The organism is Streptomyces sp. NPDC059534, from assembly GCF_042743475.1.
GTDB lineage: Bacteria > Actinomycetota > Actinomycetes > Streptomycetales > Streptomycetaceae > Streptomyces.
Genome location: NZ_JBHWAQ010000016.1, coordinates 30,585 through 86,945 on the forward strand (window position 1 = coordinate 30,585; position 56,361 = coordinate 86,945).

Genomic DNA, 56,361 nt, shown 5'->3' on the forward strand with positions numbered 1-56,361 from the left:
GGGGCCCCCCCCCCCCGGGGGGGCCGCCCCCCAACCCACCGCCCGCGGGGGCCTCTCCCGGGCCGCCCCCTCGGGGGTTGCGTCCCGGCCCCCCCCCCCCCCGCCCCCGGGCCCCCCGGCGGCGGCTGTTGACGCGTGCGCTACATTTTGCCGGTCCTTGACCACCGATCCCCCCGCGATCGCGACCTTCGGAGCCGGCACCCCATGAGCGACATCCTCAACGGCCTCGGCCGGGCCGGCGCCTACGGCGCCCTGGGCGTGGTCCTGTTGATCCTCGGCATCGTGCTGGTGGACGTGCTGACGCCGGGGAAGCTCGGGCGCCAGATCTGGGAGGACCGCAACCGCAACGCCGCGACGCTGCTCAGCTCGGCGCTCCTCGGCATCGGCGGGATCGTCTTCACGTCGATCTGGACGACGTACGACGACTTCGGCAAGGGGCTCGTCTCCACGGCCGCGTTCGGCCTGCTGGGCCTGGTGATGATGGCGGTGGCCTTCCTGGTCGTGGACCTCGTCACGCCGGGCAAGCTGGGTGCCACGCTGGTCGACCCCCAGCCGCACCCGGCGGTGTGGGTGACCGCCTCCTGCAACATCGCCGTCTCGGCGATCGTGTCCGCCTCGATCGCCTGACCTCCGGCAGGGGCCGGTGCCGTCCGGCTCGGCCCGACGGTCCCGCCTGTGCCCGCCCGACGGTCCCGTCCGTGCCCGCCCGCGGGCTCCGGCCGGTTCAGCCCGCTGGTTCCGGCCGGTTCAGCCCTCCATCGGCTCCACCTCGAGGAAGCGGCGCCCGCGCGGTCCCTTGTAGAGCAGGGCCTCCCAGCCGAGCCGTGCCAGGGCCGGTCCGCACGAGCCGAGTGCCGCCGACTCCTCCTGGGCGGCGCCCGAGCCCGGTGGGCCGAGCCACTCCACGACGGCCGTCCCGGGCCGCTTCCCGGCGGTGACCCGGTAGCCGGTGCCGACCCGGGCCCCGGAACCGTCGACGGACGAGGGCGTGAGGCCGCCGCTCTCCAGGGCCAGGGCCACCGCGCGGACGGGCTGCCGTCGTTCCCACGCGGCGGGCGCGGCCCGGGGGTCGTCGCCCTGGCGGTGCGTCAGCCGTCTGATCTGGAGCAGCCCGTCGAGGGCGGTACGGATCTCCCGGGAGCGCTGCTCGGCATCGGCCGGGACCGGCGGCGGGCCGTCCCCCGTGGCCGCCTCGAAGACGCCACCGGTGCCACCGCCGGCCCCGCTTCCGGCACTGCCGCCGACCCCCGGGCCGTGGCCGCCCGTCACAGCAGTCGCCGGATGTCGCCGCGGACGCGGTAGAAGCCGCCCGCGGCGGGGTGCAGGGCGTCGACCACGTACCGCACGCCGGGCTCCCGGATCGCCCGGGGGAACTGCACGTTCCACCCGGAGTCGTAACCCTCGGAGACGACCCGCACCCGGGTCCTGCCCGACTCGGTCACGCACTCCACGACGATCGAGCCGGCCGGGGCGTCGTGGACGGCGGTCACCGCGGTGACGGTGGTCGCCGGCTCGTACACCGGCAGGGCGGCAGCCAGTTTGATGTCACGGGCGACGGGGACCGTGCCGCCCTTGGCGGCCTCGATCGCCGCCTCGCTCGCGTCCACGCAGACCAGCGAGCCGTCCGTGGTCACCAGGTAGAGCCGCTCGTCGCGGTACTGCATGGAGAGCGCCGAGCCGCCGCCCGTGCCGAGCTTCCAGAGCCGGGTGCCGTCCTCCGCGAAGCAGTAGACCGACGAGGCCGAGTCGGCCGCGAAGACGAACCGGCCGCCGGGCGAGGTGGCGCAGGAGTACACCGGGCTGTCGCAGGCGTAGACGGCCTCGACGCGGCCGTCCTTCTTCGCGAGCCGCTGGACCTTCTTGCGCGACGTGCCCGCGTAGACCGCCGTGTCCTCCTGCCAGCCGAAGAGGACCCCGCCCTCGGTGGCGGTGTGCCACAGCTCCCCGCCGCCGTCCGGCGCGTGGGCGGCGACGCCCCGCGTGTCCCCGTAGTACACGGCGTCGCCGTCGGCGCGGACCATCCAGGCGTGCTCCCCGAGGCCGCCGCGTGCCCACTGGTGCTCGTCCTCGTGGTCGATGACGGTGAGCCGGCCGGACCGGTCGGCGACGTTCAGGACGCCCTCGTGGATGTCGAGCCAGAAGATGTCGACGTCGGTGGCGATGTCGTAGGCGGCGAAGGGGAGCTTGGACGACAGGTCGTAGACCTTGCCGTCGTCGCAGCCCGCATAGATCCAGAAGTCGTCGGCGACCAGGCACTTGACGCCGTCCGGCAGGCTGAAGCGGGCCTGCACCTCGCCGGTGTGGTCGAGCGTGAAGACGTCTCCCGCCTGGTTGCCGACCCAGCAGCGCTCCTCGTCGATGTGGATGCCGAAGGCCGCGGAGCCGGTCCGGAAGCGCCACAGGACGGGGGCGACGGCCCGGGCCGTGGAGGGAGCGGAGGTCACCTCGCGGCGTGTCACGGCGCGTGCGGCGCGCTGCCCCCGGACCGCCGGGGCGTATCCCTTGCGGACCTTCTCCCCTATCTTCCTCGCCGCCGCGGCCTGCGCCTTCGCCGCGGTCGGGAACGCTGAGCGCTGGGTCTGTCCGTCCGCGCCGATGCGGCCGTAACGGACCGACACCGTCAGGTCGTCGACGGTCACTTCGTAGAACTTGTGGGCACCGCCGCCGTCCTGCGACAGCTCCAGATAGGTCGTCGTCGTCATGGGGAAAACGTTAGGGGCACCCACTGACAACGGCCCGCCGTGAAGTCTTGGCCAAGGGACCAAAGTCCTGGACATTCAGGACTTTCGTCGCGGCATTCCGGACATTCACCCCTGTGACGATGGTGCGTGAAGATCATCCGACGTGCCGTCACCTCCCTCTGGTGCGGCCGGAAGGGCCCCATGACCGAGCAACTGAAGCGGCCCCTGCCCGTCCGCGTGCGACGGCAGCCGGACGGCATACCGATGGACGACCTCTTCCGGTCGAGGCCCGCGAAGCCGACGCCCCCGCTCCCCCGCCGACCACCACCCGCCGAACCCGACCTCGTCGAGCGGCCGGGACCCGCGGTGTCGGGCTGGTGGGCCGTCCTCACCGGCCTCGCGGCGCTCGGCGGCATCGCCGCGGCCCTCCGGCCGGCCCTCCCGCCGCACGGCGCGGAGCTGCCGCTCCGGGCCTGGGCCACGGCGGCCGGCTGCGTCGTCGTCGCCGTCGTGTCCTTCGGCGGGCTCACCCGCGGACGGACCGGCTCCGCCTGGGTCCTGTCGCTCTTCGGCCGCTACCGGGGCAGCGTGCGGCGCACCGGCCTCGTCTGGATCAGCCCCTTCGTCCTGCGCCGCCGGACGGACGTCCGGCTCCGGCACTGGCGCAGCGAGCCGATCGCCGTGGTCGACGCCGAGGGCTCCGCGCTGCGCGTGGTGGTCCTGGTCGTCTGGTCGGTCCGGGACACCGCCCGCGCGCTGCTGGCCGTCGACGACCATCTCGGCTATCTGCGCGAGCAGGTGGAGGCGGCGGTCGCACGGGTGGTGTCCCAGCTGCCCGCGGACGCCTTCCGGGGCGACGGGCCGACCCTGCGGGACGCGGAGGCGGTCGGCGACGCGCTCACCCGCATGCTCGCGGCCGAGTGCCGGGCCGTCGGCATCGCCGTCTTCTCCGCCCAGCCGACCCGCGTCGAGTACGCCCCCGAGGTCGCCGCCGCGATGCGGCGGCGCCAGATCGCCGTTCTCGACGCAAGGCACCGGGACTCCGTGCTGACCGGTGTGATCGACGCCGTCGACGACACCGTGACGCGGCTGACCTCGCGCGGGCTCGTCGACCTCGACGACTTCGAACGCCAGGCCCTGGTCAAGGACTTGACCGTGGCCTTCTACACCCGGCAGGGCGGCGCGGCCCCACAGAACCAGGAGTGACGAGGATCGTGGACACCCCCATGTGCACCACCCCCACGGGCACCACCTCCGCACGGACCACACCCGCGTCCGACGACGTGCCCGGGTTCGACGTGCCCGGGTTCACCGAGGAGATACCCGCGGAGTGCGGGTGTGCGGGCTGCGCGGACGCCGCGCGCCGGCGGGAGACGGTCGGACGGCCCGCCGGCGCGGCCCTGCACGGGATGCGGCGCGCCGTCGTCGCGACCGTCGGCGCGGTCGCCCTGGCGGGCGCGGGGACGGGCACGGCGCTCGCCGAACCCGCCCCGGCGCACGCCGGCTGGGACGGTTCCCGGTACTGGTTCCGGAACGCGGCCGGCGAGTGGCGCTGGACCGGTCACCAGGCGACGTACGCGCAGCGCGTGGGCGCGACGGCGGGCGGACGGCAGCAGGCCGCGGCGGGCACGGGCCGCGCCGGTCGGCCGGTCTTCCGGGGACGGCAGGGGTGGGACGCCCAGGACCGCGTGTACTGGTACCAGTACCGCGGCCACTGGTACTGGACCGCCCACGCGTGGAAGTACGAGCAGCGGACGGGCCGGCCCGCGACCCCCTCGAAGCCGTCCGGTCCCACCGCGCCGGCCTCCCCTTCCGGCACCTCGCGGGGCTGGACGGCGCCGGTCCCGTCGTACGTCCTCACGGGGTACTACGGGCAGCGCGGCTCCTGGTCGAGGGGCTATCACACGGGGCAGGACTTCGCGGTGCCGACGGGCACGGCCGTGCGCGCGGCCGGCCCCGGCCGGGTGGTGGCCGCCGGGTACGGCCGCTCGTACGGCTACGAGGTGGTGATCCGTCATCCGGACGGCCGCTACACCCAGTACGCCCATCTCTCCCGGATCGACGTGTCGCGGGGGCAGAGCGTGTCGGGCGGGCAGCGGATCGCGCGGTCGGGGGCGACGGGCCGGGTGACGGGTCCGCACCTGCACTTCGAGGTGCGGACCACGCCGTACTTCGGCTCGGACGTCGACCCGCTCGCCTCTCTGCGCGGCCACGGCGTGCGGGTGTAGGCGGGCGGGGCTCAGCCCGCCACGCGCTCGATCCAGGCGGTGAGGTCGGCGACGACCTCGTCCCGGTTGGTCTCGTTGAGGATCTCGTGGCGGGCGCCCTCGTAGCTGCGGTAGGTCAGGTCGGCGAGGCCGGCCTGGCGGTACCGGGAGACCAGCAGGTCGGAGAGGGTGAGCCGGGCGTTGAGGGGGTCGTGGTCGCCGACTAGGACGCAGACCGGCAGGTCCGCCGGGATGCCCTCGGGGGCGGCGAGCCGGGCGGCGGCGGCGCCCATGTCGGCCATCCCGCGGCCGTCGGCGCCGAAGCCGCAGAGCGGGTCGGCGAGGTAGGCGTCGACCTGCTTCTCGTCGCGGCTGAGCCAGTCCGCCTCCGTGCGGTTGGGCGCGAAGGCGGCGTTGAAGGCGTCGAAGAGCCCGCCGCCCCCGCCGGCCTCGTCACCCCCCGCGTGGCCCGCGTCGGGGCCGTTCTCGGCGGCCCGCCGGGCGGCGTCCACGAGTCCGGCGAGGAGGCCGTCGAGGGCGGTGGTGCCGGAGAGCGCGACGCCGTCCACGAGGGCGGCGTGGTCCAGCAGGTACTGCTGGGCCGCGAACGAGCCCATGCTGTGGCCCACGAGGACCACGGGTGCGCCGGGGTGGCGCTCGCGCGCGATGCGGGTGAGCGCGGCGATGTCCTCGACGAGGAGGTTCCAGCCGTTCTCGCCGAAGCGGCCGGGGCCCGCGTGCATGGAGAGGCCGTGGCCGCGGTGGTCGGCGGCGTAGACGGCGAAGCCGAGTCCGGCGAGGTGCCCGGCGAGGTGGGCGTAGCGGGCGGCGTGCTCGCCCATGCCGTGCGCGATCTGGACGACGCCGCGGGCCTCCCCCTCGGGAAGCCAGGTGTGGACGTGGATGACGACGCCGTCCTGGGACGTGAAGGTGAACATGGCGGCTCCTGGTTCCTGACGCGCGGCGTGCGCCACCGGGCCCGTGGTCCCGGCCCGGTGGCATCGCCGCCACCGTAACGACGTTCGGCATTGCCGAACACGGTCAGGGCGGGGTGATCCGCGTCTCACCCGGCGGCAGGTCCCGTCACGGTGGCGGGGCGGTTCTCCTTGATCGTGATCCGGCCCTTGCGGATGGTGGCCAGGCGGGGCGCGCGGCGGGCGACGGCGCTGTCGTGGGTGACCATGACGAACGTCAGCCCGTGTTCCTTCCACAGCCCTTCCAGCAGGTCGACGATCTCGTCGCGCATGGACTCGTCGAGATTGCCGGTGGGCTCGTCGGCGAGCAGCACCTTGGGCCGCTTCACGAGGGCGCGGGCGATCGCCACGCGCTGCTGCTGGCCGCCGGAGAGCTCGGAGGGCAGATGCCCGAGGCGTTCGCCGAGCCCCACCGACTCCAGCGCCTCGGCGGCCCGGCTCCGCCGCTCGGCGGCCTTGACGCCGAGCGGGACGAGCGCGGTCTCCACGTTCTCCTGGGCGGTGAGCGTGGGGATGAGGTTGAAGCTCTGGAAGACGAAGCCGATGTTCTCGCCGCGCACGGCCGTCAGCCGGCGCTCGGAGAGCCCGGCCAGGTCGGTGCCGTCGAGCAGGACCCGGCCGGAGGTGGGACGGTCCAGGCCGCCGAGCATCTGCAGGAGCGTCGACTTGCCGCCGCCGGTGGGGCCCTGGATGACCAGCCGGTCCCCCTGCTCCAGGGTGAGGTCGATCCCGGCGAGGGCGTCGACTCTCTCCTGTCCCCGCCGGTACTGCTTGGTGACGCCGATGAGTTCGTACATGGTGCGACTCCTGTGGTGCGTGAGGGGGTTCGGGCGGGTCCGGCGGATCGGGGCCGGACGCGCCCAGGGGCGGTCGGCTACTCGACGCGGCGCAGCGCGTCGGCGGGGCGCAGCCGCGAGGCGCGCCAGGCGCCGAAGGCGCCCGCGACGAGGCCGCCGCCGAGGGCGAGGAGGACGGCGAGACCCACGGTGGTGACGCTCACGGGGGCGGTGAGGGCGATGTCGACGGTCCTGCCGACGGCGGTACGGGCTCCGCCGCCCGGGCCGCCCAAGGCCATGCCGCCGCCCCGGCCGCCGAACCCGCCGGTGCTCGCGCCGAGTTCGGCGGTGAGGGTGGGGCTGACGGCGGTCACGGCGTACGCGCCGGCGAGGCCGATCGCGATGCCGAGGGCGCCGCCGATGACACCGTTGACGAGGGCTTCGCCGACGACCTGGCGGGTGACGCGGCCGCTCTTCCAGCCGAGCGCCTTGAGCGTGCCGAACTCGCGGACGCGCCGGCCGACGGCGGACGAGGTCAGCAGTCCCGCGACCAGGACCGCGGCGAGGAGCACCGCGTACGACAGCCACGTGCCGACGTCGGACGCCAGGCCGGCGGCCGTGTCGAGGGAGCCGGAGACCGTCTGGGCGAGATCGGCCGAGGTGGTGACGGTGGTGCCGGAGACGTTCTTCTGGATGGCGGTCTTGACCGCGTCGATCCGTGTCGAGTCGGTGGCCTTCACATAGATCGTGGTGACCTTGGCGGCGGAGGAGGAGAGCGTCTGGGCCTGCTTCAGCGGCAGGTAGACCTGGGCCGCGGACTGGCCGCTGTCGGCGGTCGCGATGCCGATGATCTCGAACTTCACGCCCTTGACGGTGAGTTCGCCGCCGACGGCGAGGCCCTCCTGCTGGGCGTAGGCACTGTCGAGGACGACGGCCTTCGCGTCGGTCTCGGTGGTCTTGAACGTACGGCCCTTGGAGATCGTGGACGTGGTGAGGGGGCCGAGGTCGGGGGCGGTGACGTCGGTGCCGTAGAGCGTGAAGGAGTTGACGTCGAAGGCCGCGCCGCCGCCGGTGACGGAGTCGCCCGGGCCGGAGCCGCCGCCCCCGCCGGGACCGCCCGGCTGGGCCTGCTGTCCCTCGCCGCGCTGGATCTCGCCGCGCTTGAACTCGCCGTTGATCTTCAGGTTGACGAGGCTCAGGCCGCCCACCGCGCGGTCGACGCCGGGCTGCTTCGCGACCGTGGCGACCGTGGAGTCCGCGAGGGTCTGGAAGCCCTGCACCATGAGCCGGTCGCTGCTCTGCTCCTCCCCGTCCCCCTTGCCCTGGAACTCGAACCGGGGCCGCTGCGCCTGTCCACCGCTCGCGGGCTGCTCCTGAGCCTTGGTCACCGTCAGGTCCGTACCGAGCCCGTACAGCGATTCCAGGACCTTGCCCTGGGCCCGGCTCATGCCGGAGGAGACGGAGTTGACGACGATGACCAGCGCGATGCCGAGCGCGAGCCCGGAGGCGACGACGAGCGCCGCCTTTCTGCGGCGGCGCAGTTCGCGCCGGAGGTAGGTGAAGAACATGAGCGCGAAGCTAGGGGCGGCGTGTGATGACGGGATAAGGCCCGCGTGAGAGCCGGATGAGAGCGCTCCCGCCTCCCGCCCCCGGCACGCGAAGTGCCGTCCGGTGGGAGAGTCGGCGGCATGACCGAACGGACGAGTGTCACGCGGCGGGGTCCCGTCACCGCGCTGGTGGACGCCACCGGCGCGTTCTTCGAGCCGGCGGGGGCGGCGTTCCCCGGGGCGGTCGCAGGGGACTGGGAACGGGCCGCCGCGCTGGACCCCGGGGCGTTCGGGCCGGACGGCAGCTGGCGGCTGGACTTCCGGTGCTTCGCCGTCGCCGACCCCGGAGGCGGGGGCTGGACCCTGGTCGACGCCGGAGTGGGACCCGCCGACGGCCCCGGGGCGCCCTGGTGTCCCGTACCCGGCCGGCTGCCGGGGCTGCTCACGGAGGCCGGGATCGACCGCGACGACGTGCACACCGTGGTCCTGACGCATCTGCACGAGGACCACACGGGCTGGGCGACGGACGCGGACCGGCGGCCGTTCTTCCCGCGCGCCCGGTACGTCGTCCAGCGGGCCGAGACCGCCGCCCTCGACCGGCGCGACCCGGTGTGGTCCTGGGTGGTCGAACCCCTGCGCGCCGGCGGGCAGTTGGACGAGATCGAGGGGGTGCGTCGGCTGCGGCGGGGACTGACCCTGCTGCCCACGCCCGGGCACACGCCCGGCCACCAGTCCGTGCTCGTCGCACAGCCGGGCGGCCGGGACGTGCTGGTCACCGGCGACCTCCTCGTCCACGCCGTACAGCTCGTGAACCCGGCCGTGGCCTACGCCCACGAACGCGACCCCGACACCGCCCGCCGCTCCCGCGAGGAGTCGCTCGCGCGGGCCGCGGCCCGGGGAGCGGTCCTGGCGACCGCGCACCTGACCCGGCCGTTCGTGGACGTGCCGGAGGCCGGCGGCGCGTAGCGCCGTACGGCTGCCGGGGCGGTGACCCACGTACGGCCGCCGGGGGCGGTGACCGCGTACGGCCGCCGGAAGCGGAGGGCGGGCGGGTCAGCCCGACGTCGGCGGAGGGCGGGTGGGTCAGCCGGTCGTCGGCGGGGCGTAGGCCAGGGGGTCGGCGAGGACGTCGTGAAGGACGAGGGCGGCCGCGCCGCGGGAGGCGTCGGTGGCGGCGGAGGCGGAGCGGAGCCGGCCGGAGTCCGGGGTCCAGAGGCCGGAGACGACGCGGGTGGAGAGCTCGTCCGTGAGGGCGGGGGCGAGCCAGGGCAGCAGACGGGGGTAGATGCCGCCCAGGACGACGGCCTCGGGGTCGAGGAGGTTCACGGCGCCCGCGAGGGCCCGTCCGAGCATGCGGCCCGCCTCGCCGAGGGCGGCCAGGGCGCGCGGGTCCGCCTTCTCGGCGCGGCGCACGAGGTCCGGGACTCCGGTCGCCCCGGCCGAGGCCAGGAGGGCCGCCTGCCCCGCGTACTGCTCCAGGCAGCCGCGGGAGCCGCAGCGGCAGCGGGGGCCGTCGGCGTCGACCACGAGGTGCCCGATCTCGCCGGCGAACCCGTGGGCGCCGCGCAGGAGTTCGCCGTGGACGACGATCGCGCCGCCGACGCCGATCTCGCCCGTGAGGTGCAGGAAGGTGCGGACGTCGCCGAGGGTGCCGGACCACAGCTCGGCGAGGGCCGCCATGTTGGCCTCGTTGTCGGAGGTGAGGGCGAGCCCCACGGTGCCGGGGCGCAGGGCGGTGAGGGCCGCGCCGAAGAGGCGTTCGGCCTCGACCTCGTTCCAGCCGAGGTTGGGCGCCTGCCGGACGGTGCCGCCGGAGACGAGCCCGGGCAGCGCCAGACCGGCCCCCGCCGGGGCGAGCCCCAGTCCGTCGGCCTCGTCGAGGGCCTCCGCGGCGATCCGGGCGGCCCGGGAGAGGACGTCGGCGGCGGCCGCGCGGTTGTCGAGGCGCTCGGTGCGCCGGACGCGGTCGGTGCCGGTCAGGTCGACGACGCAGACGGTCACGTAGTCGACGTTGATCTCGACGCCGAGTCCGGCCGATCCGGTGCCGGCCGGCTTCAGTACGGTGCCGGGTCGGCCCGCCTGCCCGCTGAAGGTCTTCCCCGACTCGACGAGAAAGCCCAGGTCGAGGAGTTGTTCGACGAGGGAGGAGACGGCCGGACGGGTGAGCCCGACACGGGCCGCGACGGCCGCGCGGGTCGTCTCGCCCGCCTCGTGGACGGTCCGCAGGACGAGGCTCAGGTTGTGCCGGCGCACTCCCGACTTGTCGGCCTTGGGTTCCGTGGGCTGGTTCATGGTGAGCGAGAGCCTAGTCGCCCCTTTCGCTCCCGTGAAAACGGTTCGGTCACCGAACTGTTGTGGGTTACGCTCCGGCCATGACGCTTCCGCGCGACTACCGCGGCCAGACCTGCGCCCTCGCCCGCTCGATGGAGATCGTCGGCGAGCGCTGGACGCTGCTGATCCTGCGTGACGCCTTCTACGGGGTGCGCCGGTTCGGCGAGTTCGCCTCGCATCTGGCCGTGCCCAGGGCCGTCCTCACCGACCGGCTCACCACGCTCACCGAGGCCGGTGTCATGGAGCGCCGCCCCGAGCCGGGCACCGGCCGCCGCGAGGTGTACGGGCTCACGCCCAAGGGCGTCGCCCTCTGGCCGGCCGTCCGGGCGCTCACCGCCTGGGGCGAGGAGTTCTACGCCGCCGACGGCGGCCCGCGCCGTGTCTTCCGCCACGCCGACGACGAGGCCCCGCTCACCCCCGACGGCCGCTGCACCGCCTGCGGTACCACCGTCCCGGTCGCGGACGTCCTGGTCACCCCCGGTCCCGGTCTCGCCCCGCCGGGCCCCGGGACCGACCCCGTGACGGCGGCGCTCGCCCGGCCGCACCGGCTGCTCCGCCCCCTGATCACCCCCACCGCGCCCTCCGGGCGCTCCACGAGAGGTCCACAGTCATGAAGATCCTGGTCGTCGGCGCCGGTGCCACCGGTGGCTACTTCGGCGCACTGCTCGCCCGCGCCGGGGAGGACGTCACCTTCCTCGTCCGGCCGGCCCGGGCGGCCGCGCTGCGCGAGCGCGGGCTGCGGGTCGTGGGCCGGGACGAGGAGTGGGTGCTGACACCCCGCCTGGTCACCGCCGAGGAGCTGACCGGCCCGTACGACCTCGTCCTGCTCTCGGTGAAGTCCACCGGGCTCGACCGGGCGATCGAGGACGTCGCACCGGCCGTCGGACCGGACACGGCCGTCGTGCCCCTCCTCAACGGGCTCGCCCACATCGACACGCTCAACACCCGGTTCGGCGCGCCGGCCGTCCTCGGCGGTGTCGCCAAGGTGGTCACCACCCTCGACGACTCCGGGGACATCCGGCGGCTCGCGCCCCTCGCCCATCTGGCGTTCGGCGAGCAGGACGGCACGCGCTCCCCTCGTGTGGAGAAGATCCGCGCCGTCCTCGCCGGGGCCGGCATCGACGCGCCGGTGCCGGAGCGGATCGTCACGGCGATGTGGCACAAGTGGGTGTTCATCACGACGTTCGGCGCCGTGACGAGCCTGATGCGCGGCACGGTCGGCGACGTGTACGACGTACCGGGCGGTCCCGAATTCGGTCCCGCCGTCCTGGCCGAGGCCGCCGCGGTCGCCGGCGCGGCCGGGCACCCCGTACCGGAGGCCGAGCGGGCGGCCACCCTGGCGGTGGTCTCGGCGTCCGGATCGCCGATGGTGCCGTCGCTCTACCGCGACCTCGTCTCCGGACGCCCCACCGAGGTCGAGCACCTCTTCGGCGACCTGACGGACCGGGCACGCGCCCTCGGCGTGGCGACCCCCCTCCTCGACCTGGCGACCCTGCACCTGCGCGTCCACCAGCGACGGGTCACGGCGAAGGCCCCGGCCGGAGCCGGGGCCTGAGTCGGAATCCGAGGTCGGAGACTGAGGTCCGGGGCTGAGGTCCGGACCTGACGTCTGGAGCTGACGTCCGGGGCTTTACGTCCGGGGCCGAGGTCCGGGGCCTGGTGTCAGGCCCCGGACCTCGGCGCGCGGGCCCGGGCTGCCGTCAGACGATCGACAGCGGGACGCCGGGGGCGAGTTCGGCCGCGATGCGCTGGGCGACGACCTCGGCCGTGTTCCCGTCGGGCGTCGTCGCCGTCTTCGTGGTCGAGACCGCGATGGCGAGGCGGTCCGACGGCAGGTACGCCTGGATCGCCGCGTACCCCGAGAAGGACGGGTTCTGGAGCACCCAGCCGTTCACGACGATGACGCCGAGGCCGAAGTGCTTGGCCGGGGTCTGCTTCAGGCAGATCGAGGCGGGGCAGGTGCGGGTGCCGCCGCCGAGGCCGACCGTGCCCGGGTTCAGCAGGGTGCGGTAGGCGCGGTGCGAGAGGAGTTCGCCGCTGCCGATGCCCTCGGCGGAGCGGGCGAGGTCGCAGACGTCGGTGGTGATGACCGCGCCCGGCGCGGTGGTCCACGACGGGTTCCAGAAGGTGGACTCCTCGTAGAACCCGCGGTCGGAGGTGAACGCGTGCAGGACCGGGCGGGGGATGTCGGGGGTGAAGTTGTTCTGCGTGTGGCGCAGCCCCAGCGGTCCCGAGACCCGCTCCTTGAGGAACTCGTCGATCCGCACGCCGGTGATCTTCTCCAGGACGGCGATCAGGAGCACGTAGTTGGCGTGCGAGTAGCTCCAGCTGGTGCCCGGCTCGTACCAGAAGGAGTGGCGCAGCGGGTACGCGACCAGCTCCTTCGGGGTCCACGCGCGGAACGGGTGGGCCACCAGCTCGGCCAGGAAGTCCGGGTCGGTGACGTAGTCGTGGAGGCCGGTGGTGTTGGTCGCCAGCATCCGCAGCGTGATCTTGTCGGCCTTGGGCAGGTCGGGCAGCCAGCGCTCCACGGTGTCGTCGAGGCTGACCTTCCGCTCCTGGACCAGCTGAAGCAGGGCCGTACCGATGTGGGCGAAGGCCACGGAGCCGGCCCGGAAGTTCATGTCCGGCTCGGCCGGCACGCCGGTCATGGACTCGCCGAGCGCGTCCGTGACGACCTCCCGGCCGTCCACCGTCACCCGCAGCTCCACGGACTTCAGCCGCAGGTCCTTCTTGGCCTTCCGGGTGATCTCCAGGACCCGGCGGGCCTTGCCGTCGAGCGGCCGCTCGGTCCGCGTGCAGTCCCGCCCGCCATGGCCGCCCGGCCCTTCCGCGAGAGCCGGTGCGACAGCGGTGGTCTGAGCCGTGAGCGCGAGCAGCGCGGCGCACAGAAGCGCCCTGCGGGTGCCCCTACGGGCCCGTGATCGCGTACGGAGGGAGGTGCGTGTCATGGCCGCACTATCTCCGCAACAGCACGCCCCTCCGGCCGAACACTCCGCGAACGCCCCGAGACCCGCCCGTGTGGGGCAGGCCGACAGCGGCGTTCGGACTACCAGGGCCCGCTAGGGGCGGCCCTGGCGGCGGCTGTAGGTGTCGCTCGCGGTGGGTACGGAGTTGTGTACGGCGGCGGCGTTGAACGAGACGCGGTCGTGGTGGGCCTGGCGGAGGGCCTGCTGCTCCTGGAGCAGGCCGTCGGCCGTTTCGGTGCGGCTGCTGCCGCGGCGCAGCAGGGTGGTGATGAGCAGGGCGCCGAAGCCGACGAGCACCCCGAACAGGATCAGCAGAGCGGTCACTTGTGTCTCCCCCGTCGTTTTCGTCAGGGTAGTGCGCGCGCCGGAGCGGTACCAGGGGAAACGCGTCACGCCGGGGCCGGGCCGCCGAGGAGGGTCGGTCCGGCGGCGGCGAGGACCTCGGCGATGCGGTGCCAGGCGGCGTCGTCGCGGGCGACGGCCGGCAGGACCTCGCCGGCGCCGGTGCCCCAGGCGGTGGCCAGGGCGACGGGGTCGGCGCCGGTCACGGCGGCGCCGGCGAGGGCGGCGGCGCCGAGGGCGACGAGTTCGCCGGCGGCGGGGACGACCAACGGGCGTCCGGAGAAGCGGCGGACCGTCTCGGTCCAGGCCCGGCCGCGCGCGCCGCCGCCGATCAGGCGCAGGGGCCGGTCCCGTACGGCCGGATCGGCCGGGTCGAGGCCGCATGCGGCGAGCAGTCCGTCCAGGGCGCGCAGCACCGTGAACACCGCGCCCTCGTAGGCCGCGCCGAGGACCGCCCGGGGGTCGGTGCCGTGGCGGAGACCGGTGACGAGCCCGGCGGCGTGCGGCAGGTCGGGCGTGCGTTCGCCGTCGAGATACGGCAGGACGACGACGCCCCCACCGGGGCGCGCGTCCTCCCGGTCGAGGCCGAGCAGCGTGGCGAACCGGTCCACCGCGAGGGTGCAGTTGAGCGTGCAGCCGAGCGGGAGGTAGGTGCCGTCGGTGGCGGCGAAGCCGGCCAGCCCGGCGTCGGCGGGCCGGGTCCGGGTCGCGGCGAACACCGTGCCGGACGTGCCGAGGCTCACCACCGGGTGGTCGAGCAGGCCGGCGCCGCCGAGGCCCAGGCCGACGGCGGCGGCCATGTTGTCACCGGTTCCGGCGGCCACGACGACGGTACGCGGCAGACCGAGCGCCTCGGCGGCGGCCGCCGTGAGCGTACCCACGCGCGTGGCCCCGGAGGGGGCGACCACCGGCAGCAGCGCCGGATCGAGACCGATGAGGTCGAGCACGTCCGGGTCGTAGGCACCCGCAGGGCCCGGGCCGTAGGCACCCGCCAAGCCCGAGCCGTCGACGCCGGCTGCGCCCGGGCCGTTGGCTCCCGTCACACCCGCCCCGCGCGGGCCGCCGGCGCCCGCCCCGGCCCGTCCGGTCGCGTACCAGCAGGTGCCCGAGGCGTCGCCCGGGTCGGTGACGGCGATGCCGGTGAGGCGCTCGGTGAGGTGGTCGTGGGGGAGGCGGATGCCGGTGGTGGCGTCGGCGTGGTGGGGCTCGTGGTCGCGGAACCACTGCCATTTGGCGGCGGTCATGGAGGCGACGGGGACGGAGCCGGTGCGTGCGAGCCAGGAGCGGGGGCCACCGAGGGCGGTGGTGAGGGCGGCGGCCTGGGGGGCGGAGCGGGTGTCGTTCCAGAGCAGGGCGGGGCGCAGGGGGCGGTGGTCGGGGCCGAGGGCGACGAGGCCGTGCTGTTGGCCGGCGACGGCGATGCCGGTGACGGCGGTGGGCGGGACGCCCGACTCGCGGACGGCCGTGCGGACGGCCGCGCACAGGGCGGTCCACCACTCCTCGGGGTCGGTCTCGCGGGCGCCTCCGGTGCCGGTGACGGTGTGCGGAGCGCGGCCCACGGCGAGGACCCGGCCGGTGTCCGTGTCGACGGCGACGGCCTTGGTGGACTGCGTGGAGCTGTCCACGCCGATCACGACGGAGCGCCTCGTGGGCACGCCCTCACCTCTTCTCTCCGGTCGTCGGGTCTGGCGCCGAGCGCCCCCGTACCGTATTAGTTATCTCAGAAAACAAATCCCGTGGCCAGTAGCAAGGAGACACCATGACGGAGCGCTTCTCCCCCACCCCCGAGGACCGTTTCACCTTCGGCCTGTGGACGGTCGGCTGGCAGGGCCGTGACCCCTTCGGCGACGCCACCCGCCCCGCCCTCGACCCCGTCGAGGCGGTGGAGCGGCTCGCCGGGCTCGGCGCGTACGGCATCACCTTCCACGACGACGACCTGATCCCCTTCGGCGCGTCGGAGACCGAACGCGACACCGCCGTGAAGCGCTTCCGGGCCGCCCTGGACCGCACCGGGCTCGCGGTGCCGATGGCCACGACGAACCTCTTCACCCACCCCGTCTTCAAGGACGGCGCGTTCACCGCCAACGACCGGGACGTGCGCCGCTTCGCCCTGCGCAAGACCCTGCGCAACATCGACCTGGCCGTCGAGCTGGGCGCCGGCGTCTACGTCGCGTGGGGCGGCCGGGAGGGTGCCGAGTCCGGCGCGGCGAAGGACGTCCGGGTCGCGCTGGACCGGATGAAGGAGGCTTTCGACCTGCTCGGCCAGTACGTCACCGAGCAGGGCTACGACCTGCGCTTCGCGATCGAGCCCAAGCCGAACGAGCCGCGCGGCGACATCCTGCTGCCCACCATCGGGCACGCGCTCGCGTTCATCGAGCGGCTGGAGCGCCCCGAGCTCGTGGGCGTGAACCCGGAGACCGGGCACGAGCAGATGGCCGGCCTCAACTTCCCGCACGGCATCGCGCAGGCCCTGTGGGCGGGGAAGCTCTTCCACATCGACCTCAACGGCCAGTCGGGCATCAAGTACGACCAGGACCTCCGATTCGGCGCGGGCGATCTGCGGCAGGCGTTCTGGCTGGTGGACCTGCTGGAGACGGCCGGGTACGAGGGGCCGCGCCACTTCGACTTCAAGCCGGTGCGCACGGACGGCTTCGACGGGGTGTGGGAGTCCGCGCGGAACTGCATGCGGAACTACCTGATCCTCAAGGAGCGCGCGGCCGCCTTCCGCGCCGACGCCGACGTCCGGGACGCGCTCGCCGCCTCCCGGCTGCCGGAGCTCGCCGTGCCCACGGCCGCCGACGGCCTCGCGGGGCTGCTCGCCGACCCGACGGCGTACGAGACGTTCGACCCCGAGGCGGCCGCGGCGCGCTCGATGGCGTTCGAGCGCCTCGACCAGCTGGCCCTGGAGCACCTGCTCGGCGTCCGCTGAGGACTCCGCGGAGCGGGTGGCCGCGTACGGGGCGGGGTCAGCGCCCGGCGAGCGTCGAGCGCCGGACGACCAGTTCCGGCTGGAGCACCACGTGCTCGTGCCGGTGGTCGGCCGCCCCGTCGCCGGTCTCCTCCAGGAGCAGTGCGGCGGCCCTGGCCCCGAGCGTCAGGGCCGGCTGCCGTACGGACGTCAGGGGGACGGTCGCGGCCGCCGCGAACTCGATGTCGTCGTAGCCCACGATGGCCATGTCCTCCGGGACGCGGACGCCCGCCGCGTACAGCGACTGGAGCACGCCGAGGGCCAGCAGGTCGTTGGCGCAGAAGACGGCGGTCGGGCGGTGGGGGAGGCCGAGCAGCCGGGAGCCCGCGTCGCGGCCCGAGGCCACGTCGAGGCGGTCGGCCGGGATCTCCTGGAGCGCCGCGGCGGGCAGTCCGGCCTCGGCGAGCGCGAGAAGGGCGCCCTCGCGCCGGTCGCGGACCTGCTGGAGGTGGGACGGTCCGCTGACGTAGGCGAAGGAGCGGTGGCCCGTGGCGGTCAGATGGCGGATCGCGAGGGACCCTCCGACGACGTCGTCGACGGAGACGGAGCAACCGGCGCCGTCGCCCGCCACACGGTCGACGAGCACGGCCGGGATGCCGTGGCGGCGGAAGTCGCGCAGGTTCGCCCCGCTGGGGTCGGCGGGTGTGACGAGGACGCCCCGGACGCGCTGTTCGGCGAAGAGCGAGAGGTAGTCGGCCTCGTTCCCGGCGTCCTGGTCGCTGTTGCAGACCATGACGCCCAGGCCGGCGGCGCGGGCGGTGCGCTCGGCGCCGCGGGCGATGTCGACGAAGAAGGGGTTGCCCATGTCGAGGACGAGCAGCGCCATGATGCGGCTGCGGCCGGCCCGGAGCTGACGGGCGGACTCGCTGCGCACGTAGCCGAGGCGGGCGATGACGCCGCGCACGTGCTGGAGCGTCGCGGGCGAGACCCGGTCCGGCTGGTTGATCACGTTGGACACGGTGCCGACGGAGACCCCCGCCTCGCGCGCCACGTCCTTGATGCCGACGCTCCCGGCGCCGCCGCCGTGCACGAGGCTCCCGCCGCCGTGTCCGGTGCTCCCGCCGTTCCCGGTCGTCCGCGCGGTGTCCGTCATCCGTCCCACCTGGTCCGTCCTGCCCCTGCCGCCCCGTCCGGGCGGGTCCCGCCCCGCGTTTCATCCTAAGCGGCCGCACCGGTCCGCCCCCTCACACGAGACCCCTCGTGCGAGACCTCCTCGCACGAGGCCCCTCGCACCAGGCCCCTCGCACGAGGCCCCCTCAGGCGAGATGGAAGACCTCGGTGAGCGGGCGCATCGCGGCGTCGGGCGCCGCCCCGTCGAGCTCCTCGAAGAACTCCGCCATCTCGGCCTGCCACCGGGCGTTGACCTCGGCGGCCTCCATCGCGGCGCGGGCCCGGTCGAAGTCCGGGGTCTCCAGGTAGCCGACGAGCAGCCCGTCCTCGCGCAGGAAGAGGGAGTAGTTGTGCCAGCCGGCGGCGGTGAGCGCCGTGAGCATGTCGGCCCAGACGTCGGCGTGGCGGGCGCGGTACTCGTCGACCCGGCCGGCCCTGACCTTCAGCAGGAAGCAGACCCGCTGCACGTGTGCCCTCCGCTCTCCCCTGCGACTGAAATGTTTCATTTCCGTGGGTCAGGACGCTAGGGCGTGAGTCCTCGTACGGTCAAGAGCCTTGACTGCACCACCCGTGATGGCTAGCTTCCCCCCGTACTGAATCGATTCATTTCAAGGTTCCGAGGTGGACATGCCCGACATCGCTGCCGTGAAGGCCGCACTCGCCGCCCAGCGGATCGAAACGCCGTCCTGGGGCTACGGCAACTCCGGGACCCGGTTCAAGGTGTTCGCGCAGCAGGGCGTGCCCCGCGACCCGTACGAGAAGCTCGACGACGCCGCCCAGGTCCACGCGTACACCGGCGTCGCCCCCCGGGTGTCCCTGCACATCCCGTGGGACCGCGTCGACGACTACGCCGCCCTCGCCGCGTACGCGAAGGAGCGCGGCGTCGAGCTGGGCGCGATCAACTCGAACACCTTCCAGGACGACGCCTACAGGCTGGGGAGCGTCTGCCATCCGGACCCGGCCGTACGCAGAAAGGCCGTACGGCACCTGCTGGACTGCGTCGACATCATGGACGCGACCGGCTCGGCCGATCTGAAGCTGTGGTTCGCGGACGGCACCAACTACCCCGGGCAGGACGACGTCACCGCCCGCCAGGAGCGACTCGCGGAGTCCCTCGCCGAGGTGTACGCGCGGCTCGGCGACGACCAGCGGATGCTGCTGGAGTACAAGCTCTTCGAGCCCGCCTTCTACACCACCGACGTCCCGGACTGGGGCACGGCCTACGCCCACTGCCTCAAGCTCGGCCCGAAGGCCCGGGTCGTCGTGGACACCGGCCACCACGCCCCGGGCACCAACATCGAGTTCATCGTCGCCCTGCTGCTCCGGGAGGGACGGCTCGGCGGCTTCGACTTCAACTCGCGCTTCTACGCCGACGACGACCTGATGGCCGGCGCCGCCGACCCCTTCCAGCTCTTCCGAATCATGCACGAGGTCGTCCGCAACGGCGGCCTGGAGCCCGCGGCGGGCATCGCCTTCATGCTCGACCAGTGCCACAACATCGAGGCGAAGGTCCCCGCGGTGATCCGCTCGGTGGGCAACGTCCAGGAGGCCACCGCCAAGGCGCTGCTCGTCGACGCCGACGCCCTCGCCGCCGCCCAGCGGGACGGGGACGTGCTGGCCGCCAACGCCGTCCTCATGGACGCGTACGACACCGACGTACGGCCCCTGCTGCGCGCGCTGCGCGAGGAGCGGGGCCTCGACCCGGACCCGGTCGCCGCCTACCTCCGCTCCGGCCGGCAGGAGCGGATCGCCGCCGAACGCGCCGGCGGCAGCCAGGCCGGCTGGGGCGCCTAGCCCCGGTCCCCCGCCCCGTCGCCCCCACCCCGTAAGGAACCCGACAGACATGACCACCACCCGCCCCACCTCGCCCCCCGAGGTCCTCGCCCTCCTGGCCCGCGCGCACCGGCTCGGCTCCGATCCCCGCACCACCAACTACGCGGGCGGCAACGCCTCCGCCAAGGGCACGGTCACCGACCCCGTCACCGGCGGGGAGACCACCCTGATGTGGGTGAAGGGCTCCGGCGGCGACCTGGGCACCCTCACCGAGGACGGGCTCGCGGTGCTGCGCCTCGACCGGTTGCGCGCCCTCGCCGACGTCTACCCGGGTGTCGAGCGCGAGGACGAGATGGTCGCCGCCTTCGACCACTGCCTGTACGGCAAGGGGGGCGCGGCCCCGTCCATCGACACCGCCATGCACGGCCTGGTGGACGCGGACCACGTCGACCACCTCCACCCGGACGCGGGGATCGCCCTCGCCTGCGCCGCCGACGGCGAGAAGCTGACGCGGGAGTGCTTCGGCGACGCGGTGGCGTGGGTGCCGTGGCGCCGCCCCGGCTTCCAGCTGGGCCTGGACATCGCCGCCGTGAAGGAGGCCGACCCGCGGGCGATCGGCTGCGTCCTCGGCGGTCACGGCATCACGGCCTGGGGCGCGACCTCGGAGGAGTGCGAGCGCAACGCGCTCCTCGTCATCCGGACCGCCGAGGCGTTCCTCGCCGAGCGGGGCCGCCCGGAGCCCTTCGGGCCGGTCGTCGAGGGGTACGCGGCGCTGCCCCCGGCCGAGCGGCGGGAGCGGGCCGCCGCGCTCGCCCCGTACGTGCGGGGGCTCGCCTCCCAGGACCACCCGCAGGTCGGCCACTTCACCGACTCCGAGGCGGTGCTCGACTTCCTGGCCCGCGCGGAGCACCCGAGGCTCGCCGCCCTCGGCACCTCGTGCCCGGACCACTTCCTGCGGACCAAGGTCCGGCCGCTCGTCCTGGACCTGCCGGCCGACGTACCGCTCGCGGAGGCCGTCGCCCGGCTGCGGGAGCTGCACGCCGCGTACCGCGAGGAGTACGCGGCCTACTACGCGCGGCACGCCGGCGAGGACTCCCCCGCGATGCGGGGCGCGGACCCGGCGATCGTGCTCGTGCCCGGCGTGGGCATGTTCTCCTTCGGCCGCGACAAGCAGACCGCACGGGTGGCCGGCGAGTTCTACGTCAACGCGATCAACGTCATGCGGGGCGCGGAGGCGGTGTCCTCGTACGCGCCGATCGAGGAGTCGGAGAAGTTCCGCATCGAGTACTGGGACCTGGAGGAGGCCAAGCTGCGGCGGATGCCGAAGCCCCGGCCGCTGGCGACCCGGGTCGCGCTCGTGACGGGCGCGGGCAGCGGCATCGGCCGGGCCATCGCGCACCGGCTCGTCGCCGAGGGCGCCTGTGTGGTGGTCGCCGATCTGAACGCGGAGAGCGCCGCGGCGGTCGCCGAGGAACTCGGCGGCCCCGACCGGGCGGTGGCCGTCGCCGTGGACGTCACGTCGGAGGAGGAGATCGCCGCCGCGTTCCGGTCGGCGGTGCTCGCGTTCGGCGGGGTCGACCTGGTCGTCAACAACGCGGGCATCTCCATCTCCAAGCCGCTGCTCGACACCACGGCCCGGGACTGGGACGTCCAGCACGCCGTCATGGCCCGGGGCTCGTTCCTGGTCTCCCGGGAGGCCGCCCGGATCATGACCGCCCAGGCGCTGGGCGGCGACCTCGTGTACATCGCCTCCAAGAACGCGGTCTTCGCCGGCCCGAACAACATCGCCTACTCCGCGACCAAGGCCGACCAGGCCCATCAAGTCCGACTGTTGGCAGCCGAGTTGGGCGAGCACGGCATCCGCGTCAACGGGGTGAACCCGGACGGTGTGGTGCGCGGCTCGGGCATCTTCTCGGCCGGCTGGGGCGCCCAGCGGGCCGCCACCTACGGCATCGCGGAGGAGGAGCTCGGCGCGTTCTACGCGGGCCGGACGCTGCTGAAGCGGGAGGTGCTGCCCGAGCACGTGGCGAACGCCGTGTTCGCGCTGACCGGCGGCGACCTGAGCCACACCACCGGACTGCACGTGCCGGTGGACGCGGGCGTGGCCGCGGCCTTCCTCCGATGAGCCGCCCCTCGGACGTCTTCGCCGCGGTGGACCTCGGCGCCACCAGCGGGCGGGTGATGCTGGGCCGGGTCGGGAACGGACGCCTCGGCCTCACCGAGGCCCACCGGTTCCCCAACACCCCGGTCCCGCTCCCGTCCGGACTGCACTGGGACGCCCTCGGCCTCTTCGGGGGCGTCCTGGACGGGCTGCGCGCGGCGGCCCGCGCGGGCGGCGTCGCCTCCGTCGGCGTGGACACCTGGGCGGTGGACTACGGGCTGCTCGACGCGGACGGGGTGCTGCTCGGACCGCCCCACCACTACCGCGACCCGCGTACGGAGCACGCCGCGGAGGCCGTGTGGGCGAAGGCCGGCCCGACGGAGCTGTACCGGATCACCGGGCTCCAGCACCTTCCCTTCACCACCGTCTTCCAGCTCGCCTCGGCCGCCGGGAGCGCCCGACTGGCGGCGGCGGGGCGGCTGTTGCTCATGCCGGACCTGATGGTGCACTGGCTGACCGGGGCGGTCGGCGCCGAGGAGACGAACGCCTCCACGACGGGGCTCTTCGACGTCCGCGCGGGCGGCTGGTCCGCGGAGCTGCTCGGCCGGCTCGGCATCGACGCCGGTCTGCTGCCGCCGCTGCGCTCCCCCGGCGATCGGCTGGGCGAACTCCTGCCGTACGTCGTGGAGTCCACCGGTCTGTCGGCCGGGACGCCGGTGACGGCGGTCGCCTCGCACGACACCGCGTCGGCCGTCGTCGCCGTCCCGGCGACGGCGCCGGACTCGGCCTACATCTCCTGCGGCACGTGGTCGCTCGCCGGTCTGGAGCTGGACGCGCCGGTGCTCACCGAGGAGTCCCGGGCGGCCGGCTTCACGAACGAGCGCGGGATCGACGGCACCGTGCGCTATCTGCGCAACACCATGGGGCTGTGGCTCCTGGAGGAGTGCCGTCGCGTGTGGGCCGCGCGGGGCGAGCCGGCCGAGCTGGGCCCGCTGCTGGCGCGGGCGGCGCGCGCGGAGCCGTTCGCGGCGGTCGTCGACCCGGACGCACCGGAGTTCCTCGCCCCCGGCGACGTCCCGGAGCGGATCCGGGCGTACTGCCGCCGCACCGGGCAGCCCGCCCCGGAGGACCCGGGCGCAGTGGTCCGCTGTGTCCTGGAGAGCCTGGCCCTCGCCCACCGGCGCACGCTGCGGCTGGCCGCCGGGCTGGCGGGGCGCGAGATCGCGCGGATCCATCTGGTGGGCGGCGGCGCCCGGAACGAACTGCTCTGCCGGCTGACCGCGGACGCCACCGGGCTGCCCGTGGTCGCCGGCCCGGCCGAGGCCACCGCCCTCGGCAACGTCCTCGTCCAGGCGCGGGCCGCGGGCCTCGTCGGCGACCTGGCCTCGATGCGCGCGCTGGTGGCGCGTACCCAGGCCCTGCGACACCACATGCCGCAGAATGACCCTGCCGGCCGTGCCGCCTGGGACGCGGCCGCCGCCCGGCTCGAACCGTCCCCGAGGAACCCGTGATGCGCGTCGCCCTCTTCGTCACCTGCGTCAACGACGCCGTCTTCCCTGCGACGGGGGTGGCCACCGTCCGGCTGCTCGAACGGCTGGGCGTGGAGGTCGACTTCCCCGCCGCGCAGACCTGCTGCGGGCAGCCGCAGTACAACACCGGCTACCGCGCTCAGACCGCTCCGCTGGTGCGGCGCACGGTCCGGGCCTTCGAGGGGTACGACCACGTGGTCACCCCGTCCGGTTCGTGCGCGGCGATGGTGCGCCACCACTATCCGGGGTTCGGCGCGGAGGCGGCGGGCCTGGCCCCGCGTACGTACGAGCTGACGGAGTTCCTGGTGGACGTGCTGGGGGTGACGGACGTGGGGGCGTACTTCCCGCACCGGGTGACGTACCACCCGTCCTGTCACGGGCTGCGGATGCTCGGGCTCGGGGAGCGGCCCCGGCGGCTGCTCGAGGCGGTGAAGGGCCTGGAGCTCGTGGAGCTGCCGGGTGCCGAGGAGTGCTGCGGCTTCGGCGGCACCTTCGCGGTGAAGAACCCGGACGTGTCGGCGGCCATGGGGGCCGACAAGATCGCGAACGCGCTGTCCACCGGCGCCGAGGTGCTGTGCGGCGCGGACAACTCCTGCCTGCTGCACGTGGGCGGGATGCTGCGGCGGCAGGCGGCGCCGCTGCGGGCACTGCACCTGGCGGAGATCCTGGCGAGCACGGAAGAGGAGCCCTGGGGATGAGCGACAGGCGAGGACGCGCGTCCGCGTCCGGTGACGGGCGGGCGTTCCTGGGCATGCCGGCGTTCCCGGAGGCGGCGCGCGACGCCGTCCGCGACGAGCGGCTGCGGGGCAACCTCCGGCACGCCACGCACACGATCCGGGACAAGCGGGCGCGGGCGGTGGCCGAGCTGGACGACTGGGACGCGCTGCGTCGGGCCGGGAAGGAGATCAAGGACCGGACGCTCCGTCACCTGGACACGTATCTCGTCCGGTTGGAGGAGGCGGTGACGGCCGCCGGCGGCACGGTGCACTGGGCCGCCGACGCGGACGAGGCCAACAGGATCGTCACGGACCTGGTGAAGGCGACGGGCGAGACGGAGGTCGTCAAGGTCAAGTCGATGGCCACGCAGGAGATCGGGCTCAACGAGGCCCTGGAGGCCGAGGGGATCGCCGCGTACGAGACGGATCTCGCGGAGCTGATCGTGCAGCTCGGTGACGACCGCCCCTCGCACATCCTGGTGCCCGCGATCCACCGCAACCGGGGCGAGATCCGGGACATCTTCCGCGAGAGGATGGCCGGTTGGGGAAGGCCGGCGCCGGAGGGTCTCGGCGACACGCCGGCCGAACTGGCGGAGGCGGCCCGGCTGCACCTGCGGGAGAAGTTCCTGCGGGCCAGGGTCGGGATCTCCGGGGCGAACTTCATGGTCGCCGAGACCGGCACCCTCGTCGTCGTCGAGTCCGAGGGCAACGGCCGGATGTGCCTGACACTGCCCGAGACCCTCATCTCCGTCGTCGGCATCGAGAAGGTGGTGCCGACCTGGCGCGACCTGGAGGTGTTCCTCCAGACGCTGCCCCGCTCGTCGACGGCCGAGCGGATGAACCCGTACACCTCGATGTGGACGGGGACCGGCGACGGGGACGGGCCGCGGACCTTCCATCTGGTCCTCCTCGACAACGGCCGTACCGACGCCCTCGCCGACGAGGTGGGGCGGCAGGCGCTGCGGTGCATCCGCTGCTCGGCCTGCCTCAACGTGTGCCCGGTGTACGAGCGGGCGGGCGGGCACGCGTACGGCTCCGTCTACCCCGGTCCGATCGGCGCGATCCTCACGCCGCAGTTGCGGGGCACGGCGAGCGAGATCGACGCCTCGCTGCCCTACGCCTCCTCGCTCTGCGGCGCGTGCTACGAGGTGTGCCCGGTCGCGATCGACATCCCGGAGGTCCTGGTGCACCTGCGCGAACGGGTCGCCGCGGAAGGCGGCAGGGGGCACCGCCTGGAGAAGGCCGCCGTCAAGGCGTCCTCGTGGCTGCTCGACCGTCCGAACGCGCTGGCCGCCGCCGAGCGGCTCGCCTCCGCGACCCGCGCGCTGCACCCGAAACGGCTGCCGGGACCGGGCGCCCGGCAGTGGTCGGACCACCGTGACCTGCCCGAAGTGCCCGCCGAACCGTTCCGCGACTGGTGGAGGAAGAACCGGACATGACGCCCGAGACCGCAGACTCCCGCGCCCGGATCCTCGCCCGGGTCCGCGCCGCCGTCGCCGACGCGCCGGAGGCGCCCGAGGTGACCAGGGACTACCGCACCAGCCACGCCCCGGACGACCCGGCCGCCGTCCTCGACCTGCTCCACGAGAACCTCGCCGACTACCGCGCCCACGTCCACCGCACCGCGCCGGACGGGATCGCCGGGCTGATCGCCCGGCTGCTCGCGGAGCGCGGCGCCCGCAGCGTCGTCGTCCCGCCCGGACTGCCCGCCGGCTGGCTCGCCGCCACCGGTGCCGAGCGGCGGACCGACGAGCCGCCGCTGACCCCGTACCGGCTCGACGCCACCGACGCGGTGGTGACGGGGTGCGCGCTGGCGGTCGCCGAGACCGGCACGATCGTCCTCGACGGCGGCCCGGGCCAGGGCCGGCGTGCCCTCACGCTCGTCCCCGATCTGCACGTGTGCGTGGTGCGGGCCCCCGAGCAGGTGGTGGCCTCGGTCCCGCAGGCGCTCCCCCGGCTCGATCCGGCGCGTCCGCTGACCTGGATCTCCGGTCCGTCCGCGACGAGCGACATCGAACTCGACCGGGTGGAGGGCGTCCACGGGCCGCGGACCCTGGAGGTGATCCTGGTGACCGGCGGCTGACGCCGAACGGCCGGGCCCCCGAAGGAGCCCGGCCGTTCACCGCGCCGGTCCGAGGCGCCCTGTGCGCCACGCCGATCCGAGACGCCGGTCCGATCCGCCGGTCCGAGACGCCGGTGCGCTACGCCGATTCGCGGCGGACGAGTTCCGTGGGGAGGATGACCGCCGCCGGTTCCTCACCCGCTATCCGGGCCAGCAGCGTCCGGACCATCTCGGTGCTGATCCGGTCCCACGGCTGGCGGATGGTGGTGAGCGAGGGCCGGGAGGAGAGGGCCGCCGGGGAGTCGTCGAAGCCGCCGACGGCGATGTCCTCCGGGACCCTGCGGCCGGCCCGGGCGAGCGCGTCGAGGACGCCCGCCGCCATCAGGTCGGAGGCGACGAAGACGGCGTCGACGTCCGGGGCGCGCTCCAGCAGGACGCGGGCCGCGTCCTCGCCGCTGGCGCGGCTGTAGTCGCCGGTGGCGACGAGCGTCTCGTCGGCCGGCAGCCCGAACTCGGCGAGCGTCTCGCGGTAGCCGGCGAGTCGCTCGACGCCGCCGGGGGTGTCGAGCGGTCCGGTGACGGTGGCGATCCGGCGCCGCCCGGAGGCGTACAGGTGGCGGACCATGTCGCGGGCGCCGTCGCGGTCGTCGGCGGCGACGTAGCCGATCTTGGCGGTCTGGCCGAGCGGCTTGCCGCAGGCGACGACGGGGACCCCGGCCTCGTGCAGCCTCGCCACCACGGGGTCGCCGGAGTGGCTGGAGACGAGGAGGACGCCGTCGACATGGCCGGCCTCGATATAGCGGAGGTTGCGGCGGCGTTCGTCCTCGGTTCCCGCGATCATCAGGAGGAGCGGGATGTCCTGGGCGGCGAGCGCCTGGGTGCAGGCGCGGAGGAGGACGTTGAAGTTGGGGTCCTCGAAGAAGCGCTCCTGCGGCTCGGTCAGGAGGAAGGCGACCGAGTCGGACTTGCCGGTGATCAGCGAGCGGGCGTGCCGGTTGACGACGTATCCCGTTCTTCGGATCGCCGCGTCGACGGCCGCCTTGGCGGTCGGGCTGACGTAGTGGCCGCCGTTGAGGACACGGGAGACGGTGCCGCGCGAGACTCCGGCCTCGCGGGCCACGTCGTGGATGGTCGCCGGTCGGCGCCTTCCCGCTGCTGTGCTCATGCTGTGTCTTTCCCCTCGATCCCCTGTGGTCAGGACTTTACGGCGCCGGAGAGCAGATCGAGGCTCCAGAAGCGCTGGATGACGAGGAAGAGGGCGATGAGGGGGACGATGGCGAGGAGGGCTCCGGTGATGACGAGGGTGTAGAGGGCGGGCTGGCTGGCGCCCTGCTTGAGGAGGGTGAACAGGCCGACCGTCATGGGGAACTTCTCGTCGTCGCCGAGCATGATGAACGGCAGCAGGAAGTTGTTCCAGATGGCGACGAACTGGAAGAGGAAGATCGTCACCAGTCCCGGGGACATCATGGGGACGGCGATCCTCAGGAAGATCCGCCATTCGCCGGCGCCGTCCATCCGCCCGGCCTCGACCAGTTCGGTCGGGACGGCGGCCTCGGCATAGATGCGGCCGAGGTAGACGCCGTACGGGGAGAGGACCAGCGGCAGCAGGACCGACGCGTAGGTGTCCGTCAGGTCGGCCTCGGCCATCAGCAGGTACTGCGGGATGGCGAGGATGACGGGCGGCATGAGGACGCCGGTGAGGATCACGTTGAAGAACGCCTCGCGGCCGCGGAAGCGGTACATCGCGAAGGCGTATCCGGCGAACGCGGAGACGACGGTGGAGAGGACGGCGCCGAGGCCCGCGTAGAACACGGAGTTGCCCATCCAGCGCCAGTAGATGCCCTCGCGGTAGGCGTCGAGGTCGGAGACGTTGTCGGCGAATCCGTCGCCGGGCAGGAACGTGAAGGTGGAGAAGAGGTCCTGTCCCGACTTGGTGGCGGCGACCACGACCCAGGCGACGGGCAGCAGGCAGTACAGCGCGCCGAGGACGAGGGCGGCCGTGGGGAGCAGGGCGGTGCGGCGGGGGCGGGGGGTCCCCCCGCCGGAGGCAGGGGGAGGGCCCTGGGAGGTGCCGGGGGTGGTGCCGGCGGCCGGGGCCGTGGCGCGGAGGGGCTGGGAGGCGAGCCCGGTCATCGGCTTGCTCCTTGTGTGGTGCGGCGGTTGGACACCCGGAGGAGGGCGAAGGAGAGCGCGAAGGTGGCGAGGGCGAGCACCACGGCGGTGGCCGAGGCGGCGTAGATGTTCCCGCCGGTGAAGGCGTCGCTGTAGACCTTCATCAGCGGGCTCCAGTCGGACGGGATGCCGTTGGTGAGCGGCTTGAGCGTGGTGGGCTCGTTGAAGACCTGGAGGGTCGCGATGATCGAGAAGAAGAAGGTGAGGACCAGCGAGGGCGCCACCATCGGGATCTTGACGCGCAGGGCGATCTGGAGTTCCGAGCAGCCGTCCAGTTTCGCCGCCTCGTACACCTCGGCGGGCAGCGAGCGCAGCGCGGTGTAGATGACGATCATGTTGAAGCCGGTGCCGCCCCAGACGGCGATGTTCGACATCGCCAGGTAGAGCGGTCCGCCGTCCATGAGGTCGGGCTGCGGGAGCCCGAACCTCTCCAGGAGGTAGTGGAAGGGGCTGACGTCCGGGAGGTACAGGAAGCCCCAGAGGACGGCGGCGATGACGCCGGGGACCGCGTACGGCAGGAAGATCGCGAGCCGGGCGAAGGAACGGGCCCGGACGCGCTCGGAGTCGAGCAGGAGCGCGAAGAACAGGGCGAGGCCGAGCATGACCGGGACGACGATGGCGCCGTAGCCGAGGACGCGCAGGGCGCTGTGGAGGAAGTCGGAGTCGGTGAGGGCGGAGGTGTAGTTCTCCAGGCCGGCCCAGACCTCGCTCCGGGCGCCCTTGCCGAGGCCGAGACCCTTGATCTCGACCTTGTGGAAGCTGAGCCAGAGGGCGTAGCCGATGGGCAGTGCGAAGAAGAGGGCGAAGAGGACGGCGGCGGGGAGGAGGAAGCCGTACGGGGCCGCCTTGACCCCGTACGACCGGCGCGCGCCCTGGCGGGGCTGCGTCACTTGGCGACCTCGAAGCCCTGCTTCTGCAGGTCCGCCACGGTGGTGCTCTGGACGGCGGACAGGGCGGTGCCGAAGCCGGACTTGGCCTTGGCGGCCTTGCCGAACTCGTCCTTGAAGGCGGTGTAGGCGACGTTCACGTTGGGGCCCCAGGCGGCCGGCGCGGTGGTCTTCGCGATCTCGGCGGCGCGGGTGTAGAAGTCGGGCTGGTTGGCGAAGTAGTCGGGGGCCTTGGCGAGGGCGCCGCTGGTCTGGGCGGCGGTGGCGGCCGGGTAGATGCCGCTCTCCTTGACGAGGGCGGCGAGGGCCTGCGGGTCGGTGTTCAGCCAGACGGCGAACTTCGCGGCGGCCGCCTTGTGCTGGGAGTCGGAGGTGACGGCGGTGGAGGAGCCGCCCCAGCTGCCGGTGGCGCCGTCGCCCTTGGTCCACTGCGGGAGCGGGGCCATGGCCCACTTGCCCTTGCCGTCGGGGGCGGCGGTGGTCAGGGTGCCGGGGGCCCAGACGGCGCTGACCCAGGCGAGCTGCTCGCCGGAGTTCATGGCCTTGTTCCAGGCGGGGGTGTACATGGGCTGGTTGTCGATGGCGCCTTCGGCGACCAGGCCGCCCCAGAAGTCGGTGACCTTCTTGGTGGCGGCGTCGTCGACGCCGACCTTCCAGGTGTCGCCCTCGAAGGTCCACCACTTGGCGCCGGCCTGCTGGGAGAGGCCCGCGAAGAGGCCGGCGTCGTTGGCGGAGAAGGTGGTCAGGGACTTTCCGGGGGCCTTCGCCTTGAGGGTGCGGGCGGTGGCGGCGAACTCGTCCCAGGTGGTGGGGACGGTGAGGCCGTACTGCTTGAAGAGGTCCTCGCGGTAGAAGAACATCAGCGGGCCGGAGTCCTGCGGCAGGGCGTAGACGGCCTCGCCGCCGAAGGTGGTCTGCTGCCAGATCCCGGGAGCGAACCTGTCCTTGACGCCGGGGACCTCGGAGGCGATGTCGGCGAGGGAGTCGTTGCTGACCAGGGTCGGCAGGGCCTGGTACTCGGCCTGGACGAGGTCCGGTCCCTTGTGCGCCTTGGTCGCGGTGATGATCTTGGTGACCAGGTCGTCCCCGGACGCCTGCTTCTGCACCGTGACCTTGATGTCGGGGTGTTCGGCGTTCCAGAGGGCGGCGACCTTGTCCATGCCGGGCGCCCAGGCCCAGTAGGTGAGCGAGACGGGGCCGGACTCGGCACCGGCCTTGTCGCCGGAGTCGGAGGATCCACAGGCGCCGAGCGCGGTGGCGCCGAGGAGGACGGCGGTGGCGGCGGCGAGGCTGCGGCGCGTGATGTGAGGCATGGGGTGCTTCTCCCTGACCGAAAAAGGGGCCTCTCCCTCAGGCGGGGAGGCCGGTCATGCATCTGTGAGCGTTCACAGTAGAGAAACGTTCCAGACACTTGTCAATGGTTGTTCGTGTGCGGTTATGTTGCGTTGCCACATCGAGATCGAGTGTGTGCACGTTCCCAAACGAACAAAGCTTCCATCGTCCGAGGTTTCAGGAGAGACTCATGCCGCAGACCACTCCCAAGGGCCTGCACCGGCTCGCGTTCGGCGGGGACTACAACCCCGAACAGTGGCCGGAAAGCGTCTGGCAGGAGGACGTCCGGCTGATGCGGGAGGCCGGCGTCACCATGGTGAGTGTCGGCATCTTCTCCTGGGCGCTCCTGGAGCCCGAGCCGGGCCGCCACGACTTCGGCTGGCTCGACCGCCTCCTCGACCTGCTCCACGAGCACGGCATCCGGGTCGACCTGGGCACACCCACCGTGGCCCCGCCCGCCTGGTTCTACCGCGCCCACCCCGAGGCGCTGCCCGTCACCGCCGACGGCGTCCGCTTCTCGTACGGCTCACGCGGGGCGATCTGCCACAGCTCGACCGCCTACCGGGCCGCCGCCGCCGGCATCACCACCGCGCTGGCCCGCCGCTACGGCAGCCACCCCGCCCTCGCGCTCTGGCACGTCCACAACGAGTACGGCGTACCCGTCAGCGCCTGCTACTGCGACAGCTGCGCCGCCCACTTCCGCCGCTGGCTCCGGAGCACCTACGGCTCCCTGGAGGCGGTGAACGAGGCATGGGGCACCGCCTTCTGGGGGCAGCGCTACTCCTCGTACGACGAGATCGACCCGCCCCGGACCACCCCGACCGTCGGCAACCCGGCCCAGCAGCTCGACTACCGCCGCTTCGCCGACGCCACCATCCGGGAGAACTTCCGAGCGGAACGGGACATCCTGCACGCGCTCGCGCCCGGCGTCCCCGTCACCACCAACTTCATGACCGCGCTCAGCCAGTGCGACTCCATCGACTACTGGGCCTGGGGCCGCGAGGTCGACCTCGTCACCAACGACCACTACCTGATCACCGACGGCCGCCGGACCCACGTCAACCTGGCCATGGCCGCCGACCTCACCCGCTCCGTCGCCGGCGGCGCGCCCTGGCTGCTCCTGGAGCACTCCACGTCCGGGGTGAACTGGCAGGCCCGCAACCCGGCCAAGCGCCCCGGCGAGATGGCCCGCAACTCCCTCGCCCACGTCGCCCGCGGCTCCGAGGGCGCCATGTTCTTCCAGTGGCGCCAGTCCCGGCGCGGCGCCGAGAAGTTCCACTCCGCGATGGTCCCGCACGGCAGCACCGACACCCGGATCTGGCGCGAGGTCGTCGCCCTCGGGGCCGGCCTGGACACGCTGGCCGAGGTGCGCGGCACCCGGACCGTCCCGGACGTCGCCATGCTGTGGGACTGGCACTCCTGGTGGGCGCAGAACCTGGAGTGGCGGCCCCACGCGGCCCACGACGCCCGCGAGCGCGCCGACAGCTTCTACGAGACCCTCTACGACCGGCACCTCACCGTCGACTTCGCCCACCCCGAGGCCGACCTCTCCGCCTACCCGCTGGTCGTGGTCCCCGCGCTCTACCTCACCACCGAGGCGGCCGGGCGGAACCTGCGCGAGTACGTCGAGAACGGCGGCACGCTCGTCGTCTCGTACTTCTCCGGCATCGTCGACGAGCACGACGCCGTGCACCCCGGCCCCTACCCGGGCGCGCTGCGGGACGTCCTCGGCCTCACCGTGGAGGAGTGGTCGCCGCTCCTGGACGACCAACGCGTGACGGTCTCCGGGCCGGACGGCGCCACGCTCACCGGTGACGTGTGGACGGAGTTCGTCCGGCCGAGCGGGGCCGAGACCCTGTGGACGTACGCCGACGGGCCGGCCGCCGGCGGCCCCGCGGTCACCCGGCACCGGCTCGGCCGGGGCACCGCCTGGTACGTCTCCACCCGCCTGGACGCGGCCTCGCTCGACGCGATCGTCGCCGCCGCCTGCGAGGACGCCGGTGTCGCCGCGCGCACCACGCTCCCGCGTGACGTGGAGGTCGTGCACCGCGCCGGCGAGGACGGGACGCGGTACCTGTTCGCGCTGAACCACTCCGACGAGGACGCCGTGGTGCCGCTCGACGGCGCCGGGGTGGAGCTCCTCGCCGGTACGCCGGTCGACGGGAAGGTCACCGTCCCGGCCGGTGCCGTCGGCGTCGTCCGCCTGGACGCCTGACCGCGCCCTCCCGCTCCGGCCGGCCCGCCCCCACGACCGGCCGGAGCCCGGCCCCCGCCCACCTTCGGGCCGGACCCCCCGATCTCCCCGGGGGCGGCAGTACCCGCTGCGCCGCCCCCGGGTGAGCCGTGCCACCCGCAAGGAACCAACCGCTCCACCCTCCTCATCGGCCACCGTCGAAGGGACTCGACGATGCACCCCGCACGAAACCCCATCCGCCTGCGGGCCGCGGCCGTCGCCGCGGCGCTCGCCGCTCTGCTGCTCGCTCCGCTGCCCGCGGCCCAGCGGGCCGAGGCCGCCGCCACGCTCACCAACGCCGGGTTCGAGAGCGACGCCACCGGCACCGCCACCCCGGCCGGCTGGTCCACCTACTCCGCCGCCGGCCAGAACGCCGCCTCCTTCACCGAGGCCGGCGGCCACGGCGGCAGCTACCGCCTCAGCCACTGGGCGTCCACCGCGTACAAGGTCGAGACGTACCAGTACCTGTCCGGGCTCGCCGACGGCACGTACACGCTGAGCGCCTGGGTCCGCTCCGGCGGCGGCCAGAACTCCGCCTACCTGGCCCTGCGCAACTGCGGCTCCGCCGAGCAGCGCACCGACCTGCCGGTCACCTCGGGCTGGATACGGATCGTCACCCCCGTCACGGTGACGGGCGGCGCCTGCACCGTCAGCGTCAACTCCGACGCCAACGCGGGGAACTGGCTCAACGTCGACGACCTGACGTTCACCTCCGGCACGACGGGGCTCGCCGTCAAGGGCGTCGACCTCTCCGCGCTCAAGAAGAGCGAGGACCTCGGCGGGACCTACAAGTCGAGCTCCGGCACCACCGGTGACGCGGTCGCCCTGCTCAGGAACGCGGGCGCCAACTACGGCCGCCTCAAGGTGTGGGTGAACCCGGCCGACGGCTACAACGACAAGGCCCGCGTCCTCGCCACCGCGAAGAAGATCAAGGCGCAGGGCATGAAGCTCCTCGTCGACTTCCACTACTCCGACATCTGGGCCGACCCCGGCGCCCAGACCAAGCCCACCGCCTGGGCCGGCCACTCGTACAGCCGGCTCAGGACCGACGTCTACGACCACACGTACGACGTCCTCAACGCCCTCAAGGCGCAGGGCACCACGGCCGACATGGTGCAGATCGGCAACGAGATCAACACCGGCATGCTGTGGCCCGAGGGCTCCACGAGCAACTGGCCCCAGCTCGCCGGGCTGCTGAACTCCGGCATCTCGGCCGCCAAGGCCGTCTCGTCGAGCACGCAGATCGCGCTGCACCTCGCCCACGGCGGCGACAACGCCCTGTACCGCGCCTGGTTCGACAACGCGACCGCGCAGGGCGTCGGTTACGACGTCATCGCGCTCTCCTTCTACGGCTACTGGCACGGCGCCCTGTCCTCGCTCCAGACCAACCTGGACGACATATCGGCCCGTTACGGCAAGAAGGTGATGGTCGCCGAGACCGCGTACCCGTTCCGTCTCGACAGCGAGGACGCCCACGAGAACATCATCGACCTCCCCTCCGAGCTGATCAGCGGCTACCCGGCGAGCAGCGCCGGCCAGTCGGCCTGGCTGCGGGACGTCATGAACGTCGTCGAGGCGGTGCCGAACGGCCGCGGTCTCGGCGTCGTCTACTGGGAGCCGGCGTGGACGGCCGTGACGGGCAACGGCTGGGACCCGGCCGACGCCTCCTCGGGCAACGGCTGGGAGAACCAGGCGCTGTTCGACTACGACGGCAAGCTGCTCCCGGCGGCGGCCTGGCTCGCCCACCGCTGACCGCACGCACCCACCGCCGACCGCACGCGCACGAAGAGGGGCGGGCTCGTGAACGAGCCCGCCCCTTCCGCACGTCCCGACTACCACTCCGCGAGCGAGCCGTCGTCCCGTCGCCAGGCCGGGTTGCGCCAGCGGTGCCCGACCTCGGCCGCCCGCTCGACCGCCTTCTCGTCGACCTCGATGCCGAGCCCCGGGCCGGTGGGCAGGCCCACGTGCCCGTCCTCGTACCGGAAGACCGAGGGGTCGACGAGGTAGTCGAGCAGGTCGGAGCCGGTGTTGTAGTGGATGCCGAGGCTCTGCTCCTGGATCAGCAGGTTCGGCGCGGCGAAACCGACCTGGAGACAGGAGGCGAGGGCGATCGGCCCCAGCGGGCAGTGCGGGGCGAGGGAGACGTCGTACGCCTCCGCCATCGCGGCGATCCGGCGCACCTCCGAGATGCCGCCCGCGTGCGAGAGGTCCGGCTGGGCGACCGCGATGCCCTGGTCGAGGACCCTCTTGAAGTCCCAGCGGGAGTAGAGCCGTTCGCCCGTCGCGATCGGAATGGAGGTGGAGCGCACGATGTCGCCGATGTGGTCGCTCATCTCCGGGACGACCGGTTCCTCCACGAAGAACGGCAGGTACGGCTCCAGGAGCGGCAGGACCCGCCGGGCCATCGGCGCGGTGAGCCGACCGTGGAAGTCGATCGCGATGTCGAAGTCGTCGCCGACGGCCTCCCGGATCGAGGCGACGCGGTCGACGATGCCGTGGACGGCCGCCGGGGTGTCGATGAGCCGCAGCTGCGCCGAGGCGTTCATCTTGATCGCCGTGAAGCCCTCGTTCTTCCGCGCCAGGGCCTCCGAGGCGACCTCGTCGGGCCGGTCGCCGCCGATCCAGCTGTACACCCGCGCGCGGTCGCGGACGCTGCCGCCGAGCAGCTGCCAGACCGGGACGCCGAGGGCCTTGCCGGTGATGTCCCACAGGGCCTGGTCGATGCCGGCGACGGCGCTGGAGAGGACCGGACCGCCGCGGTAGAACCCGCCCTTGGTCAGGACCTGCCAGTGGTCCTCGATCTTCATCGGGTCCCGGCCGATCAGGTAGTCGGAGAGCTCCTCGACGGCCGCGGCGACGGTGTGGGCGCGGCCCTCGACGACCGGCTCGCCCCAGCCGGTGATGCCTTCGTCGGTGTCGACGCGCAGGAAGCACCAGCGGGGGGCGACGAGGTGGGTGCGCAGGGAGGTGATCTTCACTTGGAGTCCTTCTTCACGGTCCAGCCGCCGTCGACGACCAGGTTGGTTCCGGTGATGTAGGCGGCGTCGGCGGAGGCCAGGAAGGCGACGGCGGAGGCCACCTCCTCGGGGCGGCCGAGCCGGGCGAGCGCGGTCGCCTCGGCGGAGAGCCGCCGGCCCTCCTCGTCGACGTCGTTCCACACGTCGGTGAGGATCGGGCCCGGCAGGACGGAGTTGAAGCGCACCTCGGGGCCGTACTCGACGGCGAACTGGCGGACGAGGGCGCACATGCCGCCCTTCGCCGCGGCGTACGCGGGATAGCCGGGCAGACCGAAGTCGGCGTGCACGCTGGAGGTGGCGACGAGGCTGCCGCGTTCGCCGCGCAGGTCGTCGAGGAAGGTACGGACGGCCAGGTACAGCGCCCGCAGGTTGACGGCCATCTCCCGGTCCCAGAGGGCGACGGGGAGTTCGTGGGCGGCGCCCGCTGTGTGGACGAAGGCGTTGCTGTGCAGGACGGCGACCGGGCCGAAGCGGGCGTGCGCCTCCTCGCGCAGGGCGGTCCAGTCGTCCTCGGAGGAGACGTCGCAGCGTACGTACGCCGCTCGGCCCCCGTCGGCGCGGATCGCCGCGGCGACGGCCTCACCGGCCTCGTCGGCGATGTCGGAGACGACCACCGCGGCGCCCTCGGCGGCGAGCCGGGCGGCGCTGGCCGCCCCGATGCCGGAGGCCGCGCCGGTGACGACGGCTGTCTTTCCGGAGAAACGGTTCATGGGTACGGGTTCCTGTGTGCTGGTGCGGAAGGAGGGAGCGGCCGGCTGCGACGGCTCAGCGGCTGATGTCCTGGGCCGCGAGCAGGTCGAGTTCGGCGCGGCGCGGCAGACCTTCCCAGTCGCCCGGGACGGAGACCGCGAAGGCTCCGCAGAGGGCGGCGAGGCGGAGGCGTTCCGGGACCGGGGAGCCGTCGAGGACGGCGGCGAGGTAGCCGGACACGAACGCGTCGCCCGCCCCGACGGGGTCGACGGCGGTGACGGGGACGGCCCGCTGCACGTGCGTGACGCCGTCGGCGACCACCAGGGCGCCCTGGGCGCCGAGTTTGAGCACCGCCTGCCCGGGGCCCAGCCGGGTCAGGGCGCGGGCCGCCTCCGCCGGTTCGCCGTCCGGCACGAAGAGGGCGGCCTCCTCGGGCCCGGCGAACACGATGTCGGTGAACGGCAGGAGTCGGGCGAGTACCTCGGCGGCCTCGGCCCGGCTCCAGAGCCGCTCGCGGTGGTTGACGTCGAACGAGACGGTGACCCCGGCGGCGCGGGCGACCCGGACCGCCCGCTCGACGGCGGCGCGGGCCGTCGGGCCCAACGCCGGCGTGATGCCGGTGACATGGAGGATCCGCGCCCCGGCGAGGCGGTCCTCGTCGAGGTCCTCGGGGGCCAGCCGGGAGCCCGCCAGGCTGGCCCGGTAGTACGTGACACGGAGCCGGTCGGCGGTGCGCCGCTCGCGGAGCATCAGGCCGGTCGGCACCGCCGGTTCCCTGCGGGCGCCCTCGACGTCGACGCCCTCCGCGCGGAGTCCGGCGAGGACCATCTCCCCGGCCGCGTCCTCGCCGACCCGGCCCGTCCAGGCCGCCCGGTGCCCCAGTCTGCTCACCCCGATGGCGACCGTCGCCTCGGCGCCCGCCCAGCCGAGGCGCAGCGGCGCACCGGTGGCGAACGGGCCGGGTCCGGTGGCGGCGGCCATCGCCATGGCCTCGCCGAGGGTGAAGAGCGCGGGCGGGGTGCCCGGCGCGACGGCTGACGGGCGCGCGGGAGCGACCGTCAGCGGAGTGGCGGCCGGTGCGGGCGCCGCGGCGTCCGCCTGGGGCTCGGCGCCGGTACCGGCGTCGGGCACGGCGCGGGCGTCGGTCACGGCGTCGGCGCCGGTCACGGCGTCGGTCACGGTGCCGGTCTCGACGTCGGTCACGGTGCCGGTCTCGACGTCGGTCACGGCCTCGGCCACGGCCCCCGGGCGGCGTGTCATCGGCGTATCCCGTCGAGGAAGGCCGCGGCCCGGTCGGTCAGGGCGGCGAGGGAGCCGCCCTCGCAGGCGTCACCGACGAGGGGGCTGCCGATGCCGAGGGCGGCGGCGCCGGCGGCGAGGTAGGCGGGGGCGTCGGCGGCGTCGATGCCGCCGGTCGGGACGAGGGGGATGTCGGGCAGGGGGGCGCGGACGGCGCGGAGGTACGCGGGCCCGCCGGTGGCGGCGGGGAAGAGCTTGACCATGGTGGCGCCGGCCCGCCAGGCGGTGAGGATCTCGGTCGGCGTGTAGGCACCGGGGAGCACGGGCACGTCGAGGCGGGCCGCTTCGGCGATGACCTCGGTGGAGGTGGTCGGGGTGATGAGGTAGGTGGCGCCGGCTTCGACGGCGGCCCGCGCCTCGGCGGGGGTGGTGACGGTGCCGGCGCCGAGGGCGAGTCCGGGCGGGGCGTCGGCGGCGTACTCCCGCAGGGCGTCGAGCACGCCCGGGGTGGTGAGGGTGAACTCGGCGGCGTGGACGCCGGACGCCCGGAGGGTGTCGGTGACCTCGGCGAAGCGGGCGGCGGAGGTGGAGCGGAGGATCGCGATGACGGGGGCGGCCGCGAGGGCGGCACGCAGCCCCTCGTGCGGGGTGGTCATGGGGCCTTCCTTGTCGGAGGTGCGGGTCAGCGGTCGGCGTACGGGGTGGCCGGCAGGCCGGTGGCGCCGGGGCGGCAGACGAAGAGGCGGCCGGCGTCGGGTTCGGCGCGCAGGCGTTCCTCGTCGAGGCCGGCGGTGGCGGTGGTGATGACCAGGACGTCGAGCGCGGGGCCGGCGAAGGCGCAGCTCGTCACGTGGGAGGCGGCCACCTCCACGCGCGCGTGGGGGGTGCCGTCGGCTTCGAAGGCGAGGACTTCGCCGCCTCCCCACACGGCGACCCAGACGCGTCCCTCGCTGTCGACGGTGAGGCCGTCGGGGACGCCCCGGTCGAGGACGGCGAAGGGGCGCCGGTCGCCGAGGGCGCCGGTCGCGGGGTCGTACGCGAAGACGTCGACGCGGCCGGTGGGGCTGTCGGCGTAGTAGAGGCGGCTGCCGTCGGGGCTCCAGCCGAGGCCGTTGGAGATGGTGACGGAGTCGAGGAGGGTGATCAGGCCGTCGCCGTCGAGCCGGTAGAGGGAGCCGGCGCCGGGCCTCTCGTCGTACGCCATGGTGCCGGCGAGGAGGCGGCCCGCGGGGTCGACGGCGGCGTCGTTCATCCGGCGGGGCACGCCGTCGTCGGGGAGGACGGGCGCGGCGAGTTCGACGGCGTCGGCGACCGGGTGGTCCTCGGCGAGGTGGAGGAAGGAGGTGCCGGCGGCGGCGAGCAGGGCGCCGGACGCGCAGGGCACGACGGCGCCGACGGGACGGTCGAACCGGAGGGTGGAGACGGGGGCGAGGTCGGGCAGGTCGTCGCCGGGGGCGAGGGCGGCGCGGTGGACGAGGGCTTCGGGGATGTCCACCCAGAGCAGTTCTTGGCGTCGGGGGTCCCAGACGGGCCCTTCCGTCAGACGTCCGGGCTGGGGGGAGCAGGGCACGGCCCTGAGGTGCCGCATCTGGCCTCCTCGGTCGGTCACGGGTGCGGTGCGAAAAAACTACGGGTTCGTCTAACGGTTGTAAATAACCCGAGGCCCGCTTCTTCCAACCCTTTGAATAAGATCCCCGTAGACGGACCGGCCGAGCGGAGGACACCAGGGATGATCAAGCGGACTTCACAGGACATCCGCCGCCTCAACCGCTTCGAGGTCCTGCGGCGCTTCTACGCGGGACCCGGCGCGATGAGCCGCCAGGACCTCGCGGCCGCCACCGGCCTCTCCTTCGCCACCGTCGCCAACCTCACCGCCGAGCTCCTGGAGGCCGGCGTCCTCGTCGAGGCGGGCCACGAGGAGTCCGGCGGCGGCCGCCCCCGCGCCCGGCTCGCCGTCAACGCGGAGCGGGGCGCGCTGATCGGCATCGACATCGCCGAGACCTCGGTCCACGCGGAACTCTTCGACCTGGCCCTGGAGGTGCGCCACTCCGTCGAGCGCCCCCTCCCTCCGGGCGACGTCCGGCCCGCCGACGTGGTCGAGCAGCTCGCCGCCTGCGTCGAGGAGCTGCTGAACGGCTCCGGAGTGCCCCGCGAACAGGTGCTCGGAGCGGGCGTCAGCGTGCCCGGCATGGTGGAACGCGAGGGCGGTGTCTCGTCCTTCTCCCCGTACTGGTCCTGGCACGAGGTGCCGCTGCGGGCGCTCCTGGACGAACGCCTCGGGCTGCCCCTCTGGCTCGACAACCCGCTGCGGGCCAGCACGGTCGCGGAGCTGTGGTTCGGCGCCGGACGCGAGGTCGACGACCTGGTGGTCCTCACCCTGCGGGCCGGCGTCGGCGCCGGGATCGCGATCGGCGGGCAGCTCTACCGCGGGTTCACCAACAGCGCGGGCGAGTGGGGCCACACCTGCCTCGCGCTCGACGGCCGGCTCTGCACCTGCGGCAACCGGGGCTGCGTCGAGGCGTACGTCAGCACCCGGGGGATCGCCCGGACCTGGCGCGAACTGGCCCCCGAGGACGCACGGGCCACCGGGCCGGACGACGCGGCCGTGGTCGCGGCCCTGGCCCGCGCCGCGGCGGAAGAGGACCCGGTGGCCGCCGCCGTCATCGACCGGACGGGACGCTACCTGGGCGCCGCCGTGGCCAACCTGGTCAACCTGCTCAACCCCCGGGTGCTGGTCCTCGGCAACCAGGTCGTCGACCTGCTCGGCGAGCGTCTGCTCACCGCCACCCACGACGCCGTCACCCGGCACGCCCTGACGCTGCCCCACCGGGCCGCGACGCTGCGGCGCAGCGCCGTCCCCCACAACGCCGTCACCCGGGGCGCGGCCGCCTTCGCCCTGGAGGGCTTCCTCGACGACCGGGAGGTCTTCGGCCCGGTCAGCCGTATGCGCCGGCCCCGCGAGCGCCGCGACGGCCGCCGTGCCGGGGCCGCCGATGCGGGGGACTGAGCGCGGCGGGGAACGGAGCCGGGCCCCGCGCGCCGCGGCGACGGCCGGGCCCGCGCGCCCGGCCACGGAGCGGGGTTCAGCGTGCGGCGGGCCGGTGGCCGAGGCGGACCGAGAGTTCACCGGCGCCCTTCACGGCGAGGGCGGTGAGCTCGTTCTCGCGCTCCTCGCTCCAGCGGTGCACCGGCACGGAGATGGACAGGGCCGCGACGACGCGGCCGGAGCGGTCGCGCACCGGCGCGGCGACGCAGCTGACGTCCGGGTTGGACTCCTGCTGCTCCAGGGCGACGCCGAGGATCCGGATCTCGGCGAGCGCGGCGCGCAGCACGTCCGGGTCGGTGAGGCTGCGGGGCGTCATGGCGACGAGCTCGCGTCCGTCGAGGCGCTCGTCGAGCTCGGCCTCGGGGAGCGCGGCGAGCAGCATCTTGCCGACGGCGGTGCAGTGGGCCGGGAGCCGGCGGCCGGCCGCCGAGACCATCCGTACCGCGTGGGTGGAGTCGACCTTGGCCACGTAGATGACGTCCGTGTCCTCCAGGAGGGCGACGTGGACGGTCTCGCCGCAGGTCTCGGCCACCTCGTGGGCGACCTGCCGCCCCTCGGCCGCGAGGTCCAGCTGCTCGGCGTACCGGCTGCCGAGCTGGTACGTCCGCACGCCGAGCCGGTAGCGGCCGGGCTGCTCCGGCACGGGTACGAGGTAGTTGCGGGCGGTCAGGGTGCTGACCAGCTCGTGGGTGGTCGTGCGCGGCAGCTGGAGCCTGCGGGTGATCTCGGGCGCGGAGAGCGTCCCGTCGCCCTGGAGGAAGAGCTCCAGTATGTCGAATGCCCTGGTCACCGCCGGAACGAGCCGTCCCATGGGGCCCCACCTCACCGTCTGCCGTTCGATATTCCGTACCGCGACCGAAATCGCGGACAGAGACTAGCGGCGCGCCCGGGGCCGGGCAACGGCCCCGCGGTGGACGCGCTCCCATTGACACCTCGGCGGGCCGCTGCCTACGGTCGCGCCGATCCACCGGACGGTGTCCGGTATCCCGAACACACCGCCCGCCGTCCCTACGCGTCCCCGGGAGCAACCACCGTGCGCATCACGGGAATCACCACTCATGTCGTCGGCACCCCCTGGCGCAACCTCACCTACGTCCTGGTCCACACGGACGAGGGGCTGACGGGTGTCGGCGAGACCCGGATGCTCGGCCACACCGACGCCCTGGTCGGCTATCTCCGCGAGGCGGAGGCCAACCACATCGCCGGCTCCGACCCGTTCGCGGTCGAGGACCTCGTACGGCGCATGAAGTACGGCGACTTCGGGCGGGCCGGCGAGATCGTCATGTCCGGCATCGCGGTCGTGGAGATGGCCTGCTGGGACATCAAGGGCAAGGCGCTGGGCGTACCGGTCTGGCAGCTGCTCGGCGGAAAGGTGACCGACCGCGTCAAGGCGTACGCCAACGGCTGGTACACCACCGAACGCACCCCCGACGCCTATCACGCCGCCGCCCGCGAGGTGGTGGCACGCGGCTACCGGGCCCTGAAGATCGACCCGTTCGGCAACGGCCAGTACGAGCTGGACGCCGAGCGCTCGCGTGAGGCGGTCGCGCTGATCGAGGCCGTCCGGGACGCGATCGGCCCGGACACGGAGCTGATGGTGGAGATGCACGGCCGCTTCTCCCCCGCGACGGCGGTCCGCCTCGCACGGGAACTCGCCCCGTTCCGGCCCGCGTGGCTGGAGGAGCCGGTGCCGCCGGAGAACCTCAAGGCCCTGCGGAAGGTCGCCGACAAGGTGGATCTGCCGATCGCGACCGGCGAGCGGATCCACGACCGGATCGAGTTCCGGGAGCTGTTCGAGTCGCAGGCCGCGGACATCGTCCAGCCCGACGTCGGGCACATCGGCGGCATCCTGGAGGCGCGCAAGCTGGCCGCCACCGCCGAGACCCACTACGTCCTCGTCGCCCCGCACAACGTCGGCGGCTCGGTCCTCACCGCCGCCTCGCTCCAGCTCGCCGCCTGCACACCGAACTTCAAGATCCTGGAGCACTTCAACGACTTCGCGGACGCCGAGATCAAGAAGGTCGTACGCGGAGCGCCCGAGGTCGATCCGGAGACCGGCTGCTTCGCGCTCTCCCACGAGCCGGGGCTCGGCGTCGAGCTCGACGTGGACGCGGCCGCCGAGTTCCCGCAGCAGCGCGCCCGCTTCGACCTCTGGGCCGAGGGCTGGGAGAGGAGGCAGCCGAAGTGAGCGCCGTGTCCAGTCGCGCGGTCGTGGTCGACCGGCCCGGTGCGCACCGGCTCGTCGAGCGGGAGCTCCCCGAGCCGGGCCCGGGCGAGGTCCGGGTCCGGGTCGCCGCCGCCGGCATCTGCATGAGCGACCGCGAGCTGTACGAGGGCCGCCGGGCCCCGGGCTACGTCCGCTACCCGGTCGTCCCGGGGCACGAGTGGTCCGGGACCGTGGAGGCCCTGGGCGGCGGGGTCGACCCCGCGCTCCTCGGCCGGGCGTGCGTCGCGGAGGGCTTCCGGTCCTGCGGGACGTGCGAGCGGTGCCGGTACGGGGAGACCAGTCTGTGCACGGCCGGGTACGCCGAGACCGGCTTCACCGAGCCGGGTGCCTTCGCCGACCACCTGGTGGTCCCGGCCCGGCTGCTGCACCCGCTGCCCGACGGGGTGGACCTGCGGGCCGCGGCCCTGCTCGAACCCGCGGCCGTCGTCGCCGCCGCGGTACGGGCGGGCCAGCCGCGCCCGGGCGAACGGATCGCCGTCGTCGGCGCGGGCACCCTCGGGCTGCTCGCCGTCCAGTGGCTCGCCGCCTCCTCCCCCGCCGAACTGACGGTGGTGGACCCGCGCGCCGAACGGGCTGTTCGGGCCCTGGCGTTCGGTGCGACCCGGGCCCTCACGCCCGCCGAGTCGGACGGTGACACCGGGCGCTTCGACCTGGTCGTGGAGACCGCCGGGGCGCCGACCACGGCCGCCTCCTCCTGCCTCCTCGCCCGCCGCGGCGGCCGGGTGGTGCTCACCGGCATGTTCGCGGCCGGGGCCACCGGGATCGACCCGGTCCACCTCTCCGTCAGCCAGCTGGAGCTCCGCAGCGTCTTCGGCGCCTCCTCCGCCGCCTGGGCGGACGCGGTCCGCGCCCTCGCCCAGGGGCTGCTCGACCCGGCCCCGCTCGTCACCCACACCTTCCCGCTGGAGCGGTTCGGCGAGGCGCTCGCCCTGGTGGGCGGCGGGGACCCGGCGACGGGCAAGGTCCTCCTGCACCCCTGAGCCCCGTACGCCGGCCCTCGGTCCCGGATTCCGGTCCCGATTCCGGGCCCGGTCCCACCTCCGGGCCCAGGCCCGGGCCCGTCCCGGCTCCGGCACCACTCCCCGCACCGCGTCCGCCCAACCGAACAGAGGACTCCGATGACCCTCCGCCCGGCTCCCCGACGTCCCGGCGGCGACGCGCTCCGGCGCATCGGCCACCCCGTGCCCGCCCCCCGTCCCGACGACGCCTCCCCGCACGCCTTCCCCGACGGGGGGCTGTGGCGCACCGAGGTCCCCTCCGTCGAGGGCCCGGAGGCGCTCGCCGCCGTCCTCGCGGAGAGCGAACGGCTCGACGTGCCGGTGCACCGCGTCAGCCAGGGCAGCGGCGTCTGGATGCTGACGGACGGGGAGATCTCCGAGATGGTCGGCGCCTGCGCCGAACACGCCGTCGAGCTGTGCCTGTTCACCGGGCCGCGCGGCACCTGGGACACCGGCGCCGCCACCCGGACCGACTCCGGCGGCGCGGGCCCGCGCGCCCGCGGTCACGACGGGCTCGCCGGATGCGTCGAGGACGCCCTGCGCGCCTCGCAGCTGGGCGTCCGGTGCCTGCTGGTCGCCGACGAGGGCGTCCTCTGGACGCTGCACCGGCTGCGTACCGAAGGGGTGTTGCCTGCCGACACGACGTTCAAGGTGTCCGCGCTGATCGGGCCGGCCAACCCGGCCGCGTACGCCGTCCACGAGCGGCTCGGCGCCGACTCGCTCAATGTGCCGTCCGATCTGACCCTCGCCCATCTCACCGAGATCCGGCGGGTCAGCCGGGCCCCGATGGACCTGTATGTCGAGGCGCCGGACGACCTGGGCGGCTACGTCCGGATGTACGAGGCGGCCGAGTTGATCCGCCGGGGCGCGCCGCTGTACCTCAAGTTCGGGCTGAGCGGGGCGGCCGGGATCTACCCGTACGGGGCGCATCTGCGGGAGCACGCCCTCGCGACCGCCCGCGAGCGGGTCCGGCGCGGCCGGCTCGTCCTGGACCTGCTCGCCCGGCACGGGGCCGACGGCGGCATGTCCCCGCTCGGCTCCCGGCACCCGGGCCCGCTGGTCCGCTTCCCCGGCACCACCCCCTGAGGCCCGCCCGTCAGTCGGCCTCCGGCTCGGCCAGCAGGTCGTCGACGAGGACGAGGCGCGTCTCGGGGAAGTACTCCGCGATCGCCTCGCGCATCATGGCCTCGCCCTCGGGATCGGGGGTCCCGCACTTCTCCCGGGTCTCCCGGTCGGGCCAGCGGGCGTAGGCCACCCAGGTGCCGTCGTCCGCCTTGTGGAGCCGGGAGCCGTAGCTTCCGCACTCCTGGTGGATGGCCACCGTGACCCGGTGCCAGCCGTCGACGAGCAACTGCTCCCGGCCCGGACGCAGCCGCCACCGGTACACCACAGCGAACATCTCTCCGCCTCCTCCTCGTCGGGTCCGGCGGCCCGCGCCGCCCACGAGAGGAATGAACTATACCGATCAGTTCACTGTCAATACTGAACGGTTCGGTAGACCACTCGGCAATTCCATGGCCTCTACCCCCTAATCGAAGCGCTTCGATATTCCCGGGTCACCTCTCTGGACACGTCAACACAGCCGCGTTACGGTCTCGCTGAGCGACGGAGTCGATCATTCGACGACTTCCGTCGAAGCGATTCACCCCGTCACGGCCCGCAGGGAGAGCGGATGGTCACCCTTGCCGAGGTTGCCCGGCACGCCGGAGTGTCGGCCAGCACGGTGAGCTATGTCCTCAGCGGCAAGCGGCCCATCTCCGCCGTCACCCGCGAGCGGGTGCGGGACAGCATCGAACAGCTCGGATACCAGCCCCACGCGGGCGCCCGGGCGCTGGCCAGCAGCCGCTCGCGGATCATCGCGCTGATGGTGCCGCTGCGCACCGACATGTACGTACCGGTGATGCTGGAGATCGCGGTCGCCGTCGCCACCACCGCCCGCGCCCACGGCTACGACGTCCTCCTCCTCACCGGCGAGGAGGGCCCTTCCGCGCTGCGCCGGGTCACCGGCAGCGGGCTCGCCGAGGCGGTGATCCTGATGGACGTCCAGCTCGACGACGAGCGGCTGCCCGTCCTGCGCGTCGCGGGCCCGCCCGCCGTCCTGGTCGGGCTGCCCGCCGACCCCACGGGGCTGAACTGCGTCGACCTGGACTTCCGGGCGGCGGGGGCGCTGTGCGTCGACCACCTGGCGGGACTCGGGCACCGCGAGATCGCGGTGATCGGCGAGTCCCCCGGCGTCTACGCCCGGCACACCGGCTTCGCCGAACGGACCCTGCGCGGCCTGCGCGCCCGGGCGGCCGAGCTGGACGTCCGGCTGCTGCACCGGCCGTGCGAGGGCAGTCACGACGCCGTGGCGGGGGTGCTCGCCCGGATCCTCGACGAACGGCCGGGCGTCAGCGCGTTCGTCGTGCAGAACGAGACGGCCGTGGAACCGCTGCTCGCCCTGCTGCGGCGGACCGGCCGCGCCGTGCCGGAGGACGTGTCGGTGGTCGCGGTCTGCGCCGACCAGGTCGCCGCCCAGGCGTCGGTGGCCCTCACCTCGGTGGCGATCCCGGCGCAGGAACTGGGCCGCAGGGCCGTGGAGCGGCTGATCGCCCGCCTCGCCGGGCGGCCCGACGGCGAGGGCGCCGCGGACGTCGAGCTCCTCACCCCCGTCCTCACCACCCGGGACAGCTCCGGCCCCCCGCCGCCGCCCCGCGCACCCGGAGCCTGACGCCCGGCCTCGCGCCCCGGTACGGATGCGCCGCGCCGTGGGCCGTCGACGTCCCCCCCGGCCCCGCGGGTTCATGAGCCGACGACGCGGTCCTCCCCCGGCGCAGGACGAGCCGGGCCGCCCCCGCCGGACTCCGCATCTCGATGTCGGCGTCGCGGTCGGGACGGAGGACCGCGCGGTACGTGCCGGGTGACCAGGTCAGGTCGACGCGGGCGCCGAACCGGGTCCGTACGCCGGTGATCCGGCCGCTCGGGCAGCGCGCGGGCAGCGCGGGCAGCAGGACGAGCCGGGCGGGCGTCGACTGCACGAGGGCCTCGACCAGCAGGGCCGGCAGGGCGTGCGCGGCATCGGCGTTGTACACGTCGCGGGCCGGGTAGTGCGCGCTCATCAGGGAGTCGTGGAAGTAGTCGCCGGTGAGGACCCGGGCGAGGGCCTCCTCGGTGCGGGCGGCCTCCCCGAGCCGGGCGGCGATCAGGCCGTGGTGGAGGTGGCCGTGGGCCGAGTCGTTCTCGCTGCCGCGGAGTTCGAGGGCGCGGCGGGCCGCCCTGGCCAGGGCCGGGGTGTCGTACGGGTTGATCTCGTCCAGCGGCCACACGGGATAGAGGTGGCTGAGGTGCCGATGCCGGTAGGTGTCGCCGAGACCGGGCCAGGACCATTCGGCGAGCGCCCCGTCGTCGTTGACGCGGTAGGGCGGGAGGCGGTCGGCGAGGCTCCGCAGGCGGGCGGCGTCCGCGGCCGGCGCGCGGTCGGCGGCGGCGTGCAGGGCGTGCCGGGCGGCGGCGATGTCCATGGTGGCGTTGACCGCGCCCCAGCTGCCGCCGCTCGGCCGGTTCTCCGGGGAGTAGGAGGGGACGATCGCGATCCGTCCGTCGGGTCCGGTGCGGGTCAGGAAGTCCTCGTAGAAGTCCGCGAGTTCGGCCAGGAGCGCCGAGGTCGGGGCGGCCCGCAGGCCGGTCGCCTCGTCGTGGTCGAGGAGGGGCTTGAGCAGCCAGTCCGCGCCGGCGGTCCACAGGTGGAGGGGGTACTCGCGGCTGAAGTGGTCCGTGTGCCCCGACGTGCCGTCCGTGTGGGACGGCGCCACGATGCCCCGGCCACCGAAGATCGCCCGGGCGTTCTCCCGCCACCCGGCCACCTGCCCTTCCACCAGCGCCGCGTGGGCCCGCGTCACCTCGGGCAGGTCGGCGGCGACGGCGGAGGCGGTCTGGAGGTTCAGGTTGGCGTTGGTGGTGAACGCGCCCGACCAGGCGGTGTCCCAGTCCCCCGTCCACAGCCCGGGGAGCCGGGGCGGCAGCATCCCCGAGGAGGAGAGCAGGTGATAGCGGCCCGCGGCGAAGAGGCGTTCGAGCAGGGCGGGGCTCTCGGGGCGCCGCAGGAGCGCCGAGCCGGGGAGCGCCCGCTCGGCCTCGTCCGCCCTGAGGTCGAGGGTGACGCGCCGGTACGCGGCTCCGTGCAGGGCGGTGTGCCGGGCGAGCAGCCGGGCCTGGACGGCGTCGGGCGCCAGGGCGCGGTCCCCGCGCGCGGCCGCACCGGCCCTGGTTCCGGCGGCCAGCGCCCGTAGCGCCTCCGTCTCCTCCTCCCGGTCGAGGTCGCCCGCGTGACGGTGGACGCGGGTGAGCATGAGCAGTCGACCGGCACCCTCGATCCGCACGCCCGAGGCGGTGAGGGTCGTGCGGCCGGTGTCGGTGAGCAGGAGGGTGAGGCCGGTGTAGCCGAGGACGCTGTCCGGGTAGCGGGCGCACAGGGTGAGGACGGTCTCGCGGCGGGCGGTGGAGACGCCCCGGCCGATCACGAGGTCGGCGGGGGCGCCGGGCAGCCGGTGGTCGAGGTCGATCTCGACGGAGGGGCCGGGCGCGGTCACGTACTGCACGACGACGTCGTCGGCCCGGGAGACGAACACCTCGCAGTGCCGCTCCCCGCACACGCCGGTGACCACACCGGTGGTGAAGTCCACGGACCGGCGGACGGGGAACGCCCCGCCGCCGGGTGCCCGCCGGACGCGGGTGCGGAATCCGGGGTGGAAGGGCTGGACCCAGCGCAGCGGACGGCCGTCCGTGAACGTCTCGGCCGCCGTGGTGTCCCCGGCGAGCAGGGCGTCCTGGAGGGCGGGGAGCCGGGTGGCGAGCCGGGGCGGCGCGGTGTCGGCGGGCGCGTTGTTCGGGCGTACGAGGGTGTGGTGGGTGACGGTCACCCGGTCGTCCTCGGGGTCGCCGTGGACCAGGACGCCGTGCCGGCCGTTCCCGGCGAGGAAGGCGTCCTCCCAGCGGGCGGCGGGCGCGGGTTCCCAGGTGCCGTGGATCACGGGCGTTCCTCCGGGCCGGGGGCCGTGGTGCCGTGGCCCTCGCGGGCGGCGGCCGGGATCTTCTCCAGGACCGCGACCCCGTACCGCTCCAGGTTCAGTTTCCCCTCCACGGTGGTTCCGGTGAGCAGGTCGCGGTGGGCGGCGGGCAGCGGCACGGTGACCGGGTCGCGGCCGTGGTGGAGGAGGAAGAGCAGGTCGCCGCGGCGGACGGCCTCCACACCGTCGGGCAGGTCGTGGAGGGCGGGGCGTACTCCCGCCTCGCGGGCGGCGGTGGCGAGCAGGCCGCAGAGGGCGGCGGGCTCGGGGAGCGTGGAGAGATACCAGGCGCGGCCGTTGCGGAGGACGGCGGGCAGGCCGTCGAGCTCTCCGCCCCGGTAGGCGGCGACGGTCTCCGCGCCGTCGGCGGGGGTGAGTTCCTCGGACCACAGGGTGCCGCGGAAGGAGCCGCAGTCGGCGTGCTCGCCCTCGTCGAGCGGCCACCACTCCTGGAGGAGGTCGATGCCGAGGAGGGTGCGGAGCCGGGCGTCCATGCCGCCGGGACGGACCCGGTCGTCCTGGTCGGCGACGCCGGTGAGGAAGCCGCAGACGAGGGTGCCGCCGCCCCGGACGTACGCGGTGAGGTTCTCGATCGCCGTGTCGTCGAGGAGGTAGAGGTGCGGGACGAGGACGAGCCGGTGGCCGGTGAGGTCGTGGTGGGGGTGGGCGAAGGAGACGGGGAGACGGGCGTCGAAGAGGGCGCGGTGCCAGGCGCGGACGATCTCGGTGTGGTCGACGCGGCGGGAGGGCGCCCCGTCCTGGTCGCCGGCCCACCAGGAGTTCCAGTCGTGGAGGACGGCGACGTCGGTGGTGACGCGGGTGCCGGCGACCCGGGGGCCGAGCCGGGCGAGGTCCTCGCCGATGCGGACGGTCTCCCCGAAGACCCGGCCGCGTTCGCCGGCGTGGCCGAGCATTCCGGAGTGGAACTTCTCCGCGCCCTGGCGGGACTGTCGCCACTGGAAGTAGCAGACGGCGTCGGCCCCGTGGGCGACGGACTGGAGCGCCCAGAGGCGGTTGAGGCCGTACGGCTTGGGGTGGTTGACGTCCCGCCAGTTGACCGCTCCGGCGGCCTGTTCCATCACCATCCAGGGCCGGCCGCCGGCCTCGGAGCGGGTGAGGTCGCCGATCATCGCGTTGTACTGGCCGCCGTGCGGGTCGCGGGGGTCGGGGTAGACGTCGACGGAGACGACGTCCTCCTCCGCCGCCCAGGCCCAGCCGTCCTGGCCGGACCAGAAGGGCATGAAGTTGGTGGTGACGGGGAGGTGCGGGGTGTGGCGGCGGACGATGTCGCGTTCGGCGCGGTAGCACTCCAGGAGCAGGTCCGAGGTGTAGCGGCGGAAGTCGAGGACGTGGGCCGGGTTCCTCAGGTAGTGGGCGCGGCGCGGGGGCAGGATCTCGTCCCAGTCGGCGTACCGCTGCCCCCAGAAGTCGGTGCCCCAGGCGGCGTTGAGGGCGTCGAGCGTGCCGTGGCGTTCCCGGAGCCAGCGGCGGAAGGTGCGGGCGGCCTCGTCGCCCCAGTCGTGGGTGCAGTACTCGTTGTTGATGTGCCACATGGTCAGGGCGGGGTGGCGGGCGTAGCGGGCGGCGAGGTCCTCGGTGATCGCGGCCGCGTGGCGCCGGTAGACCTCGCTGGAGTGCGAGAAGTGCTGGCGCGAGCCCCACCATTCGGTGCGGCCGTCCTCGTCCCTGGGCAGGGTCTCGGGGTGGAGCCGCCCCATCCACGGCGGGGGCGAGGAGGTGGGGGTGGCCAGGACCACCCCGATGCCGTGCGCGTGCGTCAGGTCCATGAGCCGGTCGAGCCAGCCGAACTCCCTTGCACCCGGCGTGGGTTCGAGTCTCGACCAGGAGAAGACGCCGAGGGTGACGGTGCCGACCCCGGCGCGGCGCATGAGGCGGACGTCCTCCGCCCAGGTCTCCTCGGGCCACTGCTCGGGGTTCCAGTCGCCGCCGTACAGGATGCGGGGCGGCCGGCCGGGCGGCCGGGTCACGTCGTCGAGGCTCGGCATCTGACTCTCCGTAGGGGGTGGGGACTTCGGGGGCTCAGCCCTTGACGGCGCCGGTGAGCATGCCCTTCCTGAAGTGCTTCTGGACGAAGGGCGAGAGCACGGCGACCGGCAGCAGGGCGAGGACCATGACGGCCATCTGGACGGCGAGACCGGAGAGGTTGCCGGCCTTGACGGCCTGGCCGAGGCCGACCGGGATCTCCTGCTTCTGCACGAGCTGGATGAGGACGTTCTGCAGCGGCATCATGTTCTGGTCGCTGAGGTAGATGGAGGCGTTGAACCAGGCGCTCCAGTAACCCACCGCGTAGAACAGGGTGATGACGGCGATCACCGCCCTCGACAGGGGCATCACGATCTGCCAGAGGATGCGCAGGTCCCCTGCTCCGTCGATGCGGGCGCTGTCGACGAGTTCGGGCGAGATGCCCATGAAGAAGCCCCGCAGCACGAGGATGTTGAAGACGCTGACCGCGCTCGGGAGGATCAGCGCGAGGTAGGTGTCGGTGAGGCCGAGGGTCTGCACGAGGAGGTAGGTGGGGATGAGCCCGGCCCCGAAGAACATGGTGGCCATCAGCGCGAGCAGGATGAAGCGGTGGCCGAGCGAGCCCGGCCGGGACAGGCCGTACGCGCAGAGGACCGACACGGTCATGGAGAAGAGGGTGCCGGTCACGGTCACCAGCACGCTGACGACCGCCGCCCGCGTGACCTGGCCTCCGCTCAGCAGCTCCTGGTAGGCGACGAAGGTGAGGTCCCGGGGGACGATCACCAGGCCACCGGTCTCCGTGATCGTCTTCTTCGACGAGAGGCTCGTGACGACGACGATCCAGAGCGGGAAGAGGACCGCCAGGCAGGCCAGGACGAGGAGGGTGCCCTTGGCGGCGAGTCCGGCCCGGCCGGGCGGCTCCTCCCAGACGGGCCGGGCGGGCGCCGACCAGCGGCGGGCGGCCGCCGGTGGCCGGTGCCCGGGTGCCGGCCCGCGCCGTGCGGGCGTGCCCGTGGGCCGGGCCGTGGTGCGCTCTGTCACTTGCGGTACACCCCCTGCTCGCCCATGAGGTGGGCGGCCTTGTTCGCCGAGAGCACCAGCACGAGGCCGATCACTCCCTTGATGAGTCCGGCGGCCGCCGCGTAGCCGAAGTCCTGGCTGCGCAGACCGGTCCACCACACGAAGGTGTCGAGGACCTCGGCCGCGCCGGGTCCGACGGCGTCGCGCTGGAGCAGCAGCTGCTCGAAGCCGACGGTCAGCGCGTCGCCGACGCGCAGCACCAGGAGCAGCGCGATGACGGGCCGGAGCGCGGGGAGGGTGACGTGCCACATGCGGCGCCATCGGCCGGCGCCGTCCATGGCGGCGGCCTCGTACAGGTCCTGGTTGACGGCGGCGAGCGCGGCGAGGAAGACGATGACGCCCCAGCCGGCGTCCTTCCAGATGCCCTCGGCGGTGACGAGGAACTTGAAGATCTCCGGGTCGGTCATGAGGTCGAAGCCCTCGTGGCCGTGTTCCCGGAGGGTCTGGGCGATGATGCCGGCGCCGCCCAGGATCTGCTGGAAGACGGTGACGACGAGCACCCAGGAGAAGAAGTGCGGCAGGTACAGGACGGCCTGGACGAGCGCCCGGATCCGGGGCCGCAGCACGCTGTTGACGAGCAGGGCGAGCGCGATGGGCACCGGGAAGAAGAGCAGGAGCTGGAGAAGGAAGAGGACGAGGGTGTTCTCGACGGCGTGCCAGAACCCCGGGTCGGAGAAGACCCGTTCGAACTGGGCGAGGCCGACCCAGGGGCTCTCCAGCATGGCGCTGACGCCGTTGGTGGAGACGTACGGGTCGTAGTCCTGGAACGCGACGACGTTCCCGAGGATCGGGATGTAGTGGAAGACCGCCACGAGCAGGAGCGCCGGCAGGGTCATGAGGAGGAGGGTGCGGTCGCGCCGGAAGCGCCGGCCGAGAGGGATCCTCCCGGCCCGGCGGTCCGGCCCGCGGTCAGGAGCCCGGCCGGCGGCGGAGTCCCGGCGGCGGGCGCGGCGGGGGTCCCCGGCGCGGTCCTCGCCGGGTTCCGCGGCCGGGTCCGCCGCCTCGGTGTCGAGCGTGCTCACGGTCAGCTCGCCGCGGAGCCGGCGGTGTCGAGGAGCTTCCGGTACCAGTCGCGCAGCCGGTCGCCGCCCTTGCTCTTCCACTCGGAGACGGCCTGCTGCATGTCGGAGACCTTCTTGCGGCCCCGGACGATGTCCTTCTCCAGCTGTTCGAAGTCGTTCATGAGGCCGGTCCACTGGGACGGTTCGGTGATGGTCATGCCGTAGAAGGACGACTTGCTCGTGACGGCGCCCATCCGCTGCTGCCACTCGACCATGGCCTTCGTGACGTCGGGGGTGTCGGGGTGGGCGATGTACGGGGCGGGGCTGGCGACGAACATCCAGGAGCTGTTGACCTCCAGGTTGCCCGCGTCGTTCTTGACGGGCAGGCCGTCCTTGACCGTGTGGTGAACGCCCTCGACGCCGTAGTCGGTGAGCATCCGCTCCTTGGTGCCGTAGGGGGCGGCGGTGAAGTCGGCGATGGCGAGGACGTCCTCGACGACGGCCTTGGAGCTGCCCTTCCTCACGAAGGCCCAGATGTTGGCCGGGTTGGTGGCCCACAGCTTCGGCGTGCCGCCGGCGTGTCCGGGGATGTCCATGGCGCCCATCGCGAACGACGGGTTCTGGGCGGCCTGCTCGGAGGTCTTGGCGTACCAGTGGGAGAGGTCGTTGTTGTAGATCAGGACCTGGCCCGCGGTGAACCGGTTGCCGGTGTCCCCCTGGTTCTGGGCCTTCTCGTCGGGGTGGACGACTCCGGCGTCGAAGAGCTTGCGGCTCCACTCCAGGGCTTCGAGGTACTCCGGCGTCTCGATGCGGTTGATCAGCCTGCCGTCGACGAGGTTCCAGCCGAGGGCCTTGTCGCTGCCGGAGAGCACGCCGAACATGTTGTACGCGGTCCAGGTCATGTCGCCGCAAGCCCACACCTTCGCCCTGGCGTTGGTGATCTCCTTGGCGAGGGCGAGGAACTCGTCTGCGCTCTTGGGGAGGTGCCAGCCCTTCGCGTCGAAGAGGTCCTTGCGATAGAAGGGCGCGATGTTGGTGACGTACGAGGCGGGCATGGGCAGGCCGCGGAGTTTCCCGCCGAAGATCGAGCGCTGCCAGGCATCGGTGGGGATCGCCGCGAGGTTGGGGTACGCCTTGACCTTGTCGCCGGACAGGTACGGGCCGAGGTCCTCGAACTTGGCGTTGATCGCGGTCGGTATCTTGCCGCCGAGGTTCCAGCCGGGGACGACGACCACGTCGGGGATCTCGCTGGAGGCGAGGACGGCGCCGAGTTTCTGGTCGTAGACGTTGCCGTCCTGGTTCTGCCAGGTGACGTCGACGCCGATGGCCTCGTTCATGGCCTTGTAGTACGGGTTGCCGGGGGCGGGCGGGGTGCCCCAGAGCGGCGCCATGACGGTGAGGGCGGTGCCCTTGCCCTTCTTCGTGGCCACGGATGCCACGAGCTCCGCACTCGGGATGGCGCGGGTGAAGCCGGCGGCGGAGCCGTTCTTCGGCGCGACGTCGGGGGCGACGACGGTGCCGGCGACGAACGCGGGCAGGATCTTCGCGGCGTCCTTGCCGGTGGTGGTGCCGTCCTTCTTCCCGGTGTCCTTGCCGCCGCCGCAGGCCGAGAGCAGCGGTACGCCGCCGGCCACGGCGGCGGCGACGGCGGTGGCCGTGAGGAAGGTCCTCCGGCTCGGGGTGGATCTCCGGGAGCCCGTGGAGACGGCGTTCGGCGTCATTGCGTCAACCCTTCATGGCACGCGCCAGGACAAACGGCGACCGAGGGGTCGTCGGCCGGCTGCGGTGGTGGAGATGGATCGGGCGGGGCGGAGCCCCGGGCGCCGTCGACCAGCGAGTCGAAGCGCTTCGATATTGCTGCGAGGTTAAGTGAACGTCACAGGCGCGGCAAGAGTCGCTCCCGAGATTCTCGGGGTGACGGCCGCTTCGGCCCTCCCCCAAGGCCCTTTGCGCGTACGGGAAGTGGGCATCCGTCACGCCTTGACACCCACGCCGCACGCACGGAGCATCGAAGCGCTTCGAAATCCTCCCTTCCCTCCTCTGCCAAGGGACTCCCCCGTGACCGCAGAACGGCCGCCCTTCCGTGACCCCGCCCTCCCCGTCGCCCGGCGCGTCGACGACCTGATCGGCCGGCTCACCGCCGACGAACGCCTCGCGCTGCTGCACCAGTTCACGCCCGAGGTCGAGCGCATCGGCCTCGCCGCCTTCCGGACCGGCCAGGAAGCCCTGCACGGCGTCGCCTGGATGGGCCCGGCGACCGTCTTCCCGCAGGCCGTGGGGCTCGGGGCGACCTGGCACCCGGACCTCGTGCGCCGGGTCGGCGAGGCGGTGTCCCGCGAGGCGCGCGCGATGCGCGCCAAGGACGACCGGGTCGGCCTCAACGTGTGGGCGCCGACCGTGAACCTGCTGCGCAACCCGCTGTGGGGGCGCGGCGAGGAGGGGTACTCCGAGGACCCGGCTCTGACGTCCGCGATCGCCACCGCGTTCACCCGGGGGCTGCGCGGCGACCACCCGCTGTACTGGCGGACCGCACCCGTCCTCAAGCACTGGCTGGCACACAACAACGAGGCCGCGCGCGACACCTCCTCGGCCTCCGTACGCCCCCGGGTACTGCACGAGTACGACCTGCGGGCCTTCCGGGGCGCCGTCGAGGCGGGAGCGGTCGCCGGGGTCATGCCCGCGTACAACCTGGTCAACGGCCGCCCGAACCACCTCTCGCCGTATCTGGAGGAGCAGCTCCGCGCCTGGACGGACCAGGAGCTGCTCGTCTGCTCGGACGCGGGCGCGCCGTCCAACCTGGCCGACTCGCAGGCGTACTTCGCCACCCACGAGGAGGCCGTGGCGGCATCGCTGCGGGCCGGCGTCGACTCCTTCACCGACCACGGGACGGACGCCTCGGTGATCCTGGGCCGGCTGCGCGGAGCCCTGGAGCGGGGTCTGATCGACCAGGCGGACGTGGACCGTGCCGTACGGCGGCAGCTGACCGTGCGCTGCCTGCTCGGCGAGTTCGACCCCGACTCCGGTCCGTACGCCGGCGAGGACCGCTTCGACACCCCCGAGCACCGGGAACTGGCCCGCGAGGCGGCGGAGGCCGCGGTCGTCCTCCTCCGGAACGAACCGCTCGAAGGCGGCGGCCCCCTCCTTCCGCTCGCGAACGACGGGGCCCGGATCGCGGTGGTCGGCCTCCTCGCCGACGCCTGCAAACTGGACTGGTACAGCGGCGCGCTGCTCCACCGCTCCTCCCCGCTGGACGGGCTGCGGGACCGCTTCGGCCCCGACCGGGTGGCCTTCGCCGAGGGCGTGGACCGGATCCGGCTGCGCACCG

Annotated in this window: 48 protein-coding genes (1 of these 48 cut by a window edge); 21 read left to right on the plus strand and 27 right to left on the minus strand. The window is 73.8% G+C overall.

Features of this window, described 5'->3' with window-relative positions; all coding sequences use genetic code 11:
- The first annotated feature begins 204 nt into the window (after positions 1–204).
- On the plus strand, positions 205–627 hold the full coding sequence (locus ACFVZH_RS19915) for a DUF350 domain-containing protein (protein WP_384898679.1): 423 nt from the start codon (positions 205–207) through the stop codon (positions 625–627).
- Between the two features lie 120 nt (positions 628–747).
- Here the strand turns inward: ACFVZH_RS19915 and ACFVZH_RS19920 are convergent, their stop codons facing one another.
- Positions 748–1,269 (minus strand): hypothetical protein, encoded by a 522-nt coding sequence (locus ACFVZH_RS19920; RefSeq protein ID WP_384898680.1) that lies wholly within the window; start codon positions 1,267–1,269, stop codon positions 748–750.
- Positions 1,266–2,702, minus strand: a complete 1,437-nt coding sequence (locus ACFVZH_RS19925) for a WGR domain-containing protein (RefSeq protein ID WP_384898681.1) — start codon at positions 2,700–2,702, stop codon at positions 1,266–1,268. Before ACFVZH_RS19925 ends, ACFVZH_RS19920 begins: the two co-directional genes overlap by 4 nt.
- Before the next feature lie 180 nt (positions 2,703–2,882).
- Between ACFVZH_RS19925 and ACFVZH_RS19930 the strand changes: the two genes are divergently transcribed.
- Both ACFVZH_RS19930 and ACFVZH_RS19935 read left to right on the plus strand, forming a co-directional pair.
- Positions 2,883–3,887, plus strand: coding sequence for an SPFH domain-containing protein (locus ACFVZH_RS19930; protein ID WP_384898682.1), 1,005 nt, complete (start codon positions 2,883–2,885; stop codon positions 3,885–3,887).
- Positions 3,888–3,895: 8 nt separating this feature from the next.
- Positions 3,896–4,909, plus strand: coding sequence for a M23 family metallopeptidase (locus ACFVZH_RS19935; protein WP_384898683.1), 1,014 nt, complete (start codon positions 3,896–3,898; stop codon positions 4,907–4,909).
- Positions 4,910–4,920: 11 nt separating this feature from the next.
- Here ACFVZH_RS19935 and ACFVZH_RS19940 read toward each other — a convergent pair whose 3' ends face one another.
- From ACFVZH_RS19940 to ACFVZH_RS19950, 3 genes are all read right to left on the minus strand, one after another.
- Positions 4,921–5,826 (minus strand): alpha/beta fold hydrolase, encoded by a 906-nt coding sequence (locus ACFVZH_RS19940; RefSeq protein ID WP_384898684.1) that lies wholly within the window; start codon positions 5,824–5,826, stop codon positions 4,921–4,923.
- Between the two features lie 125 nt (positions 5,827–5,951).
- A complete protein-coding gene (locus tag ACFVZH_RS19945) occupies positions 5,952–6,659 on the minus strand; it encodes an ABC transporter ATP-binding protein (protein ID WP_384898685.1) in 708 nt (235 codons plus the stop codon).
- Positions 6,660–6,736: 77 nt separating this feature from the next.
- Positions 6,737–8,206, minus strand: a complete 1,470-nt coding sequence (locus ACFVZH_RS19950) for an ABC transporter permease (RefSeq protein WP_384898686.1) — start codon at positions 8,204–8,206, stop codon at positions 6,737–6,739.
- Positions 8,207–8,326: 120 nt separating this feature from the next.
- Here ACFVZH_RS19950 and ACFVZH_RS19955 point away from each other — a divergent pair, with 120 nt between their 5' ends.
- Positions 8,327–9,151: an MBL fold metallo-hydrolase gene (locus tag ACFVZH_RS19955; RefSeq protein ID WP_384898687.1), complete on the plus strand. Its 825-nt coding sequence runs from the start codon at positions 8,327–8,329 to the stop codon at positions 9,149–9,151.
- Positions 9,152–9,268: 117 nt separating this feature from the next.
- Here the strand turns inward: ACFVZH_RS19955 and ACFVZH_RS19960 are convergent, their stop codons facing one another.
- Positions 9,269–10,477: an ROK family protein gene (locus ACFVZH_RS19960; RefSeq protein ID WP_384898688.1), complete on the minus strand. Its 1,209-nt coding sequence runs from the start codon at positions 10,475–10,477 to the stop codon at positions 9,269–9,271.
- 80 nt (positions 10,478–10,557) lie between these two features.
- Between ACFVZH_RS19960 and ACFVZH_RS19965 the strand changes: the two genes are divergently transcribed.
- Together ACFVZH_RS19965 and ACFVZH_RS19970 are read left to right on the plus strand one after the other, a co-directional pair.
- Positions 10,558–11,130, plus strand: coding sequence for a winged helix-turn-helix transcriptional regulator (locus ACFVZH_RS19965; RefSeq protein WP_384898689.1), 573 nt, complete (start codon positions 10,558–10,560; stop codon positions 11,128–11,130).
- Positions 11,127–12,071, plus strand: coding sequence for a ketopantoate reductase family protein (locus tag ACFVZH_RS19970; protein ID WP_384898690.1), 945 nt, complete (start codon positions 11,127–11,129; stop codon positions 12,069–12,071). Before ACFVZH_RS19965 ends, ACFVZH_RS19970 begins: the two co-directional genes overlap by 4 nt.
- Before the next feature lie 145 nt (positions 12,072–12,216).
- Here the strand turns inward: ACFVZH_RS19970 and ACFVZH_RS19975 are convergent, their stop codons facing one another.
- From ACFVZH_RS19975 to ACFVZH_RS19985, 3 genes are all read right to left on the minus strand, one after another.
- On the minus strand, positions 12,217–13,467 hold the full coding sequence (locus ACFVZH_RS19975; RefSeq protein ID WP_384898691.1) for a serine hydrolase domain-containing protein: 1,251 nt from the start codon (positions 13,465–13,467) through the stop codon (positions 12,217–12,219).
- Between the two features lie 111 nt (positions 13,468–13,578).
- Positions 13,579–13,809, minus strand: coding sequence for a hypothetical protein (locus tag ACFVZH_RS19980; RefSeq protein ID WP_384898692.1), 231 nt, complete (start codon positions 13,807–13,809; stop codon positions 13,579–13,581).
- Positions 13,810–13,874: 65 nt separating this feature from the next.
- Positions 13,875–15,482: an FGGY family carbohydrate kinase gene (locus ACFVZH_RS19985; RefSeq protein WP_384898693.1), complete on the minus strand. Its 1,608-nt coding sequence runs from the start codon at positions 15,480–15,482 to the stop codon at positions 13,875–13,877.
- A 104-nt stretch (positions 15,483–15,586) separates the two neighbouring features.
- Here ACFVZH_RS19985 and xylA point away from each other — a divergent pair, with 104 nt between their 5' ends.
- On the plus strand, positions 15,587–16,756 hold the full coding sequence (gene xylA / locus ACFVZH_RS19990) for a xylose isomerase (RefSeq protein ID WP_384898694.1): 1,170 nt from the start codon (positions 15,587–15,589) through the stop codon (positions 16,754–16,756).
- A gap of 37 nt (positions 16,757–16,793) precedes the next feature.
- Here the strand turns inward: xylA and ACFVZH_RS19995 are convergent, their stop codons facing one another.
- Positions 16,794–17,888 (minus strand): LacI family DNA-binding transcriptional regulator, encoded by a 1,095-nt coding sequence (locus ACFVZH_RS19995; protein WP_384898695.1) that lies wholly within the window; start codon positions 17,886–17,888, stop codon positions 16,794–16,796.
- 163 nt (positions 17,889–18,051) lie between these two features.
- A complete protein-coding gene (locus tag ACFVZH_RS20000; protein ID WP_384898696.1) occupies positions 18,052–18,372 on the minus strand; it encodes an L-rhamnose mutarotase in 321 nt (106 codons plus the stop codon).
- A 160-nt stretch (positions 18,373–18,532) separates the two neighbouring features.
- Here ACFVZH_RS20000 and rhaI point away from each other — a divergent pair, with 160 nt between their 5' ends.
- Genes rhaI through ACFVZH_RS20030 form a run of 6 tightly spaced genes read left to right on the plus strand, consistent with a single transcriptional unit; the run spans position 18,533 to position 26,107 of the window.
- A complete protein-coding gene (rhaI, locus tag ACFVZH_RS20005) occupies positions 18,533–19,699 on the plus strand; it encodes an L-rhamnose isomerase (protein ID WP_384898697.1) in 1,167 nt (388 codons plus the stop codon).
- A 49-nt stretch (positions 19,700–19,748) separates the two neighbouring features.
- The gene (locus ACFVZH_RS20010) at positions 19,749–21,803 is read left to right on the plus strand and encodes a bifunctional aldolase/short-chain dehydrogenase (protein WP_384898698.1); all 2,055 of its coding nucleotides are present in this window, start codon (positions 19,749–19,751) and stop codon (positions 21,801–21,803) included.
- On the plus strand, positions 21,800–23,290 hold the full coding sequence (locus tag ACFVZH_RS20015) for a rhamnulokinase family protein (RefSeq protein WP_384898699.1): 1,491 nt from the start codon (positions 21,800–21,802) through the stop codon (positions 23,288–23,290). The genes ACFVZH_RS20010 and ACFVZH_RS20015 overlap by 4 nt, the downstream gene beginning before the upstream one ends.
- The gene (locus ACFVZH_RS20020; protein ID WP_384898700.1) at positions 23,290–24,006 is read left to right on the plus strand and encodes a (Fe-S)-binding protein; all 717 of its coding nucleotides are present in this window, start codon (positions 23,290–23,292) and stop codon (positions 24,004–24,006) included. The genes ACFVZH_RS20015 and ACFVZH_RS20020 overlap by 1 nt, the downstream gene beginning before the upstream one ends.
- The gene (locus ACFVZH_RS20025) at positions 24,003–25,463 is read left to right on the plus strand and encodes a LutB/LldF family L-lactate oxidation iron-sulfur protein (protein ID WP_384898701.1); all 1,461 of its coding nucleotides are present in this window, start codon (positions 24,003–24,005) and stop codon (positions 25,461–25,463) included. The genes ACFVZH_RS20020 and ACFVZH_RS20025 overlap by 4 nt, the downstream gene beginning before the upstream one ends.
- Positions 25,460–26,107: a lactate utilization protein C gene (locus ACFVZH_RS20030; protein WP_384898702.1), complete on the plus strand. Its 648-nt coding sequence runs from the start codon at positions 25,460–25,462 to the stop codon at positions 26,105–26,107. Before ACFVZH_RS20025 ends, ACFVZH_RS20030 begins: the two co-directional genes overlap by 4 nt.
- A gap of 118 nt (positions 26,108–26,225) precedes the next feature.
- Here the strand turns inward: ACFVZH_RS20030 and ACFVZH_RS20035 are convergent, their stop codons facing one another.
- The 4 genes from ACFVZH_RS20035 to ACFVZH_RS20050 are packed head-to-tail and all read right to left on the minus strand — an operon-like array spanning position 26,226 to position 30,458.
- A complete protein-coding gene (locus ACFVZH_RS20035) occupies positions 26,226–27,251 on the minus strand; it encodes a LacI family DNA-binding transcriptional regulator (RefSeq protein ID WP_384898703.1) in 1,026 nt (341 codons plus the stop codon).
- 29 nt (positions 27,252–27,280) lie between these two features.
- Positions 27,281–28,219, minus strand: a complete 939-nt coding sequence (locus tag ACFVZH_RS20040; RefSeq protein ID WP_384898704.1) for a carbohydrate ABC transporter permease — start codon at positions 28,217–28,219, stop codon at positions 27,281–27,283.
- Positions 28,216–29,148: a carbohydrate ABC transporter permease gene (locus ACFVZH_RS20045; protein WP_384898705.1), complete on the minus strand. Its 933-nt coding sequence runs from the start codon at positions 29,146–29,148 to the stop codon at positions 28,216–28,218. Before ACFVZH_RS20045 ends, ACFVZH_RS20040 begins: the two co-directional genes overlap by 4 nt.
- A complete protein-coding gene (locus tag ACFVZH_RS20050; protein WP_384898706.1) occupies positions 29,145–30,458 on the minus strand; it encodes an ABC transporter substrate-binding protein in 1,314 nt (437 codons plus the stop codon). Before ACFVZH_RS20050 ends, ACFVZH_RS20045 begins: the two co-directional genes overlap by 4 nt.
- 209 nt (positions 30,459–30,667) lie before the next feature.
- Here ACFVZH_RS20050 and ACFVZH_RS20055 point away from each other — a divergent pair, with 209 nt between their 5' ends.
- Together ACFVZH_RS20055 and ACFVZH_RS20060 are read left to right on the plus strand one after the other, a co-directional pair.
- On the plus strand, positions 30,668–32,692 hold the full coding sequence (locus ACFVZH_RS20055) for a beta-galactosidase (protein ID WP_384898707.1): 2,025 nt from the start codon (positions 30,668–30,670) through the stop codon (positions 32,690–32,692).
- Positions 32,693–32,884: 192 nt separating this feature from the next.
- Complete coding sequence (locus tag ACFVZH_RS20060) at positions 32,885–34,462, plus strand: arabinogalactan endo-beta-1,4-galactanase (protein ID WP_384898708.1); 1,578 nt, start codon at positions 32,885–32,887, stop codon at positions 34,460–34,462.
- Positions 34,463–34,542: 80 nt separating this feature from the next.
- Here the strand turns inward: ACFVZH_RS20060 and dgoD are convergent, their stop codons facing one another.
- From dgoD to ACFVZH_RS20085, 5 genes are read right to left on the minus strand one after another with little or no spacing between them, the layout of a single operon-like run.
- On the minus strand, positions 34,543–35,688 hold the full coding sequence (dgoD, locus tag ACFVZH_RS20065; protein WP_384898709.1) for a galactonate dehydratase: 1,146 nt from the start codon (positions 35,686–35,688) through the stop codon (positions 34,543–34,545).
- A complete protein-coding gene (locus ACFVZH_RS20070) occupies positions 35,685–36,437 on the minus strand; it encodes an SDR family NAD(P)-dependent oxidoreductase (protein ID WP_384898710.1) in 753 nt (250 codons plus the stop codon). Before ACFVZH_RS20070 ends, dgoD begins: the two co-directional genes overlap by 4 nt.
- A gap of 55 nt (positions 36,438–36,492) precedes the next feature.
- Positions 36,493–37,677, minus strand: a complete 1,185-nt coding sequence (locus tag ACFVZH_RS20075; protein ID WP_384898711.1) for a sugar kinase — start codon at positions 37,675–37,677, stop codon at positions 36,493–36,495.
- On the minus strand, positions 37,674–38,312 hold the full coding sequence (locus tag ACFVZH_RS20080; RefSeq protein ID WP_384898712.1) for a bifunctional 4-hydroxy-2-oxoglutarate aldolase/2-dehydro-3-deoxy-phosphogluconate aldolase: 639 nt from the start codon (positions 38,310–38,312) through the stop codon (positions 37,674–37,676). Before ACFVZH_RS20080 ends, ACFVZH_RS20075 begins: the two co-directional genes overlap by 4 nt.
- Positions 38,313–38,338: 26 nt before the next feature.
- On the minus strand, positions 38,339–39,244 hold the full coding sequence (locus tag ACFVZH_RS20085) for an SMP-30/gluconolactonase/LRE family protein (RefSeq protein ID WP_384898713.1): 906 nt from the start codon (positions 39,242–39,244) through the stop codon (positions 38,339–38,341).
- A gap of 141 nt (positions 39,245–39,385) precedes the next feature.
- On the opposite strand from ACFVZH_RS20085, the gene ACFVZH_RS20090 reads away from it, so the two are divergent.
- Positions 39,386–40,663: an ROK family protein gene (locus ACFVZH_RS20090; protein ID WP_384898714.1), complete on the plus strand. Its 1,278-nt coding sequence runs from the start codon at positions 39,386–39,388 to the stop codon at positions 40,661–40,663.
- Between the two features lie 76 nt (positions 40,664–40,739).
- On the opposite strand, the gene ACFVZH_RS20095 is transcribed toward ACFVZH_RS20090, so the two are convergent.
- The gene (locus ACFVZH_RS20095) at positions 40,740–41,513 is read right to left on the minus strand and encodes an IclR family transcriptional regulator (RefSeq protein WP_384898715.1); all 774 of its coding nucleotides are present in this window, start codon (positions 41,511–41,513) and stop codon (positions 40,740–40,742) included.
- 222 nt (positions 41,514–41,735) lie between these two features.
- On the opposite strand from ACFVZH_RS20095, the gene ACFVZH_RS20100 reads away from it, so the two are divergent.
- The 3 genes from ACFVZH_RS20100 to ACFVZH_RS20110 all read left to right on the plus strand — a co-directional run bounded on the left by ACFVZH_RS20100 (position 41,736) and on the right by ACFVZH_RS20110 (position 45,013).
- Positions 41,736–42,890 (plus strand): mandelate racemase/muconate lactonizing enzyme family protein, encoded by a 1,155-nt coding sequence (locus ACFVZH_RS20100; protein WP_384898716.1) that lies wholly within the window; start codon positions 41,736–41,738, stop codon positions 42,888–42,890.
- Positions 42,887–43,909: a zinc-binding dehydrogenase gene (locus ACFVZH_RS20105; RefSeq protein WP_384898717.1), complete on the plus strand. Its 1,023-nt coding sequence runs from the start codon at positions 42,887–42,889 to the stop codon at positions 43,907–43,909. Before ACFVZH_RS20100 ends, ACFVZH_RS20105 begins: the two co-directional genes overlap by 4 nt.
- Positions 43,910–44,047: 138 nt before the next feature.
- Complete coding sequence (locus tag ACFVZH_RS20110) at positions 44,048–45,013, plus strand: hypothetical protein (protein ID WP_384898718.1); 966 nt, start codon at positions 44,048–44,050, stop codon at positions 45,011–45,013.
- Between the two features lie 10 nt (positions 45,014–45,023).
- Here the strand turns inward: ACFVZH_RS20110 and ACFVZH_RS20115 are convergent, their stop codons facing one another.
- Positions 45,024–45,326, minus strand: coding sequence for a hypothetical protein (locus ACFVZH_RS20115; RefSeq protein ID WP_384898719.1), 303 nt, complete (start codon positions 45,324–45,326; stop codon positions 45,024–45,026).
- 273 nt (positions 45,327–45,599) lie between these two features.
- Between ACFVZH_RS20115 and ACFVZH_RS20120 the strand changes: the two genes are divergently transcribed.
- Entirely contained in the window at positions 45,600–46,637 is a 1,038-nt protein-coding gene (locus ACFVZH_RS20120; RefSeq protein ID WP_384898720.1) for a LacI family DNA-binding transcriptional regulator, read from the plus strand.
- On the opposite strand, the gene ACFVZH_RS20125 is transcribed toward ACFVZH_RS20120, so the two are convergent.
- From ACFVZH_RS20125 to ACFVZH_RS20145, 5 genes are read right to left on the minus strand one after another with little or no spacing between them, the layout of a single operon-like run.
- The gene (locus ACFVZH_RS20125) at positions 46,582–48,936 is read right to left on the minus strand and encodes a glycoside hydrolase N-terminal domain-containing protein (protein ID WP_384898721.1); all 2,355 of its coding nucleotides are present in this window, start codon (positions 48,934–48,936) and stop codon (positions 46,582–46,584) included. The genes ACFVZH_RS20120 and ACFVZH_RS20125 overlap by 56 nt on opposite strands.
- On the minus strand, positions 48,933–50,978 hold the full coding sequence (locus tag ACFVZH_RS20130; RefSeq protein ID WP_384898722.1) for a beta-galactosidase: 2,046 nt from the start codon (positions 50,976–50,978) through the stop codon (positions 48,933–48,935). Before ACFVZH_RS20130 ends, ACFVZH_RS20125 begins: the two co-directional genes overlap by 4 nt.
- A gap of 34 nt (positions 50,979–51,012) precedes the next feature.
- A complete protein-coding gene (locus tag ACFVZH_RS20135) occupies positions 51,013–51,996 on the minus strand; it encodes a carbohydrate ABC transporter permease (RefSeq protein WP_384898723.1) in 984 nt (327 codons plus the stop codon).
- Entirely contained in the window at positions 51,993–53,057 is a 1,065-nt protein-coding gene (locus ACFVZH_RS20140) for an ABC transporter permease (protein ID WP_384898724.1), read from the minus strand. The genes ACFVZH_RS20135 and ACFVZH_RS20140 overlap by 4 nt, the downstream gene beginning before the upstream one ends.
- A 2-nt stretch (positions 53,058–53,059) precedes the next feature.
- Positions 53,060–54,757 (minus strand): extracellular solute-binding protein, encoded by a 1,698-nt coding sequence (locus tag ACFVZH_RS20145; protein ID WP_384898725.1) that lies wholly within the window; start codon positions 54,755–54,757, stop codon positions 53,060–53,062.
- Between the two features lie 337 nt (positions 54,758–55,094).
- Here ACFVZH_RS20145 and ACFVZH_RS20150 point away from each other — a divergent pair, with 337 nt between their 5' ends.
- On the plus strand, positions 55,095–56,361 hold the 5' end (the start) of the coding sequence (locus ACFVZH_RS20150) for a glycoside hydrolase family 3 C-terminal domain-containing protein (RefSeq protein WP_384898726.1). The gene runs 1,589 nt beyond the window's last position; 1,267 of the gene's 2,856 nt are visible here — the first part of the coding sequence; the start codon lies at positions 55,095–55,097; its stop codon lies beyond the right edge, outside the window.

Bases quoted from the DNA above. Each gene is read 5' to 3' on its own strand.
- ACFVZH_RS19975 (WP_384898691.1), bottom strand. From the start codon at position 13,467: ATGACACGCACCTCCCTCCGTACGCGATCACGGGCCCGTAGGGGCACC.
- ACFVZH_RS20015 (WP_384898699.1), top strand. From the start codon at position 21,800: ATGAGCCGCCCCTCGGACGTCTTCGCCGCGGTGGACCTCGGCGCCACC.
- ACFVZH_RS19940 (WP_384898684.1), bottom strand. From the start codon at position 5,826: ATGTTCACCTTCACGTCCCAGGACGGCGTCGTCATCCACGTCCACACC.
- ACFVZH_RS20075 (WP_384898711.1), bottom strand. From the start codon at position 37,677: ATGACACGCCGCCCGGGGGCCGTGGCCGAGGCCGTGACCGACGTCGAG.
- ACFVZH_RS20020 (WP_384898700.1), top strand. From the start codon at position 23,290: ATGCGCGTCGCCCTCTTCGTCACCTGCGTCAACGACGCCGTCTTCCCT.
- ACFVZH_RS19960 (WP_384898688.1), bottom strand. From the start codon at position 10,477: ATGAACCAGCCCACGGAACCCAAGGCCGACAAGTCGGGAGTGCGCCGG.
- ACFVZH_RS20115 (WP_384898719.1), bottom strand. From the start codon at position 45,326: ATGTTCGCTGTGGTGTACCGGTGGCGGCTGCGTCCGGGCCGGGAGCAG.
- ACFVZH_RS20035 (WP_384898703.1), bottom strand. From the start codon at position 27,251: ATGAGCACAGCAGCGGGAAGGCGCCGACCGGCGACCATCCACGACGTG.
- ACFVZH_RS20055 (WP_384898707.1), top strand. From the start codon at position 30,668: ATGCCGCAGACCACTCCCAAGGGCCTGCACCGGCTCGCGTTCGGCGGG.
- ACFVZH_RS20080 (WP_384898712.1), bottom strand. From the start codon at position 38,312: ATGACCACCCCGCACGAGGGGCTGCGTGCCGCCCTCGCGGCCGCCCCC.
- xylA (WP_384898694.1), top strand. From the start codon at position 15,587: ATGACGGAGCGCTTCTCCCCCACCCCCGAGGACCGTTTCACCTTCGGC.
- ACFVZH_RS19915 (WP_384898679.1), top strand. From the start codon at position 205: ATGAGCGACATCCTCAACGGCCTCGGCCGGGCCGGCGCCTACGGCGCC.
- ACFVZH_RS19930 (WP_384898682.1), top strand. From the start codon at position 2,883: ATGACCGAGCAACTGAAGCGGCCCCTGCCCGTCCGCGTGCGACGGCAG.
- ACFVZH_RS20025 (WP_384898701.1), top strand. From the start codon at position 24,003: ATGAGCGACAGGCGAGGACGCGCGTCCGCGTCCGGTGACGGGCGGGCG.
- ACFVZH_RS20040 (WP_384898704.1), bottom strand. From the start codon at position 28,219: ATGACCGGGCTCGCCTCCCAGCCCCTCCGCGCCACGGCCCCGGCCGCC.
- ACFVZH_RS19995 (WP_384898695.1), bottom strand. From the start codon at position 17,888: ATGACGGACACCGCGCGGACGACCGGGAACGGCGGGAGCACCGGACAC.
- ACFVZH_RS20130 (WP_384898722.1), bottom strand. From the start codon at position 50,978: ATGCCGAGCCTCGACGACGTGACCCGGCCGCCCGGCCGGCCGCCCCGC.
- ACFVZH_RS20070 (WP_384898710.1), bottom strand. From the start codon at position 36,437: ATGAACCGTTTCTCCGGAAAGACAGCCGTCGTCACCGGCGCGGCCTCC.
- ACFVZH_RS20050 (WP_384898706.1), bottom strand. From the start codon at position 30,458: ATGCCTCACATCACGCGCCGCAGCCTCGCCGCCGCCACCGCCGTCCTC.
- rhaI (WP_384898697.1), top strand. From the start codon at position 18,533: ATGCCCGACATCGCTGCCGTGAAGGCCGCACTCGCCGCCCAGCGGATC.
- ACFVZH_RS20145 (WP_384898725.1), bottom strand. From the start codon at position 54,757: ATGACGCCGAACGCCGTCTCCACGGGCTCCCGGAGATCCACCCCGAGC.
- ACFVZH_RS19955 (WP_384898687.1), top strand. From the start codon at position 8,327: ATGACCGAACGGACGAGTGTCACGCGGCGGGGTCCCGTCACCGCGCTG.
- ACFVZH_RS19950 (WP_384898686.1), bottom strand. From the start codon at position 8,206: ATGTTCTTCACCTACCTCCGGCGCGAACTGCGCCGCCGCAGAAAGGCG.
- ACFVZH_RS19945 (WP_384898685.1), bottom strand. From the start codon at position 6,659: ATGTACGAACTCATCGGCGTCACCAAGCAGTACCGGCGGGGACAGGAG.
- ACFVZH_RS20110 (WP_384898718.1), top strand. From the start codon at position 44,048: ATGACCCTCCGCCCGGCTCCCCGACGTCCCGGCGGCGACGCGCTCCGG.
- ACFVZH_RS20030 (WP_384898702.1), top strand. From the start codon at position 25,460: ATGACGCCCGAGACCGCAGACTCCCGCGCCCGGATCCTCGCCCGGGTC.
- ACFVZH_RS20120 (WP_384898720.1), top strand. From the start codon at position 45,600: ATGGTCACCCTTGCCGAGGTTGCCCGGCACGCCGGAGTGTCGGCCAGC.
- ACFVZH_RS19970 (WP_384898690.1), top strand. From the start codon at position 11,127: ATGAAGATCCTGGTCGTCGGCGCCGGTGCCACCGGTGGCTACTTCGGC.
- ACFVZH_RS20085 (WP_384898713.1), bottom strand. From the start codon at position 39,244: ATGCGGCACCTCAGGGCCGTGCCCTGCTCCCCCCAGCCCGGACGTCTG.
- ACFVZH_RS19925 (WP_384898681.1), bottom strand. From the start codon at position 2,702: ATGACGACGACGACCTATCTGGAGCTGTCGCAGGACGGCGGCGGTGCC.
- ACFVZH_RS19965 (WP_384898689.1), top strand. From the start codon at position 10,558: ATGACGCTTCCGCGCGACTACCGCGGCCAGACCTGCGCCCTCGCCCGC.
- ACFVZH_RS20010 (WP_384898698.1), top strand. From the start codon at position 19,749: ATGACCACCACCCGCCCCACCTCGCCCCCCGAGGTCCTCGCCCTCCTG.
- ACFVZH_RS20095 (WP_384898715.1), bottom strand. From the start codon at position 41,513: ATGGGACGGCTCGTTCCGGCGGTGACCAGGGCATTCGACATACTGGAG.
- ACFVZH_RS20060 (WP_384898708.1), top strand. From the start codon at position 32,885: ATGCACCCCGCACGAAACCCCATCCGCCTGCGGGCCGCGGCCGTCGCC.
- ACFVZH_RS20090 (WP_384898714.1), top strand. From the start codon at position 39,386: ATGATCAAGCGGACTTCACAGGACATCCGCCGCCTCAACCGCTTCGAG.